Genomic DNA, 57671 nt, shown 5'->3' with positions numbered 1-57671 from the left:
CTGCGCCGCCATATCCACCAGTCCGATGGTTGAGGCGATCGCCGAGTTCTTCACCAGATTAAGCATTTCCGACGTCATCGGCGGCACAATCACGCGATAGGCATTCGGCAGCAGCACATAGCGATAGGTTTGCGGCAGCGTCAGGCCCATCGCCAGGCCGGCATTTTTCTGACCGCGTGGCAGCGACTGAATCGCCGCGCGTACCTGTTCACAGACGCGCGCTGCGGTGAACAAACCAAGGCAAATCGTCGAGGAGACGAAGAACTGAATATTGGGATCCAATTCTGACTTAAACCACATGCCCAGCTTTTCGCCCACCAGTTCTGGCGCAACCAGATACCAGAAGAAGAACTGCACAATAAGTGGGATATTACGGAATAGCTCCACGTAGCAGGTGCCAATTGCCGCCAACAGGCGGTTGGGCACGGTACGCAGAATGCCAAATAAGGAACCTACCAGGAAGGCGATAATCCAGGCGCAGCAGGACACCGCAATGGTGACCTGAAAACCGGACCACAGCCAGCCGAGGTAAGTCGTATTGCCGAACGGGGCCTGTTCAAGAAAAATGCCCCAGTTCCAATCGATACCCATAACGAGCTCCGGTAAAAAAAGGGTAGCGAGGCTACCCATAAGATTGTTGAGCGGTGTCTTGCATCCTGCTTCAGGGGAACGGCCTGTTACAGTCTGTCTGTCCGCACCGCATGTTCAGCAATCGAGAGGGCAGCGGGGCTGCCCTTGTTGTCGTTGTTAATTCAGAGTGCTTTGTCGTTCGGTGCTTTGAACAGGGCCTGCATATCGCTTGAGAGTTCGAAGTTCAGGTTCAGATTCTTCGGTGGAATCGGTTTTTTGAACCAGGTTTCAAACCATTTTGAGGCTTCGCCAGAGGTTTGCGCTTTAGCAATGGTTTCATCCATCAGCTGTTTGAACTGTGGATCCTGATTACGCAGCATGCAGCCGTAAGCTTCTTTCGACTGCGGTGTACCCACGATGTCCCAGTTGTCTGGCTTCTTGGCTTTGGCACGTTCACCTGCCAGCAGCGCGTCATCCATCATGAAGGCCACAGCACGACCGGTTTCCAGCGTACGGAAAGAATCGCCATGATCTTTCGCGCTGATGATACGCATATCCATTTTTTGCTCGTCGTTCAGTTTGTGCAGCAGAACTTCTGAAGTGGTACCGGAGGTCACGACAACGGTTTTACCCTTCAGATCAGGGAAATCTTTGATGTCGCCGCCTTTTTTCACCAGCAGACGCGTACCGATGATGAACACGGTGTCAGAGAATGCCGCTTGCTTCTGACGCTCCAGGTTGTTGGTGGTAGAACCGCACTCAAAATCGTAAGTTCCGTTCTGCAACAGAGGAATACGGTTCTGCGAAGTAATCGGCAGCATTTTGATCTGCAAATCAGGCTTATTCAGTTTGGCTTTAATAGCCGCGATGATGGCGTTTGAATAATCCTGTGAATAGCCAACCACTTTTTGCTGGTTGTCATAGTAAGAAAAGGGAACTGATGATTCACGATGCCCAACGACGATCACGCCGCTATCATTGATTTTTTTCAGGGTACCGGTGAGATCTTCCGCCTGGGCCGCTCCCGCTGCTGCTCCCAACAGCAAAAGAGATAATGCCACTTTGCGTATCTGCATGTTCCAACTCCTTCGTATGGATGTCGCGCAGAACATAAACTGCGCAGATTGTGATGTTGTGTGTATTTCGTGCTGCTTTTTTTGTTATCCCATAGCGCAACTGCACGCAGGATAGTGATTAACATAGCGAATTGTTAACGCAATGAAACAAAAAAGTTTCTTTTTTGCGAGCCGCTCCGCACCAATAAAAGGCAAAAATTCCCCGATGCGCTAATAGAGTGCGCATCATTGCCATAAATTAGTGCGTAAAGGTTGCACTACGCTGACAAAAGCCGATGTTTGCGAAAATCACTGAAATAAATAGCAATGATCGTGCCAGCACGATGAAGAAGTGTAAAAAGCCAGCAGAGAATCGGGGAAAGCACCACGGAAGGAAGAGAAAACAGCGCATAAAAAAGGCGAAGTATTCACTTCGCCTTTTTGCATAGCTGCCTGAACTAGTGGCGACGGCGCAGAATGGCCACCACAATGCTAATCAACGTCACTAGCCACACTGGCCAGATGCCCGCTTTCGCATACGGCGTTTCACCCTTGGTTGGCGTGACTTTGGCTTCCAGCACATTGCGTGTGAACTGCGGCAACGCTTTCTCCACCTCACCATTGGCATTTACTACTGCGGTAACACCGTTATTGGTAGAGCGCAGTAACGGACGTCCCAGCTCCAGCGCACGCATGCGCGCCATCTGGAAATGCTGCCACGGTCCGATGGAGTGACCGAACCAGGCATCGTTGGAGACGGTCAGCAGGAAGTTGGTATCGGGACGGAAGTTGGCGCGCACTTGTTCGCCCAGCACGATCTCATAGCAGATAGCGCTGGTCAGGTGATAACCCGCTACTTTCAGCTGCGGCTGGACATAGGCGCCACGGCTGAAGGAGGACATCGGCAAATCGAAGAACGGCGCCAGCGGACGCAGCAACGCTTCCAGCGGCACAAACTCACCAAATGGCACCAGATGATTCTTCTGATAGCGGTTCTGGCTTTGATAGCTGTAAGGCAGCTCACCACCCAGCACAATTACCGAGTTATAGTCGTGATAGCGATTATCGCCTTCCACGCGAGAATCCACGATACCGGTAATCAGTGAGCTGCCGCGCGCGCGCAGGTCAGCATCCAGCGCCCGCAGGAACGGCTGCTGGTTGCTTTCCAGATCGGTAATCGCTGATTCGGGCCAGATAATGATCGGTGCTTTGCCGATAAACGGCTGGCTATAGGAGGTGTAAACGCGCAGCGTGTTCAGCAGTTGCTGCGGATCCCACTTCATCGACTGCGGAATATTGCCTTGCACCATCGCAACATCAACGCTGCGTTCCGGCAGCGGCTGATACCACTGCATCATGCGCAGCGGCCACGGCAGTAACAGCAGGAGCGCGGCGGCTATCAAGCTTTTCACGGTACGATGATGCAGCGCGTGCACCAGCAGGCCCGCGATCACCATTAACAGGAAGGTAATGGTTTCCACACCGGCCAGCGGCGCGAGGCCTTTTAGCGGACCGTCAATCTGGCTGTAGCCAAACTGCAGCCACGGAAAGCCGGTGAGCACCCAACCGCGCAGGAACTCGCTAATCTGCCACAGCGCGGGTGCCGCTAAAGCCAAACGCCAGATTGTGGCGCGCGGCCAGAAACGGTTGAGCAGGATGGCAAACAGCATCGGATAAAGCGACAGATAAGCCGCCAGCAGAATCACCAGTAAGATGTTTACCGGGCCGGGCATGCCGCCAAAGGTGGCGATGCTGACGTAAACCCAATTGATGCCGCTGCCAAACAGTCCAAAGCCCCAAGCGAAGCCGATTGCCGCAGCCTGCGCAGTGCGACGTTCCAGCAGCAACAGTTGCAGACCAAACAGCGAAATTATCGCCGCAGGCCAGAAATCGTAGGGGGAAAAGGAAAGGGTGCCAATGGCACCCGTAACTAACGCCAGCAGCAGGCGAACCCGCTGCTGCGAGTAAAGAGAGGCTAAAGCCATAAAGTTATTCGTCTTCCAGTTGCGGTTGTGGTGAGTCTTCCGGAATTTTTACATGCACCTGGATGATACGGCGGCTGTCAGCCATGGCGACTTTGAACTGATAGCCATCAATGACAATACTTTCGCCGCGAGCGGGAAGGTGGCCGAATCCCTGCATGACCAATCCGCCAATGGTATCGACTTCGTCATCGCTGAAATCGGTGCCAAAGACCTCATTAAAATCTTCAATTGGCGTTAAGGCGCGCATGGTATAGGTGTAACGATTGAGCTGGCGGATATCACGATCTTCTTCATCGTCATACTCATCTTCAATTTCGCCAACAATCAGCTCAAGAATATCTTCAATGGTCACCAGACCAGAGACGCCACCAAATTCGTCAATGACAATCGCCATGTGATAACGCTGCGAGCGGAACTCCTTCAGCATGCGATCGACGCGCTTGCTTTCAGGAACCACCACGGCGGTGCGCAGCACTTTTTCCATGCTGAACGGCTCAGACGCGCTGGCCATAAACGGCAGCAGGTCTTTGGCCATCAAAATGCCTTCGACGTGGTCTTTGTCTTCGCTGATCACCGGGAAACGTGAGTGGGCGGATTCAATAATCACCGCAAGGCACTCTTCCAGCGTTTGGTTGCGTTTCAGGGTGATCATTTGCGAGCGAGGGATCATGATGTCGCGCACGCGCTGTTCGGCAATGTCCAGCACCCCTTCGAGCATGTCGCGGGTGTCCTGATCAATCAGCTCTTTTTGCTCAGAATCGCGGATTAACCCCAGCAGTTCATCACGGTTTTTAGGTTCACCGTGAAACAGTTGGTTGATTAACAGGGAGAAAAATCCCTTTTTACTACTGGGTGCGTCGCTGTTTTGAGAATGGTCGTCGCTCATGGCGTTTTTATTTCGTTCTCTCTAATGAGGGATTGGGGCTGCTGGCATCCGCGCCAGCAGCGCAATAACCTGAACCAGCGGCTCAGGCGTCTTCTTTCTCCGAAATGTACGGATCAGGATAACCAAGAGCAAGCATTATCTCGGTCTCCAGCGCCTCCATCTCTTCGGCTTCTTCATCTTCGATATGGTCGTAACCCAGCAGATGCAGCGTACCGTGCACCACCATATGCGCCCAGTGGGCTTCAACGGTTTTGCCCTGTTCAGCAGCCTCTTGCTCGACAACCTGACGGCAAATAATCAGATCGCCGAGCAGTGGAAGTTCAATTCCCGGCGGTGCTTCAAACGGGAATGACAGCACGTTGGTCGGCTTATCTTTGCCGCGATAAGTCAGATTAAGCTCATTACTCTCGGCTTCATCCACCAGACGAATCGTGACTTCGCTTTCAGGTTGAAACGGCGTTACCGCCGCTTCCAGCCAGCGTTGAAAATCATTCTCCGCTGGCAGATGGTTTTCATCGGCGCAGGCCAGTTGTAAATCAAGAATCACCGCGCTCATGAACGCTCCTGCGGGCTTGTTTGGCTGGCAAGCTGAGCCGCGATAGCTTCGCGTTTGCGCTCTTCTGCCTGTTGATCACGGCGTTTCTGGTCGGCGGTTTCCCAGGCTTCATAAGCATTCACGATGCGCGCGACAACCGGATGACGCACCACGTCTTCGCTGTGGAAAAAGTTAAAGCTAATCTCATCGACTTCTGCCAGCACTTCAATGGCGTGGCGCAGGCCGGATTTGGTGCTGCGCGGCAAGTCAATCTGCGTGATATCGCCGGTAATGACCGCTTTGGAATTAAAACCGATACGCGTCAGGAACATCTTCATCTGTTCGATAGTGGTGTTCTGGCTCTCATCGAGAATCACAAAGGCGTCGTTCAGCGTGCGTCCACGCATGTAGGCCAGCGGAGCCACTTCAATCACGTTGCGCTCAATCAGTTTCTCTACGCGCTCAAAGCCGAGCATTTCGAACAGCGCGTCGTACAGCGGGCGCAGATAGGGATCGACCTTTTGGCTGAGATCGCCAGGCAGGAAGCCGAGTTTCTCACCCGCTTCAACCGCCGGACGCGTCAGCAGAATACGGCGAATCTCCTGACGCTCCAGCGCATCCACTGCGGCAGCGACCGCCAGATAGGTTTTACCGGTACCGGCCGGGCCGATACCAAAGGTAATGTCGTGCGAGAAGATATTGGCGATGTATTGCGCCTGGTTAGGCGTACGCGGTTTGATTACGCCACGCTTGGTTTTGATGTTCACCGCTTTGCCGAATTCCGGCACGCTCTCAGCGCTTTGTTCCAGAACGCCGCTCTCTTTGATTGCCAGGTGAATCTGGTCCGGTTCGATATCTTTGATCTGACCGCGCATTGGGGCGGTATCAACATACAGCGTGCGCAGGATATTGACGGCAGCGTCCACACAGAGCGAGCGGCCGGTAAGCGTGAATTGGTTGTCACGGCGTTTGATTTCAAGGCCCAAACGGCGCTCCAGCTGTTTCACATTGTCATCCATCGGACCGCACAAGCTCATCAGTCGTTGGTTATCTGCCGGTTCAAGGGCGATTTCACGCGTTTCGATATTCAAATGAATCCTTAAGGTCACTCAGGGCCAGTTGAAAAGGTGTGCCGGATGCCGAAGAGCAATCTCTCCACATCTTTATGAAATTATTTATGGCGCTGCGCACTGGCGCAAGCTTCAGAGTCGATATTTGGGCAGCACTTGTGGAAAGCAAGGGCCTGGGGATGAAACAGGCGACAGCGCTTTGTGCGCTATCGCTCAACGTTCGAGGTTTCAAGGCTGGAACAGTCCGACGCCGATGTCGTTCTCTTTGCGGGTACGCGCAATCACTGACGCCGGGCTTTCGGCCACACGGAGCGCCATTTGATCTTCGGTGCGCACCAGCACGCCGCGCAGGGAGCTGGCATAGACATCAACAATTTCGACATCAACAAACTTACCGATCATTTCAACCGGTGCTTCGAAGTTCACCACGCGGTTATTATCGGTGCGGCCGGTCAGTTCCATCACATTCTTACGCGAAATGCCTTCCACCAGCACGCGCTGCGTGGTGCCCAGCATGCGGCGGCTCCACGCCATCACCTGCTGATTGATGCGGTCCTGCAGGATGAAAAGACGCTGCTTTTTCTCCTCTTCTGTCACATCGTCGGGCAGATCGGCCGCCGGCGTGCCTGGGCGCATGGAGTAGATAAAGCTGAAGCTGACATCGAAATTCACTTCACCGACCAGCTTCATGGTCTGCTCAAAATCCTGCTGCGTTTCGCCGGGGAAACCGATGATGAAATCAGAGCTCAGCTGGATATCCGGACGTGCGGCTTTCAGCTTGCGGATAATCGCTTTGTACTCGAGTGCGGTGTGCGCGCGCTTCATCAGCGTCAGGATGCGATCTGATCCGCTCTGAACCGGCAGATGCAGGAAGCTCGCCAGCTCGGGCGTATCGCGGTAAACCTCGATGATGTCATCGGTAAATTCAATAGGATGGCTGGTGGTGAAGCGAATACGGTCAATGCCGTCGATCGCCGCCACTAAGCGCAGCAACTCAGCAAAGGTGCAGATATCGCCATCAAAGGTGGCGCCGCGATAGGCGTTGACGTTCTGGCCCAGCAGGTTGACTTCACGTACGCCCTGAGCGGCAAGCTGGGCGATTTCCAGCAGAATATCGTCGCTCGGACGGCTGACTTCCTCGCCGCGCGTGTAAGGCACCACGCAGAAAGTACAATATTTGTTGCAACCTTCCATGATCGACACAAAGGCGGTTGGGCCATCGGCGCGCGGTTCTGGCAGGCGATCAAACTTCTCAATTTCAGGGAAGCTGATGTCAACAACCGGGCTTTTACTGCCGCGCACGGTGTTAATCATCTCCGGCAGACGATGTAAGGTCTGCGGGCCAAAGACGATATCGACGTAACTGGCGCGCTGGCGCAGACGTTCACCTTCTTGTGAGGCCACGCAGCCACCCACGCCGATGATCAGATCGGGATTGCTCGCTTTCAGCTTTTTCCAACGGCCTAACAGAGCAAAAACCTTCTCCTGCGCCTTTTCACGGATGGAGCAGGTGTTGAGCAGCAGAACGTCCGCCTCTTCAGCTTCCTCGGTAAGGGTGTAGCCGTGCGTGCTGTTCAGCAGATCGGCCATCTTCGATGAATCGTATTCATTCATCTGACAGCCCCAGGTTTTGATGTGCAGTTTTTTGGTCATCGAACTAGCCATTGATTCAAGCGAAGTGCAGGGCGCGTATTGTAATGCTTCGACGCTGTTGTTACCAGGCTTCACGCATCTGCATCGCATCGCGCTGCTAATTTCCGGTACACTTTAGCTATCAACGTGATGCTGGAAGGTTTCACGGCAAAAAGAAGGATTAGAGTCGATGCAGGATTCACATTTTGATGTGGTGATCGTGGGCGGTGGCATGGTTGGTGCGGCGCTGGCGTGTGGCCTGGCGCAGCAGCAGTTTCGCGTAGCGGTCATTGAACGGGCGGAACCGGCAAGCTTTGATGCCGGCAGCGAGCCAGATGTGCGTATCTCCGCCATCGGTGCGTCGTCGGTTGCGCTGCTGCAGCAACTGGATGTCTGGCAGCGTGTGCAGGCGATGCGCTGTGCGCCCTATCGCCAGCTGGAAACCTGGGAGTGGCAAAACGCGCATGTGAAGTTTGATGCGGCGTCGCTTGGGTTGCCCGAGCTGGGCTTTATGGTGGAAAACAGCGTGCTGCAGCGTGCGCTGTGGGAAAAAATGCAGCAAGAGGGCATCACACTGATCTGCCCGGCGAGCTTGCAGGGTTTGCAGCCGCACAGCGCTGGCTGGCAGGTGCAACTCGATAACGGCCAAACGTTGGATGCGCGTTTAGTGGTCGGCGCAGATGGTGCTAACTCGCGTGTGCGTCAGTTAGCGGGTATTGGCGTGCGCGGCTGGAACTATGCGCAATCCTGCATGCTGATAAGCGTGGAGTGCGAGCAGGAGGCGGGCGATGCCACCTGGCAGCAGTTTACGCCGCAAGGGCCGCGCGCTTTCCTGCCGCTGTTTGATCGTCGTGCTTCGCTGGTGTGGTACGACGCGCCAGCACGAATTCGTCAGCTGCAAAGTTTGCCGCTCCCGCAACTGGAGAAAGAGATTTATGCTCACTTCCCGGCACGCGTTGGCCGTATTCAGGTCAAAACTGCGGCCTCTTTCCCGCTGGTGCGACGTCATGCAACACGTTATGTGATGCCGGGATTGGCGCTGGTGGGGGATGCGGCGCACACCATCAATCCGCTGGCCGGACAGGGCGTTAATTTGGGCTATCGGGATGTGAATGCGTTGATCACGACGCTGGTCGAGGCGCGCAACCAGGCGGAGCTCTGGTCATCGGATGCTGTGCTGCAGCGTTATCATCGTCAGCGTTACAAAGATAATTTACTGATGCAGGGCGGTATGGATCTGTTCTACTTCGCGTTTAGCAATAAACTGCCGCCGCTGCGTTTTGCGCGAAACTTGGCGCTGATTGCGGCGGAGAATGCCGGAGAGTTGAAACGTAAGGTGCTGCGTTACGCATTAGGTTTGTGATTGTATGGAGCGCATTGATGCGCTCTTGGTTAAAAGTTTGCTCGCCACTTTGCCAAACGCAGAAAACAATAAAGCCCGCATAAGCGGGCTTTATTGTGCAATTTGGCTGGGGTGCAGGGATTCGAACCCCGGAATGCTGGTATCAGAAACCAGTGCCTTACCGCTTGGCGACACCCCAATAGGTGTTTGATCAAATTGTCTTTTTATGGCTGGGGTGCAGGGATTCGAACCCCGGAATGCTGGTATCAGAAACCAGAGCCTTACCGCTTGGCGACACCCCAATAATTTGGTGGCTACGACGGGATTTGAACCTGTGACCCCATCATTATGAGTGATGTGCTCTAACCAGCTGAGCTACGTAGCCTTTGTACTGCTTACTGCGTCCGACGATGGCTGGGATACCTGGATTCGAACCAGGGAATGCCGGTATCAAAAACCGGTGCCTTACCGCTTGGCGATATCCCATTCGTCGACTTTGTATCCACAACATAATCCGGATTGGCTGGGGTACCAGGATTCGAACCTGGGAATGCTGGTATCAAAAACCAGTGCCTTACCGCTTGGCGATACCCCATCCGGCTGCCGAAGACTGAAATGGTGCGGGAGGCGAGACTTGAACTCGCACACCTTGCGGCGCTAGAACCTAAATCTAGTGCGTCTACCAATTTCGCCACTCCCGCAAAAAGATGGTGGCTACGACGGGATTTGAACCTGTGACCCCATCATTATGAGTGATGTGCTCTAACCAGCTGAGCTACGTAGCCATCTTTTTCGCGTAACCTTCATCGGCGTTGCGGGGCGCATTATGCGTATTGAGTCTTGTAGCGTCAACAATTTTTTTGCCGTTTTTCGCCTTAAAACGCCTGTTTGTCTGGCTTGTAACCAGGCTGGTGATTTATTCGGCTAATTTCACAGGCTGTACGATAGATTGCATAAAAAAGGGGCTCGAATGAGCCCCATATCTTGTTGAGTAAAAACCTTATTTATACGCGGACTGATGCACACCAACGGCACGACCAGAAGGGTCATCCATGGATTTAAAGGCTTCATCCCACTCGATCGCTTTAGCCGAAGAACAGGCCACCGACGGACCGCCTGGCACACACTCTGCGGCGCTGGCGATTGGGAACAATTCCTCAAAGATTTCGCGATACAGGTACGCTTCTTTCGAGTTCGGCGTGTTGTACGGGAAGCGGAAGTGCGCAGTCGACAGCTGTTGGTCGGTGATTTGCTTCGCCGCCACTTCTTTCAGCGTATCGATCCAGCTGTAGCCCACACCATCAGAGAACTGCTCTTTCTGACGCCACGCCACGCTCTCCGGCAGGTAAGAAGAGAAACATTCGCGTAGGATGTGTTTTTCCATCTTGCCGTTGCTGCCGCACAGTTTGTCTGCCGGGTTGATGCGCATCGCCACGTCGAGGAATTTCTTGTCGAGGAACGGCACACGCGCTTCCACGCCCCAGGCGGACATCGCTTTGTTGGCGCGAGCACAGTCAAACATGTGCAGAGCCAGCAGTTTACGTACGTTCTCTTCGTGGAATTCTTTGGCGTTTGGCGCCTTATGGAAATAGAGGTAGCCGCCAAAGACTTCATCCGCACCTTCACCGGACAACACCATTTTGATGCCCATCGCTTTGATCTTACGCGACATTAAATACATCGGCGTAGAGGCGCGAATGGTGGTCACATCATAGGTTTCGATGTGGTAAATCACGTCACGGATCGCATCCAAGCCTTCCTGCACGGTGAAATGGATTTCGTGGTGCACGGTACCGAGGTGTTCTGCGACTGATTTCGCTGCTTTCAGGTCTGGAGAACCTTCCAGGCCAACCGCGAAGGAGTGCAGCTGCGGCCACCATGCATCGCTCTTATCCGCATCTTCAACACGTTTCGCAGCAAAGCGTTTGGTCACGGCAGAGATGATGGATGAGTCCAGGCCGCCAGACAGCAGAACGCCGTAAGGCACGTCAGACATCAGGTGACTTTTTACTGACTCTTCCAGCGCATGTTTCAGCTCGGCGGCATCCGTGGTGTTGTGCTCAACAGCGGAATATTCCATCCAGTCACGCTGCCAGTAACGACGGATTTCACCATCGGCGCTCGACATGTAGCTTCCCGGCGGGAACTCTTTGATGCTGCGGCACACCGGCACCAGCGCTTTCATCTCGGAAGCGACATACAGGTTGCCGTGCTCGTCGTTGCCCATATACAGCGGGATAATGCCGATATGGTCGCGACCAATCAGATATTGTTGCTTCACGCTGTCCCACAGAATGAAGGCGAACATGCCTTGCAGCTCGTCGAGGAAATCGACGCCTTTTTCCTGATACAGCGCGAGGATCACTTCACAGTCAGAACCGGTCTGGAAAGCGTAACGATCGCTCAACTCAGCACGCAGCGCCTGATGGTTGTAAATTTCGCCGTTAACAGCCAGTACGTGGGTGTGGTCAGCGTTATACAGCGGCTGTGCGCCGTTGTTAACGTCAACAATCGACAGACGCTCATGCACCAGAATGGCTTTATCATCCGCATAAACACCTGACCAATCCGGGCCGCGGTGACGCATCAGACGAGAAGATTCCAGCGCTTTCTTGCGCAGCTCAATAGGATCGCTTTTCAGATCCAGCACACCAAAAATTGAACACATAACTGACTCCTGATCTCACCTTGTGGCGAAGTTATTTCTACGTTTGTCCGGCAGCCTTGGCTGCGTGATGTATAAGAAAATGCGCTAAATGGCGGTGTTAGTGCAAGCATAATTGCGATTCTTTGATAAAAAGAATGTTGATGGGCAAATAATATTGAATATTATTCAATTGATAAGCGTTTATTTTAGATGTCATCTAATAAAACTGCATTATCGTTCGTTTTGTAGGCATAAGGCGAGCGGTAAAGAAAGGCATAACCACAGAAAAAACAAAAGCCCTGCATAAGCAGGGCCATAAGAAGAGGTAATGGCTGGAATCAGAACAGGTCGATATCGGCGACCGATGGGTAAATCCAATCCGGGCGGAAAGGCATCGCATCAATATCACTCAGTGTGGAAACGCCAGACAGCACCAGAATGGTTTCCAGACCCGCCTGGAAGCCTGCCAGAATGTCTGTCCGCAGGTTATCGCCCACAATGACCGTCTCTTCCGAATGCGCATGCATTTTGTTTAACGCTGCGCGCATGATGTACGGACTCGGTTTTCCGACGTAAAACGGTTTACGGCCGGAGATGGTTTCGATACCGGCGCAGAGTGCTCCGCAGGCAGGAACAAAGCCGCGTGCATGTGTATCGGGATTAGTGGCGATAAAGCGGGCGCCATTGGCCACGAAGAAAGCGGCTTTGTGCATCATTTCCCAATTGAAGGAGCGGGTTTCGCCGACGATAACGAAATCTGGATTAACGTCAGTGATGGTGAAGCCAGCTTTATACAGCTCATGAATCAGCGCACCTTCGCCAATTACGTAGGCTTTTTTCCCTTCCTGACGGCGCAGGAAATCGGCGGTGGCCATCGCCGAGGTGTAAAACACCGAATCTGGTACGTCAATGCCGGCGTTGGCAAAGCGGTTCGCCAGATCCGGCGCGGTTTGCGAAGGATAGTTGGTCAACACCACCAACGGCATATCCTTCGCCAGAATGCGCTGCAGAAATTCTTTCGCGCCGGGAACGGCGGTATTGTCATGCATCAACACGCCGTCGATGTCACAGATTACGCTTTTAATCGTCATAGATTGCATCCGGTCGGGCCTGCTTGACAGCAGGCTGGTGATTACTCTTCCAGCAGATGTTGCAGCAAAATGCCATTCAGCATTGCGCGTTTTGCCAACGCAAAGGCGCCAATCGCCGAGCGATGATCGAGCTCGGAACGCACCACCGGCAGATTTTTACGGAAGGCAGGCAGCGTCTGCGTATTGATACACCCTTCAATGGCAGGAAACAGTACTTTATCGGCTTCAGTGATTTCACCGGCCAACACCACTTTTTGCGGATTGAACAGGTTGATGGCGATAGCAATCGCCTTGCCTAAATAGCGGCCGACATATTCAATCACTTCGCACGCCAGCGCGTCGCCATGATTAGCGGCGCGGCAAATCTGCGGCATCAGGCAATCATTCAACGTTAATGAACTGGGATAGCCTTGATTCAGCAAGTGACGCACGCGGTTTTCAATCGCGCCGTTAGCCGCAATGGTTTCCAGGCAGCCAAAGTTACCGCAGTGGCAGCGTTCACCCAGCGGATCAACCTGAATATGGCCAATCTCGCCCACGTTGCCGTTACTGCCGAGGAAAATGTGGCCGTTGGCGATGATTCCGGCACCGGTGCCGCGATGCAAACGCACCAGAATGGAGTCTGCGCAATCGCGACTTGCACCGAAGTAGTGCTCGGCCAGCGCCAGGCTACGGATGTCATGACCAACAAAGCTGGTGACGTTGAAGCGTTTTTTCAGGCTGGAAACCAGCGGCCAATGACTTACCGCGATGTGCGGCATGTAGCGAATGATGCCGTTAATGGGATCGACCAATCCGGGCAGAATCACCGAGATAGCAATCAGTTCATGAATCTTACGCTGATGCGCGGCCATAAAGGCGCTGATGGCATTGAACAGCGCGTTCTCCAGCGTTTCCTGCGTGCGCTCGGGCAGCGGATAATCTTCCTGCGCCAGCGATTTCCCGCTCAGATCAAACAGCGTCAACGTCGCGTCATTACGCCCTAAGCGCACGCCGATAGTATGAAAATGACGGGTTTCAGTAATGATGGAGATCGCGCGACGCCCACCGGTGGAGGCTTGTTGCTCCACCTCTTTGATAAGGCCGCGCTCAATGAGCTGGCGGGTAATTTTGGTGACACTGGCGGGCGCAAGCTGACTGTGTTCGGCAATCTGAATGCGCGAAATTGGCCCCTGCTGATCGATTAGCCGATAAACGGCTGCACTATTGAGTTGTTTAACAAGATCAACATTTCCTATTTGAGACTGGCCGCCAGTGGTCATTCAATGCTTACTCGCTGAGGACGTTGTCTCCGTTGACGAACGTCTTAGTGATTTGATAATCGCGGGTAAAGACAGTCAGGTTGGCGACTTTTCCTGCTTCGACCGTGCCTAACTGCTTCTCCACACCCATCGCCTGCGCTGGATAGAGCGTCGCCATACGCAGCGCTTCATCAAGAGCGATACCGCAATGTTCAACGCTGTTCTGCACCGCTTCAATCATGGTCAAGGCAGAACCGCTGAGCGTACCGTTCTCGTCAACGCACAGGCCATCGCGATAGTATATTGTTTTGCCTGCAAAAATAAATTGATCAATCGATGCGCCCGCCGGTGCTGTGGCATCCGTCACTAACACCAGCTTGTCGCCTTTAATGCGTTTTGCATTGCGCACATTAGCGTAATGGACATGTAAACCATCCGCAATGATGCCGCAGTATACATCAGGCGAATCAAACAGCGCACCGATCAGACCTGGCTCACGTCCAGCGAAGGTTGGCATGGCATTGTAGAGATGCGTAGCAAAGCTGACGCCCGCGCTGAAGCCAGTTTTTGCTTCTTCATAGGTCGCGTTGGAGTGACCCGCTGACACGATGATGCCGGCATCACGCAGCTGACGAATCACCTCGCTGCCCGTATTTTCAGGTGCCAGCGTGACTTTAGTGATGACGTCGGCATTGGCGCAGAGGAAATCCACCAGCTCGGCATCCGGCAGGCGAATTAATTCAGGATTGTGCGTACCTTTTTTAGCTTTATTCAGCCACGGACCTTCCAGATGCAGGCCGATTGCCTGATTCTGATGCTTAGCCAGGTAGGCGCGCATGGTTTCGACTGCGCGTCTCATCAGCGCATCGGTGCTGGTAATCAGTGTTGGCAAATAGCTGGTGCAGCCTGATTTCTCGTTGGCGCGTTGCATGATCTCCAGCGTCTCAACGCTTAATGCATTGATGTCATCATTGAACTGCACGCCGCCGCAGCCGTTAAGCTGCAAATCAATAAAACCAGGAGCGATAAACGCACCAGCCACATCCTGCTGTGCAATTGCCGCGTCCAGGGCATCACGCGGACACACGCGCTCAATCAGGCCATCTGCAATCACAACTGCATGATTGTCCAGAATTTCATGACCAGTAAAAATCCGGCCGTTCACTAATGCGTACATCGTTTCTCTCTCCCGGCTAAGCCTGCTGCCTGAAAGCAGCAGGTTTTGTTACAACGTGTTTTCACACACCTTTCATATTTTCCGCTTCCATTTCGCGGAAATATTTCACGGTTTTCACTTTCAGTTCCATGGTGGCTGGCTCGTCACATACCACGACAGATTTGGCATGCAGCTGCAGGCAGCTAATGGTCCACATGTGGTTGACGTTACCTTCAACCGCAGCCTGCAGCGCTTGCGCTTTCAGGTGGCCGGTAACCAGAATCATCACTTCTTCAGCATCCAGCAGCGTACCGACACCAACCGTCAGGGCGTATTTCGGCACCTGATCCACATCACCATTAAAGAAGCGTGAGTTTGCAATGCGCGTATCGTGCGTCAGGGTTTTGATGCGGGTACGTGAGGAGAGGGAAGAAGCCGGTTCGTTAAAGGCGATGTGACCATCGTTGCCCACGCCGCCCATAAACAGGTTAATTTTGCCGTAAGCGCGGATCTTCTCTTCGTATTGGCGACATTCTGCGTCAATATCTTCGGCATTACCATTCAGAAGATTGATATTTTGCTGTTGAATATCAACATGATCGAAAAAGTTACGGTACATGAAACTGTGGTAACTTTCCGGATGCTCTTTTGGCAGGCCAACGTACTCATCCATGTTGAAGGTGACGACGTGCTTGAAACTAACCTGGCCCGCTTTGTGCATATCGATCAGGTGCTTGTAAGCTTCCAGCGGTGTTCCACCGGTTGGCAGACCCAGCACGAAGGGACGCTCTGCGCTAGGCTTAAACGCATTAATGCGGTTAACAATGTGGCGTGCAGCCCATTTACCCACTTGGGTCGGTGTGGCCAAAGGGATCAGTCTCATGTCTTCACCTCAATTAAGATTGGAAATGTGGAGTTGCCGTTTCTCTGACAGTTTTTGCCCTTAAGCGTAATGCGTTTAAGCGTAGCCACCAGGGATAAGTGCGACTCGATATTTTTTATCATAAAATAAGTTTGTGGTGCTGGCTAGCATTTCGCATTATCAAACCACCATTTTGGTGATTAAAGTCACAGTTGTAGTGGTTTTAATTTGCGAGGCGAATTAATTTATCTTTACACTGCGCCTCGTGGTGAAAAGTGTCATCAAGGTACCGGGCGACGGGATAATAAAATCAACCTGCGCCACGGCAAAACGCCAGTCTCATAGGGGGAGAATAAGGTGAGTATTTTAGGATATCTGCAAAAGGTCGGCCGCGCGCTTATGGTGCCGGTAGCGACTCTGCCGGCAGCGGCAATCTTGATGGGCGTTGGATACTGGATTGATCCAGATAGCTGGGGCGCAGGCAATGCGCTGGCAGCACTGTTGATCAAATCCGGTTCGGCAATCATCGACAATATGCCAGTGCTGTTTGCCATTGGTGTGGCATACGGTATGTCAAAAGATAAAGACGGCGCTGCAGCGTTAACCGGTTTTGTCGGCTTTCTTGTTGTGACCACACTCTGTTCTCCGGCAGCGGTGGCAATGATTCAGAAGATGCCGGTGGAGCAAGTTCCCGCTGCCTTCGGTAAAATTAATAACCAGTTTGTTGGCATTCTTGTCGGGATTCTTTCTGCTGAAGTCTATAACCGCTTTAGTCATGTTGAACTGCCAAAAGCGTTGTCCTTCTTTAGCGGTCGCCGTCTGGTGCCGATCCTTGTATCGTTCCTGATGATCCTGGTTGCGTTCATTCTGATGTATATCTGGCCGATCATTTTCGGTGGACTGGTAAGTTTTGGTGAGCATATTCAGAAGCTGGGTTCCGTCGGTGCGGGCATCTACGCCTTCTTTAACCGTCTGCTGATTCCTGTTGGCTTACACCACGCATTGAACTCGGTATTCTGGTTCGATGTTGCCGGTATCAACGATATTCCTAAATTCCTTGGCGGCGCGCAGTCTATCGCTGAAGGTACAGGTATCCCAGGCATCACCGGTCGTTATCAGGCGGGCTTCTTCCCAATCATGATGTTTGGTCTTCCAGGTGCAGCGCTGGCAATTTACCACTGCGCACGCCCGGAAAACCGCGCTAAAGTCGGCGGCATTATGCTGGCGGCGGCCTTTGCCGCCTTCTTTACGGGTATCACTGAACCGCTGGAATTCTCCTTTATGTTCGTGGCGCCGGTGCTGTATGTGATTCACGCGGCACTGACCGGTCTTTCAGTTTTCATCGCCGCGAGCATGCAGTGGATTGCCGGTTTCGGCTTCAGTGCGGGTCTGGTGGATATGGTGCTGTCAACGCGTAACCCGCTGGCGGTGCACTGGTGGATGCTGATCCCACAAGGTCTGGTGTTCTTCGTTATCTACTACGTGGTATTCCGCTTCACCATCCAGAAATTCAACCTGATGACGCCGGGCCGCGAACTCTCTGCGGGCGATGAAACCGATGGTTATGACGTCAATGTCGATAACAGCGGCAACGGTGAAAGCCAAACTGAATCTCTGGCGCGTCGTTATATTGCGGCGGTGGGTGGCTCAGAAAACCTGACCAACATCGATGCCTGTATCACACGTCTACGTCTGAACGTTAAAGATTCCGCGCAGGTTAATGAAGGTGTCGCTAAACGTCTCGGTGCTTCAGGTGTGATTCGTCTGAACAAGCAGAGCGTACAGGTTATTGTCGGTACGCAGGCGGAAAGCATTGCAACAGCAATGAAAACCGTACTGAGCAAAGGTCCAGTTGCGGCATCTGCCGCGGCGTCAACGGCTGCTCCTGCTGCTGCAGTAAAACCGCAGGCGGTGCTGAACAGCGAAAAAGCCGTGATTGCTACGCTGCTGGCGCCAGTAACCGGTGACATCGTTGCGCTGGAAAATGTGCCTGACGAAGCATTCGCCAGCAAGGCAGTCGGTGATGGTCTGGCCATCAAGCCAACCGGCAAAACCGTGGTTGCGCCAACCGGCGGAACCGTGGTGAAGATCTTCAATACCAACCATGCGTTCTGCCTTGAGGCGGAAAACGGCGTCGAGATCGTGGTACATATGGGGCTGGATACAGTAGCGCTGGAAGGCAAAGGCTTCACGCGTCTGGTTGAAGAGGGCGCAACGGTCACTGCAGGTCAGCCAATCCTGGAAATGGATCTGGACTTCCTCAATGCCAACGCCCGCTCGATGATCAGTCCGGTTGTTGTCAGCAATAGCGATGATTTCGCTGGTCTGAATTTACTGGCAACCGGTTCAGTGGTTGCAGGCGAAACCCCGCTGTACGAGGTTAAAGGCTAAGTCCTTGTGATTGAGCCAGAAGGCAGGAAGCGATTCCTGCCTTTTTTGTTTTAAAACGACCAACAAACGGTTGTTTCCCTCCTGCGCTTTGTGGATCATACTCCGTTACTTCGTGGTACAAATCACCCGTTATAGTTTTTGAGGATTTTGAGATGAGTGAGGCTGAAGCCCGCCCAACGAACTTTATTCGTCAGATCATCGACGAAGATTTGGCGAGCGGTAAGCACAACAGTGTGCATACCCGTTTCCCGCCTGAGCCCAATGGTTATCTGCATATTGGCCATGCGAAATCTATCTGCCTGAACTTTGGTATCGCGCAAGACTATCAAGGTCAGTGCAATCTGCGTTTCGACGACACTAACCCAGTTAAAGAAGATCTGGAGTTTGTCGAATCCATTAAGCGTGACGTGCAATGGCTGGGCTTTGAGTGGAGCGGCAACATTCGTTACTCCTCAGACTACTTTGACCAACTGTTCAACTATGCGGTTGAGCTGATCAACAAAGGTCTGGCTTACGTTGATGAACTTTCGGCGGATGAGATCCGTGAGTATCGCGGTTCACTGACGGCGCCGGGTAAAAACAGCCCATACCGCGATCGCAGCGTGGAAGAAAACCTGGCGCTGTTCCAGAAGATGCGCGATGGCGGTTTCGAAGAGGGCAAAGCCTGTTTGCGTGCCAAAATCGACATGGCGTCCAGCTTTATCGTGATGCGCGATCCGGTACTGTACCGCATTAAGTTTGCCGATCACCATCAGACCGGCAGCAAGTGGTGCATCTACCCGATGTACGACTTCACTCATTGCATTTCGGATGCGATCGAAGGCATTACGCACTCTCTCTGCACGTTGGAGTTCCAGGATAACCGTCGTCTGTATGATTGGGTGCTGGATAACATCACCATTCCGGTTCATCCGCGTCAGTACGAGTTCTCACGCCTAAATCTGGAATATGCGGTGATGTCGAAGCGTAAACTGACTCAGCTGGTGAGCGAGAAGGTGGTAGAAGGCTGGGACGATCCGCGCATGCTAACCGTTTCGGGTCTACGTCGTCGTGGTTATAGCGCCGCTTCTATCCGTGAGTTCTGCCGCCGTATTGGTGTGACCAAACAGGACAATATCGTGGAGATGGCTTCACTGGAATCGTGCATTCGTGACGATCTCAATGAAAACGCACCGCGTGCGATGGCGGTAATGGATCCGTTGAAAGTGGTGATCGAGAACCTGCCTGCAGGTCACGATGAGATCATCACTATGCCGAATCATCCGAACAAACCGGAGATGGGCACGCGTGAAGTGCCATTCAGCCGTGAAGTGTGGATCGATCGCGCTGACTTCCGTGAAGAAGCCAACAAGCAGTACAAGCGTTTGGTGCTGGGTAAAGAAGTGCGTCTGCGTAATGCTTACGTGATCCGTGCCGAACGTGTGGCGAAGGATGCTGAAGGCAATATTACCTGCATCTATTGTACTTGCGACGTTGATACGCTGAGCAAAGATCCGGCCGATGGCCGTAAAGTGAAAGGCGTTATCCATTGGGTTTCTGCAATCCACGCGCTGCCAGCGGAATTCCGCCTGTACGATCGTCTGTTCAGTGTGCCAAATCCGGGCACGGCTGAGGATTTCCTCACCACCATCAACCCAAACTCACTGGAAATCAAACAGGGCTTCGTTGAGCCTGGTTTACGTGCTGCCGATTCGATGGCACCGTACCAGTTCGAACGTGAAGGCTATTTCTGTGCTGATAGCGTCTATTCACAGCCCTCCAGGCTGGTGTTTAACCGCACCGTAGGTTTGCGTGATACCTGGGCAAAAATCGGCGATTAATAGTTTTAGTCGCGAGGACGATAAGATCATGAAAGGGCGAGCAATCGCCCTTTTTTATTATCTCAATTTGGCCAGATACGACCTTTTATGCTGCACGCCTCAATCCGCCTTTAATTCCCTATTTGCGACTATTCTGACTTTAGAAAAATTAACCCATTTGGCAGTGTGAAAAACTTTTTTTCAGGTAGGCTATGCGCTCTCAGACGTTGCTCTGCGGCTTATCTAAGGAAAAAAAATGACAACTCTCGCCCAGGAAGCCAGGCATAGCGTGGTGGTTTTACATCAGCTTATTGAACGTATTTTCAATCAGGCGGAAGGCAGCGACGACAGCATTGATCTGTTTTTGTCGCACTTTCATCCCGAGTTCAAAATGGTCACGCCGCAAGGCAAACGATTGGACCTCAATGAAATGGAAGTGCTGTTTCGCCAGTTGCAGGGGCAGCGTGAAGGCATGCGCATTGCCACCAGTGAGCACGCCATCATCTCGCAGCAAAGCGAGGAAGTGACGATTCAGTATCGTGAATTACAGATGATGAACGGCATCAATCAGAGCCGCATTTCACTGGCGGTATTGGATTGCAGCACCGCCATTCCGCGCTGGCGCTACCTGCAGGAAACGCTTGTCGCCTGATTACAGGCATAAAAAAACCGGCTCAAGCGCCGGTTTTTTTTATACTGCATAGCACACTCAATTACTTATCGTGGAGCGTATCGTCTTCGCGGCAGTCTCCCAGAGCACAATGACCGTACAGGTACAGGCTGTGGTTGCTGAGCTTAATGCCGTGGCGAGTGGCAATTTCACGCTGACGCGTTTCGATTGATTCATCGCTGAATTCTATAACTTTGCCACAATCCAGGCAGATCAAGTGATCGTGGTGATGCTGCTGAGTCAGTTCGAAGACAGATTTGCCGCCTTCAAAGTTGTGACGGGTTACGATGCCCGCGTCGTCAAACTGGTTAAGAACGCGATACACCGTTGCCAGACCAATCTCTTCGCCCATATCAATCAGGCGCTTATACAAATCTTCCGCACTGACGTGATGGGACTCTGGGCCGGGTCCCTGAAGCACTTCCAGAATTTTCAGTCTGGGTAGCGTGACTTTCAGGCCAGCCTTCTTCAATGCGGAGTTGTTGTCAGTCATGCGGATATTGTCCTGTTACTTTGCTAGTCACTTGCGGCGCAGGGGCCTTGAATGTTTAGGTCAACGCGCATTCTCATTTGCGTCTCATTATAGAACTCAAGCAGTGAAATGAAAACCAAGGCAACGTCCTTAATCACCAAAGGTTGTAAGGATATCGTCACTAACGTCTTCAAGACGCTTGGGTTTTGGATTCCATTTCACTCAGCCTCATTCTACTGCCAGAGGAATAAGCGGATGACCATTGCGGGTATTCTACAGATTTGCGGGGAAAAGTTAAAAAACCGTAGCTATTATTTTTATAGGAAATTCCGTTACCCGATGTGAGGCAGTGCGCACATCGGGCAGAGCAGGGAATTAAGCTTCAATAATCTCTTTCAGCTGCAGCTCATCAAAGATCTGCTTCACCCACTTCTCAACGCGTTCGTTGGTCAATTCCGGCTGACGGTCTTCGTCAATGGCCAAACCAAGGAAGTTTTTGTCATCGGCCAGGCCTTTAGAGGCTTCGAAGTGATAGCCTTCGGTTGGCCAGTGACCGACGATCACCGCACCATTCGGCTCAATGATGTCACGGATAGTGCCCATCGCATCACAGAAGTACTCGGCGTAATCTTCCTGATCGCCACAACCAAACAGCGCTACCAGCTTACCATTGAAATCAATCTCTTCCAGCGTCGGGAAGAAATCGTCCCAGTCACACTGCGCTTCGCCGTAATACCAGGTTGGGATACCCAGCAGCAGGATGTCGAACGCTTCGAGATCTTCTTTGGTGCTCTTAGCAATGTCATGCACTTCGGCGACATCTTTACCCAGTTGTTTCTGGATCATCTTTGCAATGTTTTCAGTGTTGCCGGTATCGCTGCCGAAGAAAATGCCTACGATTGCCATGGGTTAGGTAACCTCTTAAATCCTGATTGTGAAAGTAAGTCAGTTGACTGCACAGTTATGCGAATAATAGCAGACCGGTAAAAAGTGCGGAACGTATAAAGCCGTGACTTTGTGTTCCAGCGTGCGGTCTTCGCGCGTTACGACAGTTTGAGCTGTGCCAGCAGCATTTGTTCAATCAATTCGCTGCGACTGATGTTTTGCTGATCGGCCAGCGTGCTGAGGGCGTCAACCGCCTCGCTCGACATCTTCAGCTCAACACGACGCAGCCCACGCACTTTATCGCGCTTGAGCTGATTGCGTTTGTTGATGCGTAACTGTTCATCACGCGTCAGCGGGCTGGTTTTCGGGCGACCAGGACGCCGCTCGTCTGCGAAGAGATCAAGCGTAGTGCGGTCTGTCTGTTCTTTTGCCATGGTTTGTAAAACTGAGTGGGCGCGAACGGCGGAAAGGCGCTGCGCGATTAAAACATTATCGGCCCGACCACGGCGAAAAAATATCCGTGGCAAATTTTTAGCGCGACATCATACTCCAGCGCCTTCCCTGACGCCAACCCTAAAGCGCAAGCGGCAAGCTTTTGCTTTTACAGGTTAAAAAAACGCCGAACGGCGCGTAACACCGCATCGGGTTTCTCGGCGTGCACCCAGTGTCCAGCACCGCTGATCACATGTGCATGTGCCTGCGGGAACTGACGCAGCAGCGCATCGCGATGCTGATTATCCAGATAAGGCGAGTCGCCGCCGCGGATAAACAGCGCCGGATGCGGCCACGCAGGAATCTCTTCCCAGCCGGAAATAGTGCTGTAATTATCCCACAGCACCGGCACATTAAAGCGCCATTCGCCCTCTGCGAAAGATTTGAGGATGAACTGGATCACGCCTTCTTCATCAATATGCTGACGCATTACTTCAGCGGCTTCGCTGCGGCGCGTGACGCCCGCGGCGCTCACGGCCCGAATAGCGGCAAAAATTTCGTCATGGCGGCGCGTTTGGTAATCAACGGGCGCGATATCGATCATCACCATTTTATCGATACGTTCCGGCGCGATGGCACTCAGTGCCATGGCGATTTTGCCGCCCATTGAGTGGCCAATCACACCCGCGCGATCGATATGGTGCGCATCCAGCGTTTCGACAATGTCCTGCGCCATCACGTGATAATTCATCTCATCACTACGCGCCGACAAGCCGTGATTGCGCACGTCAACTTGCAGCGTCGGACGTGCATCACGCACCCCACGCGCCAGCACGCCAAGGTTATCAAGGCTGCCAAAAAGACCATGGATCAACAGGATCGGCGTGGCATTGGGGGCAGATTGTTCAGTTTGCAGACGGGCGTTCAAAATCATGGCTAAAGTTCTTACGGTTGTGACCTTGGCTTAGGTTATCATGGATTCACCTGTCCAGCAGTCAGGCCGGTGGGCATTAGGGCATATTCCGACTTTTGCCCGTAAACGTTGCCAACGCTATCGGCTGCCACGGATTTAACTTTATAATCCTTATGTTAGAGCCCGCTCACGTTTTGCACGACTGGATTTTGCTAAGGACGTTGCAAGAATGCGTGGTTCTGTCATTTGCCAGAATCGTACGGAAAAAGATGAAAACGATTGAAGTTGACGAAGAACTCTACCGTTATATTGCCAGCCACACGCAGCACATTGGTGAAAGCGCCTCAGATATTTTGCGCCGCATGTTGAAGTTCACCGCCGGACAGAGCGCACCCGCTGCGCCCGCCGCTGGTGCATCAATGAAAGAAGCGCAACCTGCCAGCCGTGAAGCGCGTCCTCAGGATCGCGTCCGTGCGGTACGTGAGCTGCTACTTTCCGATGAATATGCCGAGCAGAATAAGGCGGTTAACCGCTTCATGTTGGTACTGTCAACGCTCTATCGTCTTGATCCGGCTGCGTTTGCTGAAGCTACTGCCTCGCTGCAGGGCCGTACCCGCGTCTACTTTGCGGGCGACGAGCACACGCTGCTGCAAAATGGCACCCATACCAAGCCGAAGCACGTTCCCGGCACACCGTACTGGGTGATCACGAACACCAATACAGGTCGCAAATGCAGCATGGTGGAACACATCATGCTGGCTATGCAGTTCCCACAGGAACTGACAGAGAAAGTTCGCGGCACCATTTAACTGAAGCGTCAGGGAGAAGCGCCAATGGCCAATCACCCCCGTGCCGGGCAGCCTGCCCAGCAGAGCGATTTAATTAACGTTGCACAATTAACCTCGCAGTATTATGTCCTGAAGCCCGATGTGGCGAATCCGGATCATGCGGTGAAATTTGGCACTTCAGGCCACCGCGGTAGCGCGGGACGCCAAAGCTTCAATGAACAGCATATTTTGGCGATCGCGCAGGCGATTGCTGAAGAGCGTAAAAAGAATGGCATTACCGGTCCGTGCTACGTCGGTAAAGACACGCATGCGCTGTCTGAGCCAGCCATTCTGTCGGTGCTGGAAGTGCTGGCCGCTAACGGCGTGGACGTGATTGTTCAGCAGGACAATGGCTACACACCAACGCCTGCAATCTCGAACGCGATTCTTGAGCACAACAAACGCGGCGGCGCGCAGGCGGACGGCATCGTTATCACGCCTTCGCATAACCCACCGGAAGATGGCGGTATCAAATACAATCCGCCAAACGGTGGCCCGGCTGATACCAACGTTACCAAAGTGGTGGAAGATCGCGCTAACCAGCTGATCAAAGGCGAGCTGAAAGACGTGAAACGTCTGCCGCTGGATCAGGCATGGGCGAGCGGCCACATCGTTGAGCAGGATCTGATCCAGCCATACGTTGAAGGTCTGGCTCAGGTGATTGACTTCGCCGCCATTCAGAACGCCGGCCTGAAAATTGGCGTCGATCCGTTAGGCGGTTCCGGTATTGCTTACTGGCAGCGCATTGCTGAGCACTACAAACTGGATCTGACCATCGTGAACGATGCGATCGATCAGACTTTCCGCTTCATGCATCTGGATAAAGATGGCGTGGTGCGTATGGACTGCTCATCCGAGTGCGCGATGGCCGGTTTGCTGGCGTACAAAGACAAATTCGACCTGGCCTTTGGTAACGATCCTGATTACGACCGTCACGGCATCGTCACGCCTGCGGGTCTGATGAATCCGAACCACTATCTGGCGGTGGCGATCAACTACCTGTTCCAGCATCGCCCGCAGTGGGGCAAAGACGTTGCTGTAGGGAAAACCCTGGTTTCCAGCGCGATGATCGACCGCGTGGTCAACGACATTGGACGTAAGCTGGTGGAGGTGCCGGTTGGTTTCAAATGGTTCGTTGATGGTTTGTTCGATGGCAGCTTCGGTTTCGGCGGTGAAGAGAGCGCGGGCGCATCCTTCCTGCGTTTCGATGGCTCAGCCTGGTCAACCGATAAAGACGGCATCATTCTGTGCCTGCTGGCTGCTGAAATCACGGCGTTAACTGGCAAGAACCCGCAGCAGCACTATGACGAGCTGGCCGAACGCTTTGGTGCGCCAAGCTATAACCGTCTGCAGGCTCCGGCGACTTCTGCACAGAAAGCCGCGCTGTCTAAGCTGTCACCCGAAATGGTGAGCGCAGATACGCTGGCGGGTGATCCGATCACCGCACGCCTGACTGCCGCGCCGGGTAACGGTGCGTCAATCGGCGGTCTGAAAGTAATGACGGAAAACGGCTGGTTCGCCGCGCGTCCATCAGGTACAGAAGACGCGTACAAAATCTACTGCGAAAGCTTCCTGGGTGCTGAACATCGTCAGCAAATCGAGAAAGAAGCGGTTGAGATTGTTAGCGAAGTACTGAAAAACGCCTGATTGGGCAGTGAAGAGAAAAGGCCGCTTAGCGGCCTTTTTTTATGGCATAAATCGATAGCCGATGCCGGTTTCGGTCAGCAAATGGCTGGGCTGCGTGGGATTCGCTTCCAGCTTCTGCCGCAAGTGCCCCATATAGATGCGCAAATAATGACTGTGCTCCACCGCATTGGGGCCCCAAACCTGATTCAGTAATTGACGCTGGGTCAGCACTTTTCCGGCGTTGTTCACCAGCAAACTCAGCAGGCGGAATTCAGTCGGTGTCAGATGCACTTCCTGTTGGTTGCGCAATACACGGCGCGCCGCCAAATCGACGCTGACTTCGCCAAATTTCACAATCGGTTCTGGCTGGTTGCTTTGATGGCGACGCAGCGCCACGCGCACGCGCGCTAGCAGTTCACCTATGCCAAACGGCTTAGTGAGATAATCATCCGCACCCGCGTCCAGCGCATCGATCTTATCCTGCTCATCGCTCCGTGCCGACAGCACAATCACCGGCATGCTGCTCCATTGACGTACTTCACGGATAAAGTCATTGCCATCACCATCCGGCAAGCCGAGATCGAGGATCACCAGATCCGGCTTACGCGTCGCCGCTTCAATCAGGCCGCGCTGCAGTTGCTCCGCTTCCACAATCTTAAGGCCTTCGCTCTCCAGCGCAAGGCGCACGAAACGGCGAATCTCTTTTTCATCTTCCACTATCAAGATGGTCGTCACGCTGCCTCCAGCGGCAAAAAAGTTAACGCATCACTTTAGCAATAAAGCGGCCCGGCGTCCGTCACGAAGTTTTTAACTTGAATGGATCGTTTAATTCACAATCTTGTAACTAACTTTCACCACCACACAAATTGCTGAAAAAAAGCGCAAAAATAGTGGTCGGATGAGTAGTAAAATTACACAATTACGGGTAATATCTGAACCAGATCACATTTCAACGCAATGTTTACCACAAGGGGGCCAAAGATGGATCGCGCATATCCACTGTATAAAATCGTACTGCGCCGCGTGCTGGTGGTAGCAATCGGTTTGCTGGCGTTGCCAGTGATGTTATTCCGCTCAGATCGCGCACGTTTGTACAGTTACCTGCATCGTATGTGGTGCAAAACCAGCACGAAACCCGTCTGGCTGGCGCAGTCTGAAGCGGCTGCCGGCATTCACTGGTAAGCGATTTTAGCGCACTATTAACCCGGCGACTTCACGTGAAGCGCCGGGTTTTTTTATCGATAATTTTCACGCCCACCGCGCGTTCCCGCTGTTATCTCCGCGCATTTCAGCTACACTTAAAACCTCTACAAGATTTATGAGGTTGTACAAGTATGAGCGAGAAAATTCCTGTTGGTATCAGCGCTTGCCTGCTCGGGGATAACGTCCGATTTGATGGTGGCCATAAACGTTTTGCTTTCGCCACGGACGAACTCGTGCCATTTGTGCGCTTTGAACCTGTATGTCCCGAAATGGCGATTGGCTTACCGACGCCGCGTCCGGCTTTGCGCCTGGTAAAAGAGAGCGATGAAAACATCCATCTCTGTTTCAGCAAAGATGGCGGCGAAGAGGTGACGGAAAAGATGCAGCGCTGGTCAGCCGAACGCGTGAAGTCGCTACATCACCTGTGCGGCTACATCCTCTGTGCCAAATCCCCTAGCTGTGGGCTGGAACGTGTCCGCGTTTACGAGCCTGAAACCAACAACAATCGCAAAGCGGGCACCGGCATGTTTACCGCATTTTTACAGAAAGAGATGCCGTGGCTGCCGCTGGAGGAGGATGGTCGTCTGCATGATGACGCTATCCGCGAAAACTTTATCGGCCGCGTCTATGCGCTGCATGAATTCAACGAAATGTGGCGCAGCGGATTATCGCGCCACAAGCTGATGGCCTTCCATAGTCGCTACAAATTATTGCTGCTATCTCATGCGCAGGACGAATACCGCGAGATGGGCCGCTTTGTCGCGGCGATGGACCAGTGGGATTCGCTGGAGGATTACGCCTTTGAGTACCGCAGTCGTCTGATGCACCTGATGTCACATCAGGCATCACGACGCAATCACACTAACGTGCTGATGCATGTACAAGGCTACTTCCGTCCGCAGTTGAGTTCGCCGCAACGTCAGGAGCTGGCGCAACTGATTGATCGTTATCGTCAGGGCGTACAGCCGCTGTTAGCACCGATCACCATGCTGAAACATTACATGGCGGAATACCCGCATCCGTGGCTGGCACAGCAGCGCTATTTTGATCCTTATCCGGAAGCGCTGCGCTTGCGCTACGGCCAATAATTTCGGGGCTTTATGACCACCCATTTAGTTTGGCTGCGCAACGATCTGCGCATCAATGACAACACGGCGCTGGCCGCCGCCTGGCGCGATAGCCAGGCCAAAGTGATTGCGCTGTTTATCGCCACACCGCAGCAGTGGCAGCAACACCATATGGCGCCAAAGCAGGCGGCGTTCATCCAGCAAAATCTCAGCTTGTTGCAGAAGTCACTGGCTGAACGCGGCATTCCTCTGCATTTCCATCAGTGTGATGACTTTGCCGCTTCGATTGAATATCTGGCGAAATTTTGCCAGCAGCAACGGGTTGATGCGCTGTTCTACAACTACCAGTACGAAATCAACGAGCGTGAACGCGATGCGCAGGCGGAGAAACGTCTGGATGCGCAGGGCGTAGTATGTCAGGGATTCGATGACAGCTTGCTGTTGCCGCCGGGCAGCGTGCAAACCGGCAGCAACACCATGTTCAAAGTGTTCACGCCGTTCAGCAAAGCCTTTGTTCGTCGTTTACATCAGGGCTTACCGGAGTGCCATCAGGCACCGAAAGCGCGTGATGGTGCGCCCATCAGTATCGAAAAGAAGATTCCCGCTTTTGATTATCGTTGTGAAGCCTTTGATGAAAGCCTGTTCCCGGCGGGAGAAGAGGCGGCGTTAAAACAGCTGCGCCACTTCGCTAAACAGGCGGTGCAGCATTATCCAGATCAGCGTGATTTACCGGCCATTGACGGCACCAGCCGCTTATCGGTTTATCTAACCACTGGCGTGCTGTCGCCGCGCCAATGTCTTCATCGCGTGCTCAAAGAGCATCCCGATGCGCTCAACGAGGGCAAGGCCTTTACCTGGCTGAACGAACTGATCTGGCGCGAATTCTATCGTCATCTGATGGTGGCGTTTCCGGCGCTGTGTAAGCATCAGCCGTTTGTCGACTGGACGCGCAACGTGGATTGGCAGCAAAACGACGGGCATCTCAAAGCCTGGCAACAGGGCAAAACCGGCTATCCGATTGTTGATGCGGCGATGCGCCAGCTCAACACGCTCGGCTGGATGCATAATCGCTTGCGCATGATTACCGCCAGTTTCCTGGTGAAGGATCTGCTGATTGACTGGCGTGAAGGTGAGCGTTATTTCATGCAGCAGCTGATCGATGGCGATCTGGCCGCCAACAATGGCGGCTGGCAATGGGCCGCGTCAACTGGCACCGATGCCGCGCCCTATTTTCGTATCTTCAATCCCACCACGCAGGGCGAGCGCTTTGATAAACAGGGCGACTTTATCCGTCAGTGGCTGCCGGAACTCAGCGACGTGCCCGACAGCGATATTCATCAGCCGCAAGTGTGGGCGCAGAAAAATAACAAGAAACTCGATTATCCCGCGCCAATCGTGGAACATAAGGACGCACGTAAAAAGACACTAGACGCCTTTGAGCGCGCTCGCAGCGCGGCTTGAGGCGGTCAGGGAGCCGTAATGAATAATGTCGAGTTAGAACAGATCGTTAACCAGCAGCTGAATAACAGCGCCTTCAGCGATTACGCGCCGAACGGTTTGCAGGTGGAAGGGCGCGCCGAGGTGAAAACCATCATCACTGGCGTAACCGCGTGTCAGGCGCTGCTGGACGAGGCGGTGAAGCGCAACGCCGATGCGGTGCTGGTGCATCACGGTTACTTCTGGAAAAGCGAAGCGCCGGTGATTAAAGGCATGAAGCGCCAGCGTCTGCGCACGCTGCTGGCCAATGATATCAATTTGTATGGCTGGCATCTGCCGCTGGATGCGCATCCCGAGTTGGGTAATAACGCGCAGCTGGCGCGTCTGTTTGATATTGCAGTGAAAGGCGAGATTCAGCCGCTGGTGCCGTGGGGCGAGCTGGCACAACCACTGAGTGGCGCGGCGCTGGCGGAAAAAATTGCCCAACGTTTAGGTCGCACACCGCTGCACTGTGGTGATAACGCGCCGGCATTGATCAAGCGCGTTGCCTGGTGCAGCGGCGGCGGTCAGGGCTTTATCGATAGCGCGTCAGCCTTTGGCGTCGATGCCTTTATTACCGGTGAAGTCTCCGAGCAAACCATCCACAGCGCGCGCGAACAAGGTTTGCACTTCTTTGCCGCCGGACACCACGCGACCGAACGCGGCGGCATCAAGGCGCTGGGCGAATGGTTAGCTGCCCATCATGGCCTTGATGTGACCTTTATCGACATCGACAACCCGGCCTGATTTCTCTCCTCTCACGCCCTTAACCTGCGTTAAGGGCGCAAATCTGTTGACACATCTCTGTCACTTTCGCATAACTTATGGCTTTTACGCATAAACGAGAAGTTCGTTCGCTATGAATGGCGATCCTGCAACATTCGTTCTGCGACATGTAAGACTTTTACCAGGAGGTTGTTTTTGCAACGAGCACGTTGTTATCTGCTAGGTGAGCGCGCGGTGGTGCTGGAACTAGAGCCACCGGTTTCGTTGACCAGCCAGCAGCGCATCTGGGGATTGTGTCAGCGACTGCAGCAAAACGAGCAGGTTGAGGAAGTGATTCCTGGCATGAACAACCTGACGTTGCTGCTGCGCGATCCGCAACGCAATGCATTGGACGCGATTGAGCGTTTGCAGCGTTGGTGGGAAGAGAGCGAAGCGCAGCTGCCGGAATCGCGCCGCGTCGAGATTCCAGTTGTGTACGGCGGCGCAGGTGGGCCGGATCTGCAGGAGGTGGCGGAGCGCGCCAACATGACGGCCAGGCAAGCGGTAGAACTGCACAGCAGCATCGATTACGTGGTCTATTTCATCGGCTTCCAGCCTGGTTTCCCTTATCTCGGTGGCCTGGATGAGCGTTTACACACGCCACGCCGCGCTGAACCGCGCGTACTGGTGCCGAGCGGCTCGGTGGGCATCGGCGGCAGCCAAACCGGCATCTATCCCTTAGCCGCGCCCGGCGGCTGGCAACTGATTGGCCATACGCCGCTCAGCCTGTTCGACCCGCTTCAGCATCCACCGACACTGTTACGTCCCGGTGATAGCGTGCGCTTTGTGCCGCAGCAGGAGGGCGTATGTTGAAAATTCTCCGCGCGGGCATGATGACCTCGCTGCAAGACCACGGCCGCACCGGCTTCCGCCAATATGGCATCAGCGTGGGCGGCGCGCTCGATCAACCGGCAATGCGCACCGCCAATATGCTGGTGGGTAACCCCGAGCAGAGCGCGGTGCTGGAAATCGTGCTGGGACAATTTAAAACGCAGTTTACGCGCGATGGCTGGTTTGCATTGACGGGCGCAGGCTGCAATGCCGATCTGGACGGCAAACCGGTCTGGACCGGCTGGCGTCTGCCGGTGAAAAAAGGGCAGGTGCTGACGCTGGCAACGCCAACGCGCGGCATGCGCAGTTATCTGGCGGTCAACGGTGGTTTTGCCGTGCCGGACATGCTCGGTTCGGTCAGTACCGATCTCAAGGCAGCGTTTGGCGGCTGGCAGGGACGTAAACTGCAGGATGGCGATGAGCTGCCGTTGGGTAAACCGACGCGCGACTTCAAAGACAAAGCCGGCGTGCGTCAACTGCTGTGGGGCAACCGCATCCGCGCCTTAGCGGGCCCGGAATATAACGAGTTCTCGCGTGAGGCGCAGCAGGGTTTCTGGCGCAGCCCGTGGAAGCTCAGTCCGCAAAGTAATCGCATGGGTTATCGCCTGCAGGGACGTCAACTGCATCGCGATGCAACGCGCGATTTGCTGTCGCACGGTTTAGTGCCCGGCGTGGTGCAGGTGCCGCCCAATGGTCAACCGATTGTGTTGATGGCGGACGCACAAACCACCGGCGGCTATCCGCGCATTGCCTGCATCATCGAAGCCGATCTCTATCATCTGGCGCAAATTCGTCTCGGCGAACCGATTCACTTTATCCACTGCACGCTGGAAGACGCGATTCACGCCAAACAGCATCAACAGCGTTCCTTCGACCAAATAGCCTGGGGATTGGCCCATGAAGATTGATCTTAACGCCGATCTCGGCGAAGGCAGCGCCAGCGATCGGGAGCTGCTGACGCTGGTGAGTTCAGCCAATATCGCCTGCGGCTTCCACGCCGGTGATGCGCAAACCATGCTGCAATCGGTGCGCTGGGCGAAAGCGTCGGGCGTGGCGATTGGCGCGCATCCGAGTTTCCCCGATCGGGAAAACTTTGGCCGTACCGCCATGCAGCTGCCGCCGGAAACGGTGTATGCGCAGATGATCTACCAGATTGGTGCGCTGAAAAGCATTGCCGAGAGCGAAGGCGAACGGCTGGTACACGTCAAGCCGCACGGCATGCTGTACAACCAGGCGGCGGGCGATCCGCAACTGGCGGATGCCATCGCGCGCGCGGTAAAAGCCGTGGATAGCGGATTGATTCTGGTCGGATTGGCGGGCAGCGCGTCGATTGCGGCGGCGGCGCATCATGGTCTGCGCACCCGCGAAGAGGTGTTTGCCGATCGCGGCTATCTGGCGAGCGGGGCGTTAGTGCCACGCAGCCAGCCGCAAGCGATGATTGAAGATGCCGAACAGGCGCTGGCGCAAACGCTGGCGATGGTGCAGCAGCGTCAGGTGCAGAGCATCAGCGGAGAATGGGTCAGGGTTAACGCCGAAACCGTCTGTTTACACGGTGATGGCGCACATGCGCTGCAGTTCGCCCGCACGCTGCGCGCGGCATTTGCGACCAGTCAGATTGCGGTCACCAGCGCATAACGTTTTTACTCATTGCCCGGCATCACGCCGGGCTTCTTTTCACATAAGGGAACAACATGGATAACGTGGTAAACCTCTGGCCGCTGCTGGGCATTGCCGCCATCATTCTGGGTTTTGTGCTGCGCTTTAACCCGGTGCTGGTGGTGATTGTGGCGGGCTTCGTCACCGGGCTGGCAGCGCATCTGCCGCTGGCAGACATTCTGGAAAAGCTCGGCTCTGGCTTCCTCAATACGCGTAATCTGCCGCTGATTCTGCTGCTGCCGCTGGCTGTTATCGGTTTGCTGGAGCGTCATGGCCTGAAAGAGCGGGCGCAAAGCTGGATTGCGCAGATCAAAACCGCCACCGCCGGCCGCTTGCTGATCGTCTACCTGTTTGTGCGTGAAGCCACCGCCGCGCTGGGCTTAACCAGCCTGGGCGGGCATCCGCAGATGGTGCGTCCGCTGCTGGCGCCGATGGCCGAAGGTGCCACAGAAAACCGCTACGGTGATGTCCCGCCAGACGTGCGCCATCGTCTGCGCGCCATGTCTGCGGCGACCGATAACGTCGGTCTGTTCTTTGGCGAGGATATCTTCGTTGCCTTTGGCGCGATTATCTTCATGCATAACTTTATGCAGGAATCTGCCGGTATCAGCACCGAACCGCTGCATATCGCGCTGTGGGGCATTCCTACCGCGCTCTGTGCTTTCCTCATTCATTCAGCTCGTCTGGTGCGTCTCGATCGCCAGCTGTCGCGTGAATTGGGCGCGTTAAACCAGCAGGCGCTGAACGCCAAAGGAGCGAAGTAATGTTCCAGCAACAATATTTGATGTGGCTGGCAGGGGTGATCCTGCTGGTGGTTGCCGTGCTTTCATGGCGTGACAGCGCTAACCCGCGCCGTTTTACCACCGGTCTGTTCTGGGCACTGTATGGCCTGATTTTCCTGATTGGCGACGGTGCTTATCAGCTGATGGGACAATGGGCGGGCGATGCGGAACTGGGCCGCCGCTGGTTGCATATCGGCGTGGGCGTGGCCGTGGTGTTGATGGCGCTGATTGCCGGTTTCGGCGGCGTGCGTCTGGGGCGTTATCATCAGCGCAGCGATGAGCAGAAACAGGAAAGTGCTAAACGTCTGCAAAACAAACTGTTCCTGCCAGCGCTGGCGATTCCACTGGTGACGGTGATTGGCGTGCTGGCGTTTAACCATATTCCCGGTTTGCAGGATACGGTGTTTGGTCCCGGCAATCATTCCACGCTGGTGACGCTGTTCTCCATGATGATTGGCTGCCTGCTGGGCTGGCTGATTGCGTTGAAAATCACCCATGAAAAGCCGCTGCAGTCGATGCAGGAAACCCGTCGCCTGCTGGATGCGGTCGGTTGGGCATTTATTCTGCCGCAGATTCTGGCCACGCTTGGCCTGCTGTTCACCAGCGCCGGTGTCGGCACGGCAATTTCGCATCTCACCGAACAATATCTGGCGGTAGATAATCGCCTGATTGCCGTCGCGGTATATGCGGGTGGCATGGCATTGCTGACCATGGTGATGGGCAATGCGTTTGCTGCCTTCCCGATTGTCACCGCCGGCATCGGTATTCCGATTCTGGTGCTGCAGCACGGCGGCAATCCGGCGGTAATGGCGGCGATTGGGATGTTCTCCGGCTATTGCGGCACGTTGATGACGCCAATGGCGGCCAACTTCAACATCGTGCCGGCGCGCCTGCTGGAGCTGCCGGACCGCAACGCGGTGATCAAGGCTCAGGTGCCAACCGGTGTGCTACTGTTGGTAGTGAATATTTTCCTGCTCTACTTCCTGATGTTCTTGTGAGGTTGCAATGAAAACGGTGTTAATGACGGCGTTTGAGCCTTTTGGTGGCGAAAACATCAACCCTTCGTGGGAAGCGGTGCGCACCTTCGACGGCAAAGAGATCGCCGGTGCACGCATTGTGGTACGCCAGCTGCCGGTGGTATTTGCCACTTGCGGTGAAGTGCTGACGCGCGCGCTGGAGGAGATTCAACCCGACCGCGTGTTGTGCGTCGGGCAAGCCGGCGGCCGCGCCGATATTACCGTTGAACGCGTTGCGATCAACGTGGATGACGCGCGCATACCGGATAACAACCAACAGCAACCGATCGATCAGCCCATCGAGGCGGATGGCCCGGCGGCTTATTTCTCCACGCTGCCGATCAAAGCGATGGTTGCCGCGCTGCGTGAAGTGGGTGTGCCGGCCTCGGTATCGCAAACCGCCGGCACCTTCACCTGTAACCACGTGATGTACAGCCTGCTGCACTGGATCCACACCACCAACAGCAAGGCGCGCGGCGGTTTTGTTCATATCCCGTATATGCCGGAACAAGCGGTGCACCATCCCGGCGTGGCCAGCATGGCGACTGCAAGCGTGATTCAGGCGCTGGAAACCTCGCTGCAGGTGATCCTGAGTACCGAAAATGATATCCGCGTCGTCGGTGGCGCTACGCATTAAAAGGAGTTGTTATGCCTGAGGGACCGGAGATCCGCCGCGCGGCGGATCAGCTGGCAGAGGCAATGGTCGGCAAACCCCTCACCGATGTGTGGTTTGCCTTTCCACAGCTGAAAACCTACGAACCGGCGCTGATGGATGCCACCATCAACGCCTTCGAAACGCGCGGTAAAGCGCTGCTCACCCACTTCTCCAATGGTTTGACGCTCTACAGCCACAATCAGCTGTACGGCGTGTGGCGCGTGGTGCCAACCGGTACGCAACCGAATACCACGCGCCAGCTGCGCGTACGACTCGCGACGGCGGATAAAACCATTTTGCTGTATAGCGCCTCGGATATTGAGCTGCTCAACGCCGATACTTTAGCTGCGCATCCGTTTTTGCAGCGCGTGGGCCCGGATGTGCTGGATGCCAGCTTAACGGTGGAAGAGGTGCGCGAGCGTTTGCTGTCGCCGCGTTTTCGTCGTCGCCAGTTCAGCGGCTTGCTGCTTGATCAGGCCTTTTTAGCCGGCCTCGGCAATTATCTGCGCGTGGAGATTTTGTGGCATGCCGGATTGCTGGCGTCGCATCGGGCGCAGGACCTCAGCGAACAGCAGCTGACGGCGTTAAGTGAGGCGATGCTGGCGGTGCCGCGTTTGTCATACGAGATGCGTGGCAGCATGAAGAAGTATCATGAAGAAGCAGCGTTTCGCTTCGAGGTGTTTCATCGGCAGGGGAAAAAGTGCCGGCGGTGCGGCGCGGTGATTGAGAAGGGCGTGCTGTCATCGCGGCCGTTTTACTGGTGCCCGGGATGCCAGTTGTAGCGCTATAAAAAAGGCGGCCAGATGGCCGCCTTTCTCTTATTTATCCAGCGCCGAGGTGAATGGACGCTCGGTGTAACCGGTATACAGCTGACGCGGACGGGCGATTTTCATGCCTTCGTCGTGCATCTCTTTCCAGTGTGCAATCCAGCCCACGGTGCGCGCCATGGCGAAGATAACGGTAAACATGGAAGACGGAATGCCCATTGCTTTCAGGATGATGCCTGAATAGAAATCGACGTTTGGATAGAGTTTACGCTCGATGAAGTACGGGTCGTTCAGCGCGATGTGTTCCAGCTCCATCGCCACTTCCAGCAGATCATCTTTCATGCCCAGTTCGTTCAGCACTTCGTGACAGGTATCGCGCATCACGGTGGCACGTGGATCGTAGTTTTTGTACACGCGGTGGCCGAAGCCCATCAGACGGAACGAATCGTTCTTATCTTTCGCACGTTTAACAAACTCAGGGATGTGATCAACGGTGCTGATCTCTTCCAGCATGCGCAGTGTCGCTTCGTTGGCACCGCCGTGCGCCGGTCCCCACAGAGAAGCGATACCGGCGGCGATACAGGCAAACGGGTTCGCGCCTGAAGAGCCTGCGGTACGGACGGTAGAGGTAGAAGCGTTCTGCTCATGGTCGGCGTGCAGAATCAGAATACGGTCCATCGCGCGTTCCAGCACTGGATTCACTTTGTACTCTTCGCACGGCGTGGCGAACATCATGTGCAGGAAGTTACCGGCATAAGAGAGGTCATTGCGCGGATAGACAAACGGCTGGCCAATTGAGTACTTGTAGCACATCGCTGCCATGGTCGGCATTTTCGACAGCAGGCGGAACGCAGCGATTTCACGGTGACGCTCAATGTTGACGTCTAAAGAGTCGTGATAAAACGCTGCCAGCGCACCGGTCACACCACACATTACTGCCATTGGATGCGAATCGCGGCGGAAGCCGTGGAATAGTCGGGTGATTTGCTCGTGAATCATGGTGTGGCGGGTAACGGTGGTGCGGAACTCTTCAAACTGGGCTTGGGTCGGGGCTTCGCCATTTAACAGGATGTAACACACTTCAAGATAGTTAGAGTGGGTTGCCAGCTGATCAATCGGGAAACCGCGGTGTAACAGAATACCTTCGTCACCATCAATAAAGGTGATTTTAGATTCGCAGGACGCCGTAGAGGTGAAGCCGGGATCGAAGGTGAACAGGCCTTGTGAGCCAAGGGCGCGGACATCAACTACATCTTGTCCCAGCGTGCCTTGCATCACGTCCAGTTCAACAGAAGTATTATCTTGTAGGGTTAGCGTCACTTTTTTATCTGTCATTATTTCGTCTCCATAGCGCCTTTAAGGTAAGGATCTTAGACACCAGAATAGCCATGTTGTTACGTAAAACCACAATCTTCACAGCATCACTCTGCGGTAACGTTGGTCGTGCAGGGTTACAGAGTAAATGCTGAACTGGGCCATTCGGTGGCGTCGGGGCATGACATGCTGCACATCGAGGATGTTAAAGTTCCTGTCACGACATAACTTCTTGGTAACCAATAACCTGATGCTTTGTGTTACTTGTATTGGCAATGTTACATAACTTGAGCTTAGGGGAAAGTGTATCCCCATAACTTTTGTGCATCATAGGACTTTAATGCGATTGTTTGTAACTGAAATGTTGATTCTTTGTCAAATCAGATAATTAAAAATGTATAAATTGTGAAAATCGTGAAGGTGATCACTGTTCAGCCTAAATGTGACCAAAGAGATTGTAGGGGAATTGTAATCAGAATGTGATCCTCCTATACTGCGGCCAGGTCTCCGGAACACCCTGACACCAGGAGCCACCCAGCGTTTTACCCGCTTTATTTAACACTGGATGTTGCTATTTTGGTGGCGGTTGCAGTCTGAACACACGCTGTGTCTCTGATGCAACTCAGGACCGGAGGAAGCAAAATAAAAAAGAGCTGTGTGGGCAAAACCGTGAAAAAACAAAGACCTGTTAACTTGGATCTCTCGACGATCCGGTTTCCCGTTACTGCAATATCGTCCATTCTCCACCGCGTCTCCGGCGTGATCACCTTTGTCGCTCTCGGAATTCTGCTCTGGTTACTGGGTCTCTCTCTCTCCTCTCCAGAAGGTTTCCAGCAAGCGGCATCCATCATGGATAGCTTCTTCGCCAAATTCATCATGTGGGGCATTTTAACTGCGCTGGCGTATCACGCTGTGAGCGGTATTCGCCATATGTTGGCTGATTTTGGTGTAACAGCAGAAACCCTGCAGGTGGGAACCCGTTCCGCGCAAGCGGCTTTTGTTATCACTGTCGTGCTCTCAATTTTGGCTGGAGTCCTCGTATGGTAAGCAATGCTTCTGCATTAGGACGCAACGGTATCCATGACTGGCTGTTACTGCGTGCTGCTGCAATCTTAATTACGCTCTATATTCTCTACATCCTCGGTTTTGTCGTGATGACAGGCACGCTGACGTATGACGTCTGGCATGGCTTCTTCTCGTCCGCCTTCACGAAAGTGTTCACCATGTTGACGCTGTTCTCGATTCTGATCCACGGCTGGATTGGAATGTGGCAGGTGCTGACTGACTACGTGAAACCTGTTGCAACCCGTTTGTTGCTGCAGTTTGTGATTGTGGTTGCGCTGTTGTCATATGCGATTTATGGAACTGTTGTTGTGTGGGGTGTGTAAATGAGTTTGCCAGTCAGAGAATTTGATGCCGTGGTGATCGGCGCGGGTGGCGCGGGAATGCGCGCCGCTCTGCAAATCTCCCAATCGGGCCAGACTTGTGCCCTGTTATCCAAAGTATTCCCAACCCGTTCCCATACCGTATCGGCGCAGGGCGGTATTACCGTTGCGCTGGGTAACACCCATGACGATAACTGGGAATGGCACATGTACGACACCGTCAAAGGTTCCGACTTTATCGGCGACCAGGACGCGATCGAATATATGTGTCATGTCGGTCCGGAAGCGATTCTGGAACTGGAACACATGGGATTGCCGTTCTCCCGTCTGGATGACGGCCGGGTGTATCAGCGTCCGTTTGGTGGTCAGTCGAAGAATTTCGGCGGTGAGCAGGCGGCGCGTACCGCAGCTGCGGCCGACCGTACCGGCCACGCCTTGCTGCATACGCTGTATCAGCAGAACCTGAAAAACAAAACCACCATCTTCTCCGAATGGTATGCGCTGGATCTGGTGAAAAACGAAGACGGCGCGATTGTCGGCTGTACGGCTATCTGCATGGAAACCGGCGAAACCGTCTATTTCAAAGCCAAGGCCACTATTCTGGCGACCGGCGGCGCGGGCCGTATTTACCAATCCACCACTAACGCCCACATCAACACCGGTGACGGCGTTGGCATGGCGCTGCGCGCCGGCGTGCCGGTGCAGGATATGGAAATGTGGCAGTTCCACCCAACCGGTATTGCCGGTGCGGGCGTGCTGGTCACCGAAGGTTGCCGTGGTGAAGGCGGTTACCTGCTGAATAAGCACGGTGAACGCTTCATGGAACGTTATGCGCCGAACGCCAAAGATCTGGCGGGGCGTGATGTGGTTGCGCGTTCGATGATGGTGGAAATCCGTGAAGGTCGCGGTTGCGATGGCCCCTGGGGTCCGCACATCAAACTGAAACTCGACCATCTCGGTGCCGAAGTGCTGGAGTCGCGTCTGCCTGGCATCCTTGAGCTGTCGCGTACCTTTGCCCACGTTGACCCAATTAAAGAACCGATTCCGGTGATCCCAACCTGTCACTACATGATGGGCGGCGTGCCGACCAAAGTGACCGGCCAGGCGCTGCGCGTGAATGAGCAGGGCCAGGATGAGGTGATTCCGGGTCTGTTCGCCGTCGGTGAAATCGCCTGCGTATCGGTTCATGGCGCTAACCGCCTCGGCGGCAACTCGCTGCTCGATCTGGTGGTGTTCGGTCGCGCAGCTGGTGTGCATCTGCTGGAGTGTATTGAAGAGCAGGGCGAACTGCGTGAAGCCACGCCGGAAAATATCGATGCAGCGATGGCGCGCTTCAACCGCTGGGAAAATAACACCACCGGTGAAGATCCTGTCGAAATCCGTAAAGCGCTGCAGCGCTGCATGCAGAACAACTTCTCGGTGTTCCGCGATGGCGATGCGATGCGTGAAGGTCTGGAAGAGCTGAAATTGATTCGTGAGCGTCTGAAATCAGCGCGTCTTGATGACCGTTCGCCAGACTTCAACACCCAGCGTATCGAATGCCTTGAGCTGGATAACCTGATGGAAACCGCTTACGCCACCGCTGTTGCCGCCAACTTCCGTACCGAAAGCCGTGGTGCACATAGCCGCTTCGACTTCCCGGACCGCGATGATGAAAACTGGCTGTGCCACAGTCTCTATGTTCCGCAGACGGAAAGCATGACGCGCCGTGAGGTGAACATGCAACCGAAACTGCGTGCGGCCTTCCCGCCGAAAGCGCGTACCTACTAATTGCGGAGATCATCATGAGACTCGAATTTTCAATCTATCGTTACAACCCGGAAGTCGATGCCAAGCCGCGCATGCAGGAGTACACCCTGGAGTCGGAAGATGGTCGCGACATGATGCTGTTGGATGCGCTGATCCGTCTGAAAGAGAAAGACCCTACGCTGGCTTTCCGTCGCTCTTGCCGTGAAGGCGTGTGCGGTTCAGATGGTCTGAACATGAACGGTAAAAATGGTCTGGCGTGTATCACGCCGATCTCTGCGCTGGGCAACGGTTCGAAGAAAATTGTTATCCGTCCACTGCCAGGTTTGCCGGTGATCCGCGACCTCGTGGTAGACATGGGACAATTCTATGCACAGTATGAGAAGATTAAGCCTTTCCTGTTGAATAATGGGGAAAATCCACCGGCGCGCGAGCATTTACAGAGCCCAGCCGAGCGTGAGCATCTGGACGGTTTGTATGAGTGTATTCTCTGCGCCTGTTGCTCAACGTCGTGCCCGTCGTTCTGGTGGAATCCGGATAAGTTTGTCGGTCCGGCTGGCCTGCTGGCCGCTTACCGTTTCCTGATCGACAGCCGCGACACGGAAACCAATGCGCGTCTCGACAATCTCAACGATGCTTTCAGTGTTTTCCGCTGTCACAGCATCATGAACTGTGTGAGCGTGTGCCCGAAAGGCCTAAACCCAACGCGCGCCATCGGCCATATTAAGTCGATGCTGCTGCAACGCGGGGCGTAACAGAAAAAGTCACTCTCCGGGAACCTGAGTTCCCGGATGTTTACGGAAGCCTCTATAAGCGCGGTGCTGACCACGCTTATAAAGGTTCCCTTACGAGCCAGGCGCCGGTAGCGCACAGGTTCGTATCGCTGAACTCACTACGGCAAGCCGCGTAAGCGGTAAAAAATGAAACCTCATAAAAAGCAGATTAATGCTTAAGGGATCACAATGCAGAACAGCGCGATGAAACCCTGGCTGGACTCCTCCTGGCTGGCCGGCGCGAACCAATCTTACATAGAGCAGCTCTATGAGGATTTCCTGACCGATCCTGACTCAGTTGATGACATGTGGCGCGAGCTGTTCCAACAGCTGCCGGGCACTGGCGTGAAACCTGAGCAATTTCACTCCACCACGCGTGACTACTTCCGCCGCCTGGCTAAAGACGCTACGCGTTACACATCAACCGTGACCGATCCGGCAACCAACTCCAAACAGGTAAAAGTGCTGCAGCTGATTAATGCGTTCCGCTTCCGCGGCCATCAGCATGCAAACCTCGATCCGCTTGGCCTGTGGAAACAGGACACGGTAGCCGACCTCGATCCGGCTTATCACGATCTGACCGACGCCGATTTTCAGGAAAGCTTTAACGTAGGCTCTTTTGCTATCGGCAAAGAGACCATGAAGCTGGCGGATCTGTTTGCGGCGCTGCAGCAGACTTACTGTGGCTCGATTGGTGCTGAGTACATGCACATCAACAACACCGACGAGAAGCGCTGGATTCAGCAGCGTCTGGAATCGGTGGTGGGCCACGCGTCTTTCAGCAGTGACGAGAAAAAAGGTTTCCTGAAAGAGCTGACCGCGGCAGAAGGCCTGGAAAAATATCTGGGTGCAAAATTCCCGGGTGCGAAGCGCTTCTCGCTGGAAGGCGGCGATGCACTGGTGCCCATGCTGCGCGAGATGATTCGTCACGCGGGCAAGAGCGGTACGCGCGAAGTGGTGCTGGGTATGGCGCACCGCGGTCGTCTCAACGTACTGATCAACGTATTAGGTAAGAAGCCGCAGGATCTGTTCGACGAGTTCTCCGGTAAGCACAAAGAACACCTCGGCACCGGCGACGTGAAGTACCACATGGGCTTCTCGTCTGACGTGGAAACCGAAGGCGGCTTAGTGCACCTGGCGCTGGCGTTCAACCCGTCGCATCTGGAAATCGTAAGCCCGGTAGTGATGGGGTCGGTGCGTGCGCGTCTGGATCGTCTGGCTGAGCCAAGCAGCAACAAAGTTCTGCCTATCACCATTCACGGTGATGCCGCTGTTATTGGTCAGGGCGTGGTGCAGGAAACCCTGAACATGTCGCAGGCGCGTGGCTACGAAGTGGGCGGTACCGTTCGCATCGTGATCAACAACCAAGTTGGTTTCACCACCTCCAACCCGAAAGATGCGCGCTCTACGCCGTACTGTACGGATATCGGCAAGATGGTGCTGGCACCGATTTTCCACGTTAACGCGGACGATCCGGAAGCCGTAGCCTTTGTGACGCGCCTGGCGCTGGATTATCGCAACACCTTTAAACGTGATGTCTTCATCGACCTGGTGTGCTATCGCCGTCACGGCCACAACGAAGCTGACGAGCCAAGTGCAACGCAGCCGTTGATGTACCAGAAAATCAAAAAGCATCCGACGCCGCGTAAACTCTATGCCGATCAGCTGGAAAGCGAAGGCGTAGCGACCAGCGAAGATGCCACCGAGATGGTCAATCTCTATCGCGACGCGCTGGATGAAGGCGAATGCGTGGTGCCAGAGTGGCGTCCGATGAGCCTGCACTCATTCACCTGGTCGCCGTATCTGAACCACGAGTGGGACGAAAGCTACCCGGCGACCGTGGAACTGAAACGCCTGCAGGAACTGGCGCGCCGCATCAGCAGCGTACCGGAATCGGTAGAAGTGCAGTCTCGCGTTGCCAAGATCTACAACGATCGCAAAGAGATGGCCGAAGGCAACAAAGCGTTCGACTGGGGCGGTGCAGAAAACCTCGCCTACGCCACGCTGGTTGACGAGGGGATTCCGGTGCGTCTTTCCGGTGAAGATACCGGTCGCGGGACCTTCTTCCACCGTCATGCGGTAATCCACAACCAGACCAACGGCTCAACCTATACGCCGCTGCACCATGTCCATAACGGCCAGGGTCAGTTCAAAGTGTGGGATTCCGTACTGTCTGAAGAAGCGGTACTGGCTTTCGAATACGGTTATGCCACCGCAGAACCGCGCGTGCTGACCATCTGGGAAGCGCAGTTCGGCGATTTCGCCAATGGCGCGCAGGTCGTGATCGACCAGTTCATCAGCTCCGGCGAACAGAAATGGGGCCGTATGTGTGGCCTGGTCATGTTGCTACCGCACGGTTATGAAGGCCAGGGTCCTGAGCACTCCTCAGCGCGTCTGGAGCGTTATCTGCAACTCTGTGCTGAACAGAACATGCAGGTGTGCGTGCCTTCTACGCCAGCGCAGGTTTACCACATGCTGCGTCGTCAGGCGCTGCGCGGTATGCGCCGTCCGCTGATCGTCATGTCACCGAAATCACTGCTGCGTCATCCGCTGGCGATTTCCAGCCTGGAAGAGTTGGCCACAGGCAGCTTCCAGCCAGCGATTGGTGAGATCGACGATCTCGATCCACAACAGGTAAAACGCGTGGTGCTGTGTTCGGGCAAGGTTTATTACGATCTGCTGGAGCAGCGTCGTAAAAACGAGCAGACCGACGTGGCCATCGTGCGTATCGAACAACTCTATCCGTTCCCGCACAAAGTCGTGCAGGACGTATTGAAAAACTATGCTCATGTGCAGGATTTCGTGTGGTGTCAGGAAGAGCCGCTGAATCAGGGCGCATGGTATTGCAGTCAGCATCATTTCCGCGAAGTGGTTCCATTTGGTGCGTCACTGCGTTATGCAGGCCGTCCGGCTTCTGCTTCACCGGCCGTGGGCTACATGTCCGTACATCAAAAACAGCAGCAAGACCTGGTTAATGACGCGCTGAACCTTGGTTAATAAAAAGGAAAGAAAATGAGTAGCGTAGAAATTCTCGTTCCCGATTTGCCTGAATCCGTAGCGGACGCAACGGTTGCAACCTGGCACAAAAAACCTGGCGACTCTGTGAGCCGCGATGAAGTACTGGTAGAGATTGAAACTGACAAAGTGGTTCTGGAAGTGCCTGCTTCAGCGGATGGCATCCTGGAAGCCGTGCTGGAAGAGGAAGGCGCTACCGTCACTTCTCGTCAGATTCTGGGCCGTCTGAAAGAGGGCAACAGCGGCGGGAAAGAGACTGCGGCCAAAGCGGAAAGTAACGAATCTACACCGGCACAGCGCCAGACCGCTTCGCTGGAAGAAGAGAGCAACGATGCGCTCAGCCCAGCGGTACGCCGCCTGATTGCTGAAAACAACCTCGATGCCAGCCAGATTAAAGGCACCGGCGTTGGTGGCCGTCTGACGCGAGAAGATGTGGAAAAACATCTGGCGAAGAAAGCTGACGGTGGCAAAGCTGCACCGGCTGCAGCGCCAGCCGCTGCTGCACCGCAGGCCGCTGTGGCTAACCGCAGCGAAAAACGCGTACCGATGACGCGTCTGCGTAAGCGTGTTGCCGAGCGTCTGCTGGAAGCGAAAAACAGCACCGCGATGTTGACCACGTTCAACGAAATCAACATGAAGCCAATCATGGATCTGCGCAAGCAGTACGGCGACGCGTTCGAGAAACGTCACGGCGTGCGTCTGGGCTTCATGTCCTTCTACATCAAAGCGGTAGTGGAAGCGCTGAAACGCTTCCCGGAAGTGAACGCGTCTATTGATGGCGAAGATGTGGTTTACCACAACTATTTCGATGTGAGCATTGCGGTTTCTACCCCGCGTGGTCTGGTTACGCCGGTGCTGAAAGATGTTGATGCACTGAGCATGGCCGACATTGAGAAGAAAATTAAAGAGCTGGCGGTGAAAGGCCGTGACGGCAAGTTGACGGTTGAAGAGCTGACCGGCGGTAACTTCACCATCACCAACGGTGGTGTGTTTGGTTCGCTGATGTCTACGCCAATCATCAACCCGCCGCAGAGCGCGATTCTCGGCATGCACGCCATCAAAGATCGCCCAATGGCGGTTAATGGTCAGGTTGTGATTCTGCCAATGATGTATCTGGCGCTCTCTTACGATCACCGTTTGATTGATGGTCGTGAATCCGTTGGCTATCTGGTCGCGGTGAAAGAGATGCTGGAAGATCCAGCTCGCCTGCTGCTGGACGTCTAATTTCGCCGGGCGCGCGGTGTGAAGGCGCGCCCAAACTCATACCTGAATGGATAGAACATCATGAATTTACATGAATACCAGGCGAAGCAGCTGTTTGCACGCTATGGCATGCCAGCACCGACAGGCTACGCCTGCACCACGCCACGTGAAGCTGAAGAAGCCGCGTCTAAAATTGGCGCAGGTCCGTGGGTAGTGAAATGTCAGGTTCATGCCGGTGGCCGCGGTAAAGCGGGCGGCGTGAAAGTGGTGAACAGCAAAGAAGACATTCGTGCTTTTGCTGAACACTGGCTGGGCAAACGTCTGGTGACCTATCAAACTGATGCGCACGGTCAGCCGGTAAACCAGATTCTGGTGGAAGCCGCGACGGATATCGATCAGGAGCTGTATCTGGGTGCGGTTGTTGACCGTGCTACCCGTCGTGTCATCTTCATGGCTTCGACAGAAGGCGGTGTTGAGATTGAGAAAGTGGCAGAAGAAACGCCACACTTGATCCACAAGATGGCGCTCGATCCATTAGCGGGTCCACAGCCGTATCAGGGCCGCGAGTTGGCGTTCAAACTCGGCCTGACCGGCAAGCAAGTTAGCCAGTTCACCAAAATCTTCATGGGCCTGGCGACCATGTTCCTTGAGCGCGATCTGGCGATGGTTGAGATCAACCCGCTGGTGATCACCAAGCAGGGCGATCTGATCTGCCTCGACGGCAAACTGGGCGCGGACGGTAACGCACTGTTCCGTCAGCCGGAACTGCGTGAAATGCGCGATCCGAGCCAGGAAGATCCACGTGAAGCCCACGCAACGCAGTGGGAACTGAACTACGTTGCGCTGGATGGCAACATCGGCTGTATGGTGAACGGCGCCGGTCTGGCGATGGGCACCATGGACATCGTGAAACACCACGGTGGTGAGCCAGCAAACTTCCTGGACGTTGGCGGCGGCGCAACCAAAGAGCGCGTCACCGAAGCCTTCAAAATCATCCTGTCTGACGATGCGGTGAAAGCTGTGTTCGTTAACATCTTCGGCGGCATTGTGCGTTGCGATCTGATCGCAGACGGCATCATCGGTGCCGTGGCAGAAGTGGGTGTCAACGTGCCAGTTGTGGTACGTCTGGAAGGTAACAACGCCGAGCTGGGCGCTAAGAAACTGGCGGACAGCGGTCTGAACATCATTGCAGCAACCAGCCTGACAGACGCTGCACAGCGTGTTGTAGCTGCAGCGGAGGGTAAATAATGTCCATTTTGATCGACAAAAACACCAAAGTCATTTGCCAGGGTTTCACCGGTGGTCAAGGGACGTTCCACTCTGAGCAGGCGCTGGCTTACGGTACGCAGCTGGTTGGCGGTGTAACGCCAGGCAAAGGCGGCACCACGCATCTCGGCCTGCCGGTGTTCAACACCGTACGTGAAGCAGTAGAAGCCACCGGCGCAACCGCCACCGTGATCTACGTTCCAGCGCCGTTCTGCAAAGACGGTATCCTGGAAGCGATCGATGCGGGCATTAAACTGATCATCACCATCACCGAAGGTATCCCAACGCTGGATATGCTGACCGTGAAAGTGAAGCTGGATGAAGCTGGCGTGCGCATGATCGGCCCGAACTGCCCAGGCGTGATCACGCCAGGCGAATGTAAGATCGGTATCATGCCAGGCCACATTCACCAGCCAGGCCGCGTCGGTATCGTATCGCGTTCAGGTACGCTGACTTATGAAGCCGTTAAGCAGACCACTGACATCGGCTACGGCCAGTCAACCTGCGTAGGTATCGGTGGTGACCCGATCCCTGGCTCTAACTTCATCGATATCCTGAAATTGTTCCAGGAAGATCCACAGACCGAAGCGATCGTGATGATCGGTGAGATCGGTGGTAGCGCGGAAGAAGAAGCAGCAGCTTACATCAAAGCCCACGTGACCAAGCCGGTTGTCGGCTACATCGCCGGTGTGACTGCACCGAAAGGCAAACGTATGGGCCACGCAGGCGCCATCATTGCCGGTGGTAAAGGTACCGCTGATGAGAAATTTGCTGCGCTGGAAGCGGCCGGTGTGAAAACCGTACGCAGCCTGGCAGACATTGGTGACGCGGTTAAAGCGGTTTTACCAATCAAATAAGCCAATACAGACTGACATTGAAAAGCCACCTTCGGGTGGCTTTTTTTTGGTAATAACCCGCCTGAAAGGGAGGGAAAAAAGCGCAACGGCTTCAAAAAATTGCGGCTATGCTTACTCTGTCATCAAGGTAAAGAAGGGAAAAGGCGCTGGATTTTTGTCAAGCAATTGCCGTGCGACTTTCCAAAATGAGGTTAAATAATTGCGGAAAAGGTAATTATATTCTTAATAATATGATGATGTTGTGACATCTAATTAACAACCACTTTAACACTACATATCCGGAAATTTATTGTCTTAATCTAGATCAATAATTGGCGACTTATAGGAAACTTTACCGCTAGCAAAAGGCCGACTAACCGGTATAAATTGCGCTGCATCAATTCAGTCTTCGTCATAATTTATCAGGAGTTTGTGCCAGGCGTTGTTATATCAATTCTGCCGCCTCCTCGTGTTACTCCTGCTTTAAATTGACTGAAAAGATCGGTTTTTAAGGGAATTTTATCACTGTTACTCGCTCTCTTCGGGCAACAGCTTTCTCTGTTCTATCAGTAACAAAACTGGAATCAATAATCAGTCGTTCCTGAATCTTGTTCTGCGCGTCAATGTCTGTTGTTTGCCGTTGTCATCCGCAGGGGAAGTTCATGCGAGGAGCAAGGAGTCATCATGTTAGATATTGTCGAGCTGTCGCGTTTACAGTTTGCCCTGACGGCGATGTACCATTTCCTGTTCGTGCCATTAACGCTGGGTATGGCGTTTTTATTGGCGATCATGGAAACGGTATATGTCCTGACGGGGAAACAAATTTATAAAGATATGACCAAGTTCTGGGGCAAGTTGTTTGGTATTAACTTTGCACTCGGCGTGGCTACCGGCCTGACCATGGAATTCCAGTTCGGTACCAACTGGTCATATTATTCACACTATGTCGGCGATATCTTCGGTGCGCCGCTCGCCATCGAAGGTTTAATGGCGTTCTTCCTCGAATCCACCTTTGTTGGCCTGTTCTTCTTCGGCTGGGATCGCCTCGGTAAGGTGCAACACCTTGCGGTGACCTGGCTGGTGGCGCTCGGTTCGAACATGTCCGCGCTGTGGATTCTGGTGGCGAACGGCTGGATGCAAAACCCTATTGCATCGGAATTCAATTTCGAAACCATGCGTATGGAGATGTTGAGTTTCTCCGAGCTGGTGCTGAACCCGGTTGCGCAGGTGAAGTTTGTCCATACCGTGGCCGCCGGTTACACCACGGGCGCGATGTTCATCCTTGGTATCAGCGCATGGTATCTGCTGAAAGGGCGCGACATTGCTTTCGCTAAACGCTCTTTCGCCATCGCAGCCAGTTTCGGTATGGCGGCGATTCTGTCAGTGATCGTACTGGGTGACGAATCCGGTTATGAAATCGGTGACGTGCAGAAAACCAAACTGGCGGCAATTGAAGCGGAATGGGAAACCCAACCGACTCCGGCTGCATTTACGCTGTTTGGTATTCCGGATCAGGAGACGCAGGAGAACAAATATGCGATTCAGATTCCGTATCTGCTCGGCCTGATCGCCACACGTTCAGTGGATACGCCGGTCACCGGTTTGAAAGAGCTGCTGGCACAACATGAAGTGCGTATTCGTAATGGCATGAAAGCCTACGCGCTGCTGAACGAACTGCGTGGTGGCAGCAAAGATCCTGAGGTGCGCAGCCAGTTTGAAGCCAGCAAACAGGATCTCGGTTATGGCCTGCTGCTGAAGCGCTATACGCCGGATGTGGCTAACGCCAGCGAAGAGCAGATTCAGAAAGCGACACAGGATTCGATCCCACGCGTTGCGCCACTGTACTTCGCCTTCCGCATCATGGTGCTGGGCGGTGTGCTGATGCTGGGCATTATTGCGCTCTCCTTCTGGAGCGTGATTCGTAACCGTATCGGTAAGTGTCGCTGGTTACTGAAAGCCGCGTTGTACGGCATTCCGTTACCGTGGATTGCGATTGAAGCGGGTTGGTTCGTTGCTGAGTATGGTCGCCAGCCGTGGGCAATTGGTGAGGTGCTGCCAACCGCGGTCGCTAACTCCTCATTGACCGTTGGCGATCTGCTGTTCTCAATGACGCTGATTTGCGGTCTCTACACCTTGTTCCTTGTGGCGGAAATGTACCTGATGTTCAAGTTCGCGCGCCTCGGTCCGAGCAGCCTGAAAACCGGCCGCTATCATCATGAAACGCTGAAGACATCATCTCAGCCGGCGCGTGGATAAGGAGAGCGACCATGTTTGATTACGAAGTATTGCGCTTTGTCTGGTGGCTGCTGATTGGCGTGTTGCTGATCGGTTTCGCAGTCACCGATGGGTTTGATATGGGCGTTGGTATGCTGACGCGCATTCTGGGTCGTACTGATACCGAACGTCGCATCATGATCAATACCATTGCGCCGCACTGGGACGGAAACCAGGTTTGGCTGATCACTGCCGGTGGCGCGCTGTTTGCCGCCTGGCCAATGGTATATGCCGCCGCGTTCTCCGGCTTCTACGTGGCGATGATTCTGGTGCTGGCTTCACTGTTCTTCCGTCCGGTCGGATTTGATTACCGTTCAAAGATTGAAGATATGCGCTGGCGCGGCATGTGGGATTGGGGCATTTTCATCGGCAGCTTTGTTCCGCCGCTGGTGATTGGTGTGGCGTTCGGCAACCTGCTGCAAGGGGTGCCGTTCCATGCTGACGAATATCTGCGTCTCTTCTATACCGGCAATTTCTTCCAGTTGCTGAACCCGTTTGGCTTGCTGGCGGGTGTGGTGAGTGTGGCGATGATCCTGACGCAAGGCGCAACCTATCTGCAGATGCGTACTGCCGGTGAGTTACACGTCCGCAGCCGCAGCACCGCGCAAATCTCGGCGCTGGTAATGATGGTGTGCTTCATTCTCGCGGGTGTGTGGGTGAAATACGGCATCGACGGTTATGTGCTGAAAAGCGTTATCGATCATCACGCGGCATCCAACCCGTTGGGTAAAGATGTGGTGCGTGAAGCCGGTGCGTGGATGGTGAACTTCGATCAGATGCCAGTACTGTGGCTGTTCCCGCTGTTGGGCGTGGTGTTGCCGCTGCTGACCATTCTCTGCTCGCGTATCGAGAAGGGCGCTCTGGCGTTTATCTCGTCTTCATTGACTTTGGCTTGCGTGATTATGACGGCCGGGATTGCGATGTTCCCCTTCATCATGCCATCCAGCACCGTGCCGGGCATCAGCCTGACCATGTGGGATGCCACGTCTAGCCTGCTGACGCTGAAAGTGATGACCATTGCCGCTATCATCTTTGTACCGATTATCCTGGCGTACACCGCCTGGTGTTATTACAAGATGTTTGGCCGTATCACCAAAGAACACATTGAGAGCAATACGCACTCCCTGTACTGATTAAGGAGATTGAGCATGTGGTATTTTGCCTGGATTCTTGGCACCTTGCTGGCCTGTGCGTTCGGTGTGATTACGGCGCTGGCGCTGGAGCACGTTGAAGAGAGCAGCGCGAAGGACGAGCAAGTCTGATGCGCACACTGATTCAGACTCTTTATCGTCTGATGGACAAGGGCCCGCTTCGGGCCCTTTCGCTAATCCTCGCGTTGTGGCTGGCGGGCTGTGTCATTTGGCAGCCTTCACGCTTTGCCGCGCGTACCAGTGATTTAGCGATATGGCATGGAATGCTGCTGATTTGGGCCGTTTGTACCGGCGTTATTCACGGCACCGGATTTCGCCCGCAGCGCCTGCGCTGGCAAGCGCTCTTCTCGCCGTTGCCCGCGATGATAGTTTTAGTGGCAGGAATTTTCTGGTTCTACTATTAAGTCCAGGCTCTGGACTTAAAAAACGCCGCAATTTCAGACGCTGACGTGAGGTTTTGTCAGCGTCCGGTCAAGAAACATCCTATAAATCCTTCCAGTTGTTAACCTGTGATAATTATTTTCTCGCGGCGTCAGCGGACCATTCCCAAGCCGATCTCTCTTGCGTATAGTAGCAACGTTTAAAATGAGACCGGGATGTAGAGTGAGTACAACGCTGTTTCGCTGGCCGGTTCGTGTCTATTACGAAGACACCGATGCCGGTGGTGTGGTTTACCACGCCAGTTATCTTGCTTTCTATGAACGAGCACGTACCGAAATGTTGCGCCAGCACCATTTCAATCAGCAGGTCCTGTTGGAAGAGCAGGTGGCTTTTGTGGTACGACGCATGACGATCGATTTTGTTGCGGCTGCACGTCTGGACGATCTTTTGGAAATTCAAACAGAAGTGACCTCAATGACGCGTGCAACGATGACGTTCTCGCAGCGTATCGTGAATGCAGAAGGCAAAGTGCTAAATGAAGCAGAAGTCCTGATTGCCTGCATCAACCCACATCTAATGAAGCCAATTGCGCTTCCCAAGTCTATTGTCGCGGAGTTCAAGCAGTGACTGACATGAATGTTCTTGATTTGTTCCTGAAGGCGAGCCTTCTGGTCAAACTTATCATGTTGATTTTGATCGGCTTTTCTATTGCCTCATGGGCGATCATTATTCAGCGTACGCGCATTTTGAATGCGGCGGGGCGCGAAGCCGAAGCGTTTGAAGATAAGTTCTGGTCGGGTATCGAGCTGTCACGCCTGTATCAGGAAAGCCAGGGACGCCGCGATGAACTGAGCGGATCTGAGCAAATTTTCTATTCGGGTTTCAAAGAGTTTGCGCGTTTGCATCGTGCTAACAACCATGCGCCTGAAGCGGTTGTTGAGGGCGCGAGCCGTGCGATGCGTATCTCCTTCAATCGTGAACTGGAAACGCTGGAAACTCACATTCCTTTCCTTGGCACCGTTGGCTCCATCAGTCCGTATATCGGTCTGTTTGGTACGGTGTGGGGGATCATGCACGCCTTTATCGCCCTCGGTGCGGTAAAACAGGCCACGCTGCAGATGGTTGCACCGGGTATTGCCGAAGCGTTGATCGCGACCGCAATCGGTCTGTTTGCGGCCATTCCTGCCGTTATGGCGTACAACCGTCTGAACCAGCGCGTTAACAAGCTGGAACAGGGCTACGACAACTTCATGGAAGAGTTCACGGCTATCCTGCATCGTCAGGCTTTCTCCACCGACAACACGAAGTAAGTCGAGGTTTACGATGGCCAGAACCCGTGGTCGCGGTAAACGCGACCTTAAGTCGGAAATCAACATTGTTCCACTGCTGGACGTGCTGTTGGTGTTGCTGCTCATCTTTATGGCAACCGCGCCGATTATTACCCAGAGCGTGGAAGTGGATCTGCCGGATGCGACAGATTCAAAAACCGTCTCAACTGATGATAATCCACCGGTGATTGTTGAAGTGTCTGGTGTTGGCCAGTACAGCCTGGTGGTGGATCACGATCGTATGACGCAGTTACCGCCGGAGCAGGTGGTGAGCGAAGCGCAGCGCCGGATTGAAGCCAATCCGAAAACGGTCTTCCTGATCGGCGGTGCGAAAGACGTCCCTTACGACGAAATCATCAAGGCGCTGAACCTGTTACATCAGGCAGGCGTGAAATCTGTCGGTTTGATGACGCAGCCGATTTAAAGCGAACCGTTTTTTGGGAACCGAGTGTGTCGAAGGCAACCGAGCAGAACGACAAGTTAAAGCGCGCGATAATCGTTTCGGTGATTCTGCACATCGTGCTGATCGCCCTACTGATTTGGAGCTCGTTTAACGAAAAAATCGAATCCAGCGGCGGTGGCGGTGGCAGTGATATTGACGCAGTGATGGTCGATTCCGGCGCCGTGGTTGAGCAGTATAACCGCCAGCAGAATCAGCAACGAGACAGTCAGCGCGCCGAGCAGCAGCGTCAGAAGCAGTCGCAGCAGCAGGCCGAAGAGTTACAGCAGAAACAAGCTGCTGAGCAGCAGCGCCTGAAAGAGATGGAAAAAGAGCGCTTGCAGGCCCAGCAGGAAGCCAAAGAGCAGGCGAAGCAGCAGGCTGAGCAGCAGAAAGCCGCTGAAGCCGCCGCTAAGCAGGCCCAGGAACAGCAGAAAACTGCCGAAGCCGCCGCAGCGAAAGCCAAGGCTGATGCCAAAGCGGAAGCTGATGCGCAGGCAAAAGCAGCGGCTGACGCCAAAGCCAAAGCGGTAGAAGAAGCTAAGCAAGCCGCAGCTGACGCGAAGAAGAAAGCAGAAGAGCAGGCGAAAGCCGCTGCCGCTGAAGCAGCGAAAGAGAAAGCGGCGCAGCAGGCAAAAGCGGCCGCAGAATCGAAAGCCAAAGCGGACGCTGAAGCCAAAGCGCAGGCTGCTGCCGATGCCAAGGCGAAAGCGGCTCAGGAAGCCAAAGAGGCTAAAGAGCAAGCGGCTGCTGAGGCGAAGGAAAAAGCCGCAGCAGAAGCCAAAGAGAAGGCTGCCGCCGAGGCGAAAGCCAAGGCCGATGCGGCTGCTAAGGCCAAAGCGGATGCAAAAGCGAAAGCGGCTGCGGATGCCAAAAAAGCCGCCGCTGAAGCTGCGAAGAACGAAAATGCGGTTGATGACCTGTTAGGTGGTTTGTCTTCTGGTAAGAATGCACCGAAAAGCGGCACCGCATCGGGTGGCGCTGCAGGGCAGGGCAATCAGAAGAAAGCGGGCGCGTCAGGCGCAGATATCAATAATTATCTGGGGCAAGTGGTCGGGGCGATTCAGAGCCGTTTCTACGATGCAGATTTGTACAAAGGTAAAGAGTGTAACCTGCGTATTAAACTGGCACCGGATGGTTTGCTGATTGACGTTAAATCGGAAGGTGGCGACCCCGCCTTGTGTCAGGCGGCAATTGCTGCCGCGAAGCAGGCGCGGATTCCGAAGCCGCCTTCGCAGGCGGTGTATGAAGTGTTTAAAAACGCACCGATGCGTTTCAAACCAGAATAATGCAGTAACGTACGGCAGGTTGAACTAAGGTTAGCTTGCCATACTCTATGAGTACTCGTGTTTTTCAGGAACTGTGCGAATTATCATGAACCTCTGGTTCAGGTAAGGGAGAAAAAATGAAGCAGGCACTTCGTGTAACCTTAGGTTTTTTTGTACTGCTGTGGGCAGCAATGCTTCATGCAGAAGTCCGTATTGAAATTACGCAGGGCGTTAACACCGCACGTCCTATTGGTGTGGTTCCGTTCCAATGGGCTGGCCCAGGCGCGGCACCAGAAGACATCGGCGGGATCGTCTCTGCTGACTTACGTAACAGCGGTAAATTTAATCCGCTCGATCGTTCTCGTCTGCCACAACAGCCAGCCAGCGCGCAGGAAGTTCAACCTGCCGCATGGAGCGCATTGGGTATTGATGCGGTTGTAGTTGGTCAGGTAACGCCTAACGCTGACGGCAGCTATCAAGTTGCCTATCAGCTGGTGGACACCGGCGGCGCGCCAGGCACCGTGCTGGCGCAGAACTCTTATAAAGTGACTAAGCAGTGGCTGCGTTACGCAGCGCACACCGCCAGTGACGAAGTGTTCGAAAAGCTGACCGGCATCAAAGGCGCATTCCGTACCCGCATTGCCTATGTGGTACAGACCAATGGCGGTCAGTTCCCGTATGAGTTGCGCGTGTCGGATTACGATGGCTACAACCAGTTTGTGGTTCACCGTTCACCGCAGCCATTAATGTCTCCGGCCTGGTCGCCAGATGGCAGCAAAGTGGCTTACGTGACCTTCGAAAGCGGCAAATCTGCGCTGGTGGTTCAGACGCTGTCTAACGGTGCAATCCGTCAGGTGGCTTCTTATCCGCGTCATAACGGTGCGCCAGCCTTCTCACCAGACGGTTCTAAACTGGCCTTCGCGCTGTCGAAAACCGGTAGCCTGAACCTGTATGTGATGGATCTGGCTTCTGGTCAGACGCGTCAGGTGACCGATGGTCGCTACAACAGCACTGAACCAACGTGGTTCCCGGACAGCCAGACACTGGCTTACACCTCGGATCAGGCCGGTGCGCCCCAGATTTATAAAGTTGGTATCAACGGCGGTGCGCCACAACGTATTACCTGGGAAGGTGCGCAAAACCAGGATGCGGATGTGTCAACCGACGGCAAAACTATGGTGATGATCAGCAGCGCCGGTGGCGCTCAGCACGTCGCCAAACAGGATCTGGTAACGGGAGCCGTTCAAACAATAACGGACACGTTCCTGGATGAAACGCCGAGTCTGGCGCCAAACGGCACAATGGTAATCTATAGCTCTACTCAGGGGATGGGTTCCGTGTTGCAATTGGTTTCAACCGACGGGCGTTTCAAAGCGCGTCTTCCGGCAACTGATGGACAGGTCAAATTCCCTGCCTGGTCGCCGTATCTGTGATGCATAGGTCCCCTGCACGGCGGGGGATTAAAATGTATGGCAAACAAAATAATAGGATAAAGAAATGCAACTGAACAAAGTGCTGAAGGGTTTGATGCTGGCTCTGCCGGTTATCGCAGTAGCTGCATGTAGCTCACACAAAAACAACAACAACGATCAGACTGGCATGGGCGCTAACGACGGTGCTTACGGTGCTGGTCAGAACGGCGGTAACATGTCTTCTGATGAGCAAGCGCGCCTGCAGATGCAGCAGCTGCAGCAGAACAACATCGTTTACTTCGGTCTGGACAAGTATGACGTGGCTTCTGACTACGCTCAGATGCTGGATCAGCACGCTGCATTCCTGCGTGGCAACCCGTCATACAAAGTGACCATCGAAGGTCACGCGGATGAGCGCGGTACCCCAGAATACAACATCGCTCTGGGCGAACGTCGTGCAAGCGCCGTTAAGATGTATCTGCAAGGCAAAGGCGTTTCTGCTGACCAGATGTCTATCGTTTCTTACGGTAAAGAAAAACCAGCTGTACTGGGTCATGACGAAGCGGCTTACGCTAAAAACCGTCGTGCCGTACTGGTTTACTAAGAAAATATCATGATGAGTAACTTCAGACTTCATCTGTTGAGTCTGTCGTTACTGGTTGGTTTAGCGGCTCCTTTGGGGGCCGCTAATGCCCAGGCGTCAATCAGTAGCGTTGGCTCAGGCTCGGTCGAAGACCGTGTCACCACTCTTGAACGTATCTCTAATGCCCAGGCTCAGCTTTTGCAGCAATTGCAGCAGCAGATGAGCGACAACCAAAGCGATATCGATTCGCTGCGCGGGCAAATCCAGCAAAACAGCTATCAGCTTAATCAGGTGATTGAGCGCCAGAAGCAGCTCTATCAGCAAATCGACAGCCTTAGCTCCGGCAGTAATGGTGCGCAGGCGAGCGGTGGTGCTGATGCCGCTGCAGCGGGCGCTGCGGCTTCTGCGGATAGCGGTAGCAGCGCCAGTTCGGCCGCGCCAGCGCAAACCGGCGATGCCAACACGGACTACAATGCTGCGGTTGCGCTGATTCTGGAGAAGAAGCAGTACGATCAGGCGATTACTGCCCTGCAGGCTTGGGTGAAGAAATATCCTGATTCTACCTATCAGCCGAATGCCAATTACTGGCTGGGTCAGCTGTATTACAACAAGGGTAAAAAAGACGATTCGGCTTATTATTTTGCCACTGTGGTAAAAAATTACGCGAAATCGCCAAAAGCCCCGGAAGCGCTGTTTAAGGTTGGTGTGATCATGCAAGAGAAGAACGACACGGCGAAAGCCAAGGCTGTCTTCCAGCAAGTGATCAAACAATTCCCAAATAGTGATTCTGCTAAGCAGGCGCAAAAACGTCTTGCTGGGTTGTAATTTGTGCCTAAAAGACCGGATTTCGTGTGATTTCTGGTCTTACAGCATGAAAGGTAAGCAATTGAGACATTTAGTGGAAAATAAGGGTTGCGCCCTCCCGCTAAATCAGTAATATATGCCGCCGTTGCCGGGACATATCTTAACAAGTATCGGCAGCACTGAAGATG

Annotated in this window: 54 protein-coding genes and 7 tRNA genes (1 of these 61 only partly in view); 36 read left to right on the top strand and 25 right to left on the bottom strand. The window is 54.1% G+C overall.

The window, feature by feature from the left end; translation table 11 throughout:
* The 7 genes from KVT28_RS06415 to miaB form a co-directional block, all read right to left on the bottom strand.
* Nucleotides 1-591 carry the 5' portion of an amino acid ABC transporter permease gene (locus tag KVT28_RS06415; RefSeq protein ID WP_061717388.1) on the bottom strand. It extends 150 nt beyond the left edge of the window, so 591 of the gene's 741 nt are visible here — the first part of the coding sequence; it begins with the start codon at nucleotides 589-591; the stop codon falls past the left edge of the window.
* A gap of 161 nt (nucleotides 592-752) precedes the next feature.
* The gene (locus tag KVT28_RS06410; RefSeq protein ID WP_101763246.1) at nucleotides 753-1646 is read right to left on the bottom strand and encodes a glutamate/aspartate ABC transporter substrate-binding protein; all 894 of its coding nucleotides are present in this window, start codon (nucleotides 1644-1646) and stop codon (nucleotides 753-755) included.
* Nucleotides 1647-2083: 437 nt separating this feature from the next.
* Nucleotides 2084-3610: an apolipoprotein N-acyltransferase gene (gene lnt, locus KVT28_RS06405; protein ID WP_217547262.1), complete on the bottom strand. Its 1527-nt coding sequence runs from the start codon at nucleotides 3608-3610 to the stop codon at nucleotides 2084-2086.
* 4 nt (nucleotides 3611-3614) lie between these two features.
* Nucleotides 3615-4496, bottom strand: coding sequence for a CNNM family magnesium/cobalt transport protein CorC (gene corC / locus KVT28_RS06400; RefSeq protein ID WP_101763244.1), 882 nt, complete (start codon nucleotides 4494-4496; stop codon nucleotides 3615-3617).
* An 82-nt stretch (nucleotides 4497-4578) separates the two neighbouring features.
* On the bottom strand, nucleotides 4579-5052 hold the full coding sequence (gene ybeY, locus KVT28_RS06395) for an rRNA maturation RNase YbeY (protein ID WP_217547259.1): 474 nt from the start codon (nucleotides 5050-5052) through the stop codon (nucleotides 4579-4581).
* A complete protein-coding gene (locus KVT28_RS06390) occupies nucleotides 5049-6122 on the bottom strand; it encodes a PhoH family protein (RefSeq protein ID WP_101763243.1) in 1074 nt (357 codons plus the stop codon). Before KVT28_RS06390 ends, ybeY begins: the two co-directional genes overlap by 4 nt.
* Nucleotides 6123-6329: 207 nt before the next feature.
* Nucleotides 6330-7754, bottom strand: a complete 1425-nt coding sequence (gene miaB / locus KVT28_RS06385; RefSeq protein ID WP_101763242.1) for a tRNA (N6-isopentenyl adenosine(37)-C2)-methylthiotransferase MiaB — start codon at nucleotides 7752-7754, stop codon at nucleotides 6330-6332.
* Between the two features lie 169 nt (nucleotides 7755-7923).
* Between miaB and ubiF the strand changes: the two genes are divergently transcribed.
* Complete coding sequence (gene ubiF / locus KVT28_RS06380) at nucleotides 7924-9096, top strand: 3-demethoxyubiquinol 3-hydroxylase (RefSeq protein ID WP_101763241.1); 1173 nt, start codon at nucleotides 7924-7926, stop codon at nucleotides 9094-9096.
* A 103-nt stretch (nucleotides 9097-9199) separates the two neighbouring features.
* Here the strand turns inward: ubiF and KVT28_RS06375 are convergent.
* The 12 genes from KVT28_RS06375 to nagB all read right to left on the bottom strand — a co-directional run bounded on the left by KVT28_RS06375 (nucleotide 9200) and on the right by nagB (nucleotide 16093).
* Nucleotides 9200-9274: transfer RNA gene (locus KVT28_RS06375), tRNA-Gln, on the bottom strand.
* Nucleotides 9275-9302: 28 nt separating this feature from the next.
* Nucleotides 9303-9377, bottom strand: a tRNA-Gln gene (locus KVT28_RS06370).
* Between the two features lie 6 nt (nucleotides 9378-9383).
* Nucleotides 9384-9460 (bottom strand) — tRNA-Met (locus KVT28_RS06365).
* Between the two features lie 26 nt (nucleotides 9461-9486).
* Nucleotides 9487-9561 (bottom strand) — tRNA-Gln (locus tag KVT28_RS06360).
* Between the two features lie 34 nt (nucleotides 9562-9595).
* A tRNA-Gln gene (locus KVT28_RS06355) sits at nucleotides 9596-9670 on the bottom strand.
* A 21-nt stretch (nucleotides 9671-9691) separates the two neighbouring features.
* A tRNA-Leu gene (locus tag KVT28_RS06350) sits at nucleotides 9692-9776 on the bottom strand.
* Between the two features lie 7 nt (nucleotides 9777-9783).
* Nucleotides 9784-9860: transfer RNA gene (locus tag KVT28_RS06345), tRNA-Met, on the bottom strand.
* 215 nt (nucleotides 9861-10075) lie between these two features.
* Complete coding sequence (asnB, locus tag KVT28_RS06340; RefSeq protein ID WP_008107047.1) at nucleotides 10076-11743, bottom strand: asparagine synthase B; 1668 nt, start codon at nucleotides 11741-11743, stop codon at nucleotides 10076-10078.
* Nucleotides 11744-12060: 317 nt separating this feature from the next.
* Entirely contained in the window at nucleotides 12061-12813 is a 753-nt protein-coding gene (locus KVT28_RS06335; protein ID WP_101763240.1) for an HAD-IIA family hydrolase, read from the bottom strand.
* A gap of 41 nt (nucleotides 12814-12854) precedes the next feature.
* A complete protein-coding gene (locus KVT28_RS06330; protein WP_137385370.1) occupies nucleotides 12855-14075 on the bottom strand; it encodes an N-acetylglucosamine repressor in 1221 nt (406 codons plus the stop codon).
* A 7-nt stretch (nucleotides 14076-14082) separates the two neighbouring features.
* Complete coding sequence (nagA, locus tag KVT28_RS06325) at nucleotides 14083-15231, bottom strand: N-acetylglucosamine-6-phosphate deacetylase (protein WP_101763238.1); 1149 nt, start codon at nucleotides 15229-15231, stop codon at nucleotides 14083-14085.
* Nucleotides 15232-15292: 61 nt separating this feature from the next.
* Nucleotides 15293-16093, bottom strand: a complete 801-nt coding sequence (gene nagB, locus KVT28_RS06320; protein WP_110865725.1) for a glucosamine-6-phosphate deaminase — start codon at nucleotides 16091-16093, stop codon at nucleotides 15293-15295.
* 342 nt (nucleotides 16094-16435) lie between these two features.
* On the opposite strand from nagB, the gene nagE reads away from it, so the two are divergent.
* From nagE to KVT28_RS06305, 3 genes are all read left to right on the top strand, one after another.
* A complete protein-coding gene (gene nagE, locus KVT28_RS06315; RefSeq protein ID WP_217547564.1) occupies nucleotides 16436-18463 on the top strand; it encodes an N-acetylglucosamine-specific PTS transporter subunit IIBC in 2028 nt (675 codons plus the stop codon).
* Between the two features lie 152 nt (nucleotides 18464-18615).
* The gene (gene glnS, locus KVT28_RS06310) at nucleotides 18616-20283 is read left to right on the top strand and encodes a glutamine--tRNA ligase (RefSeq protein WP_217547256.1); all 1668 of its coding nucleotides are present in this window, start codon (nucleotides 18616-18618) and stop codon (nucleotides 20281-20283) included.
* A gap of 235 nt (nucleotides 20284-20518) precedes the next feature.
* A complete protein-coding gene (locus tag KVT28_RS06305) occupies nucleotides 20519-20914 on the top strand; it encodes a hypothetical protein (protein ID WP_101763235.1) in 396 nt (131 codons plus the stop codon).
* A gap of 61 nt (nucleotides 20915-20975) precedes the next feature.
* Here the strand turns inward: KVT28_RS06305 and fur are convergent, their stop codons facing one another.
* The 4 genes from fur to ybfF form a co-directional block, all read right to left on the bottom strand.
* Entirely contained in the window at nucleotides 20976-21425 is a 450-nt protein-coding gene (gene fur / locus KVT28_RS06300; RefSeq protein ID WP_007890672.1) for a ferric iron uptake transcriptional regulator, read from the bottom strand.
* A gap of 354 nt (nucleotides 21426-21779) precedes the next feature.
* A complete protein-coding gene (gene fldA / locus KVT28_RS06295) occupies nucleotides 21780-22310 on the bottom strand; it encodes a flavodoxin FldA (RefSeq protein WP_110865727.1) in 531 nt (176 codons plus the stop codon).
* A 137-nt stretch (nucleotides 22311-22447) separates the two neighbouring features.
* Complete coding sequence (gene ybfE / locus KVT28_RS06290; protein ID WP_007890670.1) at nucleotides 22448-22723, bottom strand: LexA regulated protein; 276 nt, start codon at nucleotides 22721-22723, stop codon at nucleotides 22448-22450.
* A gap of 167 nt (nucleotides 22724-22890) precedes the next feature.
* On the bottom strand, nucleotides 22891-23655 hold the full coding sequence (gene ybfF, locus KVT28_RS06285; protein WP_110865728.1) for an esterase: 765 nt from the start codon (nucleotides 23653-23655) through the stop codon (nucleotides 22891-22893).
* A gap of 248 nt (nucleotides 23656-23903) precedes the next feature.
* On the opposite strand from ybfF, the gene seqA reads away from it, so the two are divergent.
* Nucleotides 23904-24443 carry a replication initiation negative regulator SeqA gene (seqA, locus tag KVT28_RS06280; protein WP_110865729.1) on the top strand — a complete coding sequence of 180 codons (540 nt, stop codon included), beginning with the start codon at nucleotides 23904-23906 and terminating at the stop codon, nucleotides 24441-24443.
* Nucleotides 24444-24467: 24 nt separating this feature from the next.
* On the top strand, nucleotides 24468-26108 hold the full coding sequence (pgm, locus tag KVT28_RS06275; RefSeq protein WP_217547254.1) for a phosphoglucomutase (alpha-D-glucose-1,6-bisphosphate-dependent): 1641 nt from the start codon (nucleotides 24468-24470) through the stop codon (nucleotides 26106-26108).
* Between the two features lie 39 nt (nucleotides 26109-26147).
* Here the strand turns inward: pgm and kdpE are convergent, their stop codons facing one another.
* Nucleotides 26148-26822: a two-component system response regulator KdpE gene (gene kdpE, locus KVT28_RS06270; protein WP_101763229.1), complete on the bottom strand. Its 675-nt coding sequence runs from the start codon at nucleotides 26820-26822 to the stop codon at nucleotides 26148-26150.
* Nucleotides 26823-27068: 246 nt separating this feature from the next.
* Between kdpE and KVT28_RS06265 the strand changes: the two genes are divergently transcribed.
* The 11 genes from KVT28_RS06265 to nei all read left to right on the top strand — a co-directional run bounded on the left by KVT28_RS06265 (nucleotide 27069) and on the right by nei (nucleotide 36320).
* Nucleotides 27069-27269, top strand: coding sequence for a YbfA family protein (locus KVT28_RS06265; protein ID WP_008107019.1), 201 nt, complete (start codon nucleotides 27069-27071; stop codon nucleotides 27267-27269).
* 152 nt (nucleotides 27270-27421) lie between these two features.
* A complete protein-coding gene (locus KVT28_RS06260; protein ID WP_101763228.1) occupies nucleotides 27422-28378 on the top strand; it encodes a 2-thiouracil desulfurase family protein in 957 nt (318 codons plus the stop codon).
* A 12-nt stretch (nucleotides 28379-28390) separates the two neighbouring features.
* Nucleotides 28391-29818, top strand: a complete 1428-nt coding sequence (gene phrB / locus KVT28_RS06255; protein WP_217547251.1) for a deoxyribodipyrimidine photo-lyase — start codon at nucleotides 28391-28393, stop codon at nucleotides 29816-29818.
* An 18-nt stretch (nucleotides 29819-29836) separates the two neighbouring features.
* Nucleotides 29837-30580 carry a type 2 GTP cyclohydrolase I gene (locus tag KVT28_RS06250; RefSeq protein ID WP_217547249.1) on the top strand — a complete coding sequence of 248 codons (744 nt, stop codon included), beginning with the start codon at nucleotides 29837-29839 and terminating at the stop codon, nucleotides 30578-30580.
* A 174-nt stretch (nucleotides 30581-30754) separates the two neighbouring features.
* Nucleotides 30755-31411 carry a 5-oxoprolinase subunit PxpB gene (gene pxpB, locus KVT28_RS06245; RefSeq protein ID WP_101763225.1) on the top strand — a complete coding sequence of 219 codons (657 nt, stop codon included), beginning with the start codon at nucleotides 30755-30757 and terminating at the stop codon, nucleotides 31409-31411.
* Nucleotides 31405-32337, top strand: a complete 933-nt coding sequence (gene pxpC, locus KVT28_RS06240; RefSeq protein ID WP_101763224.1) for a 5-oxoprolinase subunit PxpC — start codon at nucleotides 31405-31407, stop codon at nucleotides 32335-32337. Before pxpB ends, pxpC begins: the two co-directional genes overlap by 7 nt.
* A complete protein-coding gene (gene pxpA, locus KVT28_RS06235; protein WP_217547246.1) occupies nucleotides 32327-33064 on the top strand; it encodes a 5-oxoprolinase subunit PxpA in 738 nt (245 codons plus the stop codon). Before pxpC ends, pxpA begins: the two co-directional genes overlap by 11 nt.
* Nucleotides 33065-33120: 56 nt before the next feature.
* Nucleotides 33121-33849, top strand: coding sequence for a DUF969 domain-containing protein (locus KVT28_RS06230; protein ID WP_101763222.1), 729 nt, complete (start codon nucleotides 33121-33123; stop codon nucleotides 33847-33849).
* A complete protein-coding gene (locus KVT28_RS06225) occupies nucleotides 33849-34865 on the top strand; it encodes a DUF979 domain-containing protein (RefSeq protein WP_217547244.1) in 1017 nt (338 codons plus the stop codon). The genes KVT28_RS06230 and KVT28_RS06225 overlap by 1 nt, the downstream gene beginning before the upstream one ends.
* 7 nt (nucleotides 34866-34872) lie before the next feature.
* The gene (gene pcp, locus KVT28_RS06220) at nucleotides 34873-35520 is read left to right on the top strand and encodes a pyroglutamyl-peptidase I (RefSeq protein ID WP_101763220.1); all 648 of its coding nucleotides are present in this window, start codon (nucleotides 34873-34875) and stop codon (nucleotides 35518-35520) included.
* Between the two features lie 11 nt (nucleotides 35521-35531).
* Nucleotides 35532-36320 carry an endonuclease VIII gene (gene nei, locus KVT28_RS06215; RefSeq protein ID WP_101763219.1) on the top strand — a complete coding sequence of 263 codons (789 nt, stop codon included), beginning with the start codon at nucleotides 35532-35534 and terminating at the stop codon, nucleotides 36318-36320.
* A 36-nt stretch (nucleotides 36321-36356) separates the two neighbouring features.
* Here the strand turns inward: nei and KVT28_RS06210 are convergent, their stop codons facing one another.
* Nucleotides 36357-37640 carry a citrate synthase gene (locus KVT28_RS06210; protein ID WP_008107361.1) on the bottom strand — a complete coding sequence of 428 codons (1284 nt, stop codon included), beginning with the start codon at nucleotides 37638-37640 and terminating at the stop codon, nucleotides 36357-36359.
* A gap of 636 nt (nucleotides 37641-38276) precedes the next feature.
* Here KVT28_RS06210 and sdhC point away from each other — a divergent pair.
* The 19 genes from sdhC (at nucleotide 38277) to cpoB (ending at nucleotide 57504) form a co-directional block, all read left to right on the top strand.
* On the top strand, nucleotides 38277-38666 hold the full coding sequence (gene sdhC, locus KVT28_RS06205; RefSeq protein ID WP_101763218.1) for a succinate dehydrogenase cytochrome b556 subunit: 390 nt from the start codon (nucleotides 38277-38279) through the stop codon (nucleotides 38664-38666).
* Nucleotides 38660-39007, top strand: coding sequence for a succinate dehydrogenase membrane anchor subunit (gene sdhD, locus KVT28_RS06200; RefSeq protein WP_049850912.1), 348 nt, complete (start codon nucleotides 38660-38662; stop codon nucleotides 39005-39007). Before sdhC ends, sdhD begins: the two co-directional genes overlap by 7 nt.
* A complete protein-coding gene (gene sdhA / locus KVT28_RS06195) occupies nucleotides 39008-40774 on the top strand; it encodes a succinate dehydrogenase flavoprotein subunit (protein WP_217547241.1) in 1767 nt (588 codons plus the stop codon).
* Nucleotides 40775-40788: 14 nt separating this feature from the next.
* Nucleotides 40789-41505 carry a succinate dehydrogenase iron-sulfur subunit gene (locus KVT28_RS06190; RefSeq protein ID WP_007890649.1) on the top strand — a complete coding sequence of 239 codons (717 nt, stop codon included), beginning with the start codon at nucleotides 40789-40791 and terminating at the stop codon, nucleotides 41503-41505.
* A gap of 207 nt (nucleotides 41506-41712) precedes the next feature.
* Nucleotides 41713-44520: a 2-oxoglutarate dehydrogenase E1 component gene (gene sucA / locus KVT28_RS06185; RefSeq protein ID WP_110865741.1), complete on the top strand. Its 2808-nt coding sequence runs from the start codon at nucleotides 41713-41715 to the stop codon at nucleotides 44518-44520.
* 15 nt (nucleotides 44521-44535) lie between these two features.
* A complete protein-coding gene (odhB, locus tag KVT28_RS06180; RefSeq protein ID WP_101763215.1) occupies nucleotides 44536-45762 on the top strand; it encodes a 2-oxoglutarate dehydrogenase complex dihydrolipoyllysine-residue succinyltransferase in 1227 nt (408 codons plus the stop codon).
* A 60-nt stretch (nucleotides 45763-45822) separates the two neighbouring features.
* Entirely contained in the window at nucleotides 45823-46989 is a 1167-nt protein-coding gene (sucC, locus tag KVT28_RS06175) for an ADP-forming succinate--CoA ligase subunit beta (RefSeq protein WP_007890646.1), read from the top strand.
* Nucleotides 46989-47864: a succinate--CoA ligase subunit alpha gene (gene sucD / locus KVT28_RS06170; RefSeq protein ID WP_101763214.1), complete on the top strand. Its 876-nt coding sequence runs from the start codon at nucleotides 46989-46991 to the stop codon at nucleotides 47862-47864. The genes sucC and sucD overlap by 1 nt, the downstream gene beginning before the upstream one ends.
* 663 nt (nucleotides 47865-48527) lie before the next feature.
* Nucleotides 48528-50099, top strand: a complete 1572-nt coding sequence (gene cydA / locus KVT28_RS06165; protein ID WP_217547239.1) for a cytochrome ubiquinol oxidase subunit I — start codon at nucleotides 48528-48530, stop codon at nucleotides 50097-50099.
* Nucleotides 50100-50110: 11 nt separating this feature from the next.
* Nucleotides 50111-51250 carry a cytochrome d ubiquinol oxidase subunit II gene (gene cydB, locus KVT28_RS06160; protein ID WP_101763212.1) on the top strand — a complete coding sequence of 380 codons (1140 nt, stop codon included), beginning with the start codon at nucleotides 50111-50113 and terminating at the stop codon, nucleotides 51248-51250.
* Nucleotides 51251-51265: 15 nt separating this feature from the next.
* Nucleotides 51266-51379: a cytochrome bd-I oxidase subunit CydX gene (gene cydX, locus KVT28_RS06155; RefSeq protein ID WP_007890642.1), complete on the top strand. Its 114-nt coding sequence runs from the start codon at nucleotides 51266-51268 to the stop codon at nucleotides 51377-51379.
* Nucleotides 51379-51672, top strand: coding sequence for a cyd operon protein YbgE (gene ybgE, locus KVT28_RS06150; protein ID WP_101763211.1), 294 nt, complete (start codon nucleotides 51379-51381; stop codon nucleotides 51670-51672). The genes cydX and ybgE overlap by 1 nt, the downstream gene beginning before the upstream one ends.
* A 199-nt stretch (nucleotides 51673-51871) precedes the next feature.
* The gene (gene ybgC / locus KVT28_RS06145; protein ID WP_008107385.1) at nucleotides 51872-52276 is read left to right on the top strand and encodes a tol-pal system-associated acyl-CoA thioesterase; all 405 of its coding nucleotides are present in this window, start codon (nucleotides 51872-51874) and stop codon (nucleotides 52274-52276) included.
* Nucleotides 52273-52959 (top strand): Tol-Pal system protein TolQ, encoded by a 687-nt coding sequence (gene tolQ, locus KVT28_RS06140; RefSeq protein WP_101763210.1) that lies wholly within the window; start codon nucleotides 52273-52275, stop codon nucleotides 52957-52959. Before ybgC ends, tolQ begins: the two co-directional genes overlap by 4 nt.
* A gap of 13 nt (nucleotides 52960-52972) precedes the next feature.
* A complete protein-coding gene (gene tolR / locus KVT28_RS06135) occupies nucleotides 52973-53401 on the top strand; it encodes a colicin uptake protein TolR (protein WP_008107389.1) in 429 nt (142 codons plus the stop codon).
* Between the two features lie 26 nt (nucleotides 53402-53427).
* The gene (gene tolA, locus KVT28_RS06130) at nucleotides 53428-54705 is read left to right on the top strand and encodes a cell envelope integrity protein TolA (RefSeq protein ID WP_192236623.1); all 1278 of its coding nucleotides are present in this window, start codon (nucleotides 53428-53430) and stop codon (nucleotides 54703-54705) included.
* 116 nt (nucleotides 54706-54821) lie between these two features.
* Nucleotides 54822-56117 carry a Tol-Pal system beta propeller repeat protein TolB gene (gene tolB / locus KVT28_RS06125; RefSeq protein ID WP_101763208.1) on the top strand — a complete coding sequence of 432 codons (1296 nt, stop codon included), beginning with the start codon at nucleotides 54822-54824 and terminating at the stop codon, nucleotides 56115-56117.
* 64 nt (nucleotides 56118-56181) lie between these two features.
* Nucleotides 56182-56700 carry a peptidoglycan-associated lipoprotein Pal gene (gene pal, locus KVT28_RS06120; RefSeq protein WP_101763207.1) on the top strand — a complete coding sequence of 173 codons (519 nt, stop codon included), beginning with the start codon at nucleotides 56182-56184 and terminating at the stop codon, nucleotides 56698-56700.
* Between the two features lie 9 nt (nucleotides 56701-56709).
* Complete coding sequence (cpoB, locus tag KVT28_RS06115; RefSeq protein ID WP_101763206.1) at nucleotides 56710-57504, top strand: cell division protein CpoB; 795 nt, start codon at nucleotides 56710-56712, stop codon at nucleotides 57502-57504.
* Nucleotides 57505-57671 lie beyond the last annotated feature (167 nt).

It is taken from the genome of Pantoea sp. GbtcB22 (assembly GCF_019091025.1).
Taxonomy (GTDB): domain Bacteria; phylum Pseudomonadota; class Gammaproteobacteria; order Enterobacterales; family Enterobacteriaceae; genus Pantoea; species Pantoea leporis.
Note: the sequence above shows the minus strand (reverse complement) of the source record. Positions and strands in the feature narration are given on the sequence as shown.

Bases quoted from the DNA above. Each gene is read 5' to 3' on its own strand.
- ybeY (WP_217547259.1), bottom strand. From the start codon at position 5,052: ATGAGCGCGGTGATTCTTGATTTACAACTGGCCTGCGCCGATGAAAAC.
- phrB (WP_217547251.1), top strand. From the start codon at position 28,391: ATGACCACCCATTTAGTTTGGCTGCGCAACGATCTGCGCATCAATGAC.
- cpoB (WP_101763206.1), top strand. From the start codon at position 56,710: ATGATGAGTAACTTCAGACTTCATCTGTTGAGTCTGTCGTTACTGGTT.
- cydB (WP_101763212.1), top strand. From the start codon at position 50,111: ATGTTTGATTACGAAGTATTGCGCTTTGTCTGGTGGCTGCTGATTGGC.
- glnS (WP_217547256.1), top strand. From the start codon at position 18,616: ATGAGTGAGGCTGAAGCCCGCCCAACGAACTTTATTCGTCAGATCATC.
- sucA (WP_110865741.1), top strand. From the start codon at position 41,713: ATGCAGAACAGCGCGATGAAACCCTGGCTGGACTCCTCCTGGCTGGCC.
- KVT28_RS06265 (WP_008107019.1), top strand. From the start codon at position 27,069: ATGGATCGCGCATATCCACTGTATAAAATCGTACTGCGCCGCGTGCTG.
- KVT28_RS06250 (WP_217547249.1), top strand. From the start codon at position 29,837: ATGAATAATGTCGAGTTAGAACAGATCGTTAACCAGCAGCTGAATAAC.
- nei (WP_101763219.1), top strand. From the start codon at position 35,532: ATGCCTGAGGGACCGGAGATCCGCCGCGCGGCGGATCAGCTGGCAGAG.
- cydA (WP_217547239.1), top strand. From the start codon at position 48,528: ATGTTAGATATTGTCGAGCTGTCGCGTTTACAGTTTGCCCTGACGGCG.
- tolR (WP_008107389.1), top strand. From the start codon at position 52,973: ATGGCCAGAACCCGTGGTCGCGGTAAACGCGACCTTAAGTCGGAAATC.
- fur (WP_007890672.1), bottom strand. From the start codon at position 21,425: ATGACTGACAACAACTCCGCATTGAAGAAGGCTGGCCTGAAAGTCACG.
- KVT28_RS06410 (WP_101763246.1), bottom strand. From the start codon at position 1,646: ATGCAGATACGCAAAGTGGCATTATCTCTTTTGCTGTTGGGAGCAGCA.
- KVT28_RS06330 (WP_137385370.1), bottom strand. From the start codon at position 14,075: ATGACCACTGGCGGCCAGTCTCAAATAGGAAATGTTGATCTTGTTAAA.
- seqA (WP_110865729.1), top strand. From the start codon at position 23,904: ATGAAAACGATTGAAGTTGACGAAGAACTCTACCGTTATATTGCCAGC.
- pgm (WP_217547254.1), top strand. From the start codon at position 24,468: ATGGCCAATCACCCCCGTGCCGGGCAGCCTGCCCAGCAGAGCGATTTA.
- pxpC (WP_101763224.1), top strand. From the start codon at position 31,405: ATGTTGAAAATTCTCCGCGCGGGCATGATGACCTCGCTGCAAGACCAC.
- KVT28_RS06225 (WP_217547244.1), top strand. From the start codon at position 33,849: ATGTTCCAGCAACAATATTTGATGTGGCTGGCAGGGGTGATCCTGCTG.
- fldA (WP_110865727.1), bottom strand. From the start codon at position 22,310: ATGGCAATCGTAGGCATTTTCTTCGGCAGCGATACCGGCAACACTGAA.
- nagB (WP_110865725.1), bottom strand. From the start codon at position 16,093: ATGAGACTGATCCCTTTGGCCACACCGACCCAAGTGGGTAAATGGGCT.
- lnt (WP_217547262.1), bottom strand. From the start codon at position 3,610: ATGGCTTTAGCCTCTCTTTACTCGCAGCAGCGGGTTCGCCTGCTGCTG.
- pxpA (WP_217547246.1), top strand. From the start codon at position 32,327: ATGAAGATTGATCTTAACGCCGATCTCGGCGAAGGCAGCGCCAGCGAT.
- asnB (WP_008107047.1), bottom strand. From the start codon at position 11,743: ATGTGTTCAATTTTTGGTGTGCTGGATCTGAAAAGCGATCCTATTGAG.
- tolB (WP_101763208.1), top strand. From the start codon at position 54,822: ATGAAGCAGGCACTTCGTGTAACCTTAGGTTTTTTTGTACTGCTGTGG.
- miaB (WP_101763242.1), bottom strand. From the start codon at position 7,754: ATGACCAAAAAACTGCACATCAAAACCTGGGGCTGTCAGATGAATGAA.
- ybfF (WP_110865728.1), bottom strand. From the start codon at position 23,655: ATGATTTTGAACGCCCGTCTGCAAACTGAACAATCTGCCCCCAATGCC.
- sdhD (WP_049850912.1), top strand. From the start codon at position 38,660: ATGGTAAGCAATGCTTCTGCATTAGGACGCAACGGTATCCATGACTGG.
- cydX (WP_007890642.1), top strand. From the start codon at position 51,266: ATGTGGTATTTTGCCTGGATTCTTGGCACCTTGCTGGCCTGTGCGTTC.
- corC (WP_101763244.1), bottom strand. From the start codon at position 4,496: ATGAGCGACGACCATTCTCAAAACAGCGACGCACCCAGTAGTAAAAAG.
- pal (WP_101763207.1), top strand. From the start codon at position 56,182: ATGCAACTGAACAAAGTGCTGAAGGGTTTGATGCTGGCTCTGCCGGTT.
- ybgE (WP_101763211.1), top strand. From the start codon at position 51,379: ATGCGCACACTGATTCAGACTCTTTATCGTCTGATGGACAAGGGCCCG.
- nagA (WP_101763238.1), bottom strand. From the start codon at position 15,231: ATGTACGCATTAGTGAACGGCCGGATTTTTACTGGTCATGAAATTCTG.
- KVT28_RS06230 (WP_101763222.1), top strand. From the start codon at position 33,121: ATGGATAACGTGGTAAACCTCTGGCCGCTGCTGGGCATTGCCGCCATC.
- pcp (WP_101763220.1), top strand. From the start codon at position 34,873: ATGAAAACGGTGTTAATGACGGCGTTTGAGCCTTTTGGTGGCGAAAAC.
- KVT28_RS06305 (WP_101763235.1), top strand. From the start codon at position 20,519: ATGACAACTCTCGCCCAGGAAGCCAGGCATAGCGTGGTGGTTTTACAT.
- KVT28_RS06260 (WP_101763228.1), top strand. From the start codon at position 27,422: ATGAGCGAGAAAATTCCTGTTGGTATCAGCGCTTGCCTGCTCGGGGAT.
- ybfE (WP_007890670.1), bottom strand. From the start codon at position 22,723: ATGGCAAAAGAACAGACAGACCGCACTACGCTTGATCTCTTCGCAGAC.
- KVT28_RS06335 (WP_101763240.1), bottom strand. From the start codon at position 12,813: ATGACGATTAAAAGCGTAATCTGTGACATCGACGGCGTGTTGATGCAT.
- ubiF (WP_101763241.1), top strand. From the start codon at position 7,924: ATGCAGGATTCACATTTTGATGTGGTGATCGTGGGCGGTGGCATGGTT.
- KVT28_RS06210 (WP_008107361.1), bottom strand. From the start codon at position 37,640: ATGACAGATAAAAAAGTGACGCTAACCCTACAAGATAATACTTCTGTT.
- odhB (WP_101763215.1), top strand. From the start codon at position 44,536: ATGAGTAGCGTAGAAATTCTCGTTCCCGATTTGCCTGAATCCGTAGCG.
- sdhA (WP_217547241.1), top strand. From the start codon at position 39,008: ATGAGTTTGCCAGTCAGAGAATTTGATGCCGTGGTGATCGGCGCGGGT.
- sucC (WP_007890646.1), top strand. From the start codon at position 45,823: ATGAATTTACATGAATACCAGGCGAAGCAGCTGTTTGCACGCTATGGC.
- KVT28_RS06190 (WP_007890649.1), top strand. From the start codon at position 40,789: ATGAGACTCGAATTTTCAATCTATCGTTACAACCCGGAAGTCGATGCC.
- sucD (WP_101763214.1), top strand. From the start codon at position 46,989: ATGTCCATTTTGATCGACAAAAACACCAAAGTCATTTGCCAGGGTTTC.